This window comes from Paenibacillus sp. S-38 (genome assembly GCF_049942825.1).
Lineage (GTDB): Bacteria > Bacillota > Bacilli > Paenibacillales > NBRC-103111 > Paenibacillus_G.
This window is the reverse complement of sequence record NZ_CP187970.1, coordinates 475,858-532,532: the sequence shown is the minus strand read 5'-3', so window position 1 is coordinate 532,532 and position 56,675 is coordinate 475,858. Positions and strand designations below refer to the sequence as shown.

The window sequence follows — 56,675 nt, the reverse complement described above, 5'->3', positions numbered from 1 at the left end:
GCTCGAGCTCCCTCACCGCACGGTCGCCGTCTGTACCGGAGACATGTCGCAGAAGACCTTCAAGCAGTACGACATCGAGACTTGGATGCCGAGCCGCGGCGCTTACGGAGAGACCCACTCGTCGTCGAACCTGCTCGACTTCCAGGCCCGCCGGGCCGGCATCCGGTACAAGGATGGAGACGGACGGCTGCGGTACTGCTATACGCTCAACAATACGGCCGTCGCTTCGCCGAGAATCCTCATCCCTCTGCTGGAGAATCATCAGCAGGAGGATGGATCGGTCCGCATGCCCGAAGCGCTGCGGCCTTATATGGGCGGCCTCGGGCAGCTCATCCCTCCGCAGGACTAAGCGCTTCCCTTCTGTCGAGATCCCACGGTGAGCCGCAGCACTTCCCCGGCCCGCCTGCCGCCGGGCGCCGGGCATGCCAAGAAGCCAGTCTCCGGCAGGAGACCGGCTTCTTCATTTATTGTAGGGCGCTGCAGTCTGTCGCCTTCCTTCTATTAAAGCTTCTATTTATATAAGAAGGCTGCCGTCGGCCCGCCTAGCCGAGCCCCGCCCACCAGGCCATGAGCCAGCCGGTTACCGGAACAGCCAGTGCGGCGAAGACCAGTGCCGGCAGCAGATTCGCCACATGAATGCGGCGCAGCTCGAGCAGATTGATGCCCACCCCGATGATCAGCACCCCGCCTACGGCTGTCACCTGGCGGATGATGTCGCCGAGCAGCACCTCGTCCAGCCCGGAGGCGATCCAGGACGCGGCCAGCGCAATCATGCCTTGGTACAGGAACACAGGGAGTGCCGAGAAAGCCACCCCCACGCCCATCGTCGAAGCAAATATAATCGATAAAAAGCCGTCGAGCAGCGACTTTGTATACAGCACCACGTGATCTCCGCGCAGGCCGCTGTCCAGAGGCCCCAGCACAGCCATAGCGCCGATACAAAACACCAGCGTAGCATTGACGAAGCCCGCAGCCAGCCGTCCTTCCTGCGCCCCCGGTCCCGTTCCCTGCCTCAGCCGGCGGGTGAGCGCATTAACTCCGCGCTCCAGCAGCGCACCGAGCCGCTCCAGCCCCTGTTCCACACCGACAAGCTCGCCAAGGATGCCCCCGAGCGTCAGGCAGGCTGCGATGAGCAGAAACTGATCCGACTTCAGCGCCATCGATACCCCCAGTGCGATCAGCGCCAGACCGATCCCCTGCATCACCGTTCGGCGCATGCCGTCACTCATCCGCTGCAGCAGCAGCCCGGCAAGGCCCCCGGCGACAATCGCGGCGGCATTTACCCCTGTTCCCCATAAAGCTTCTGTCATGTCCAGCGCATTCCTTTCTATGATAACGGAAACATCATACCGCGGGCGCGGCATTTTTTCAACGAAGGCGGGCATACTAACGTTCGATTCGACCACAAGGAGGGTTTTGGCAGCAATGGCAAATGATAAAAACATGAATCCGATGTCGGGCGAAGAAGTCGAAACCGACGGCATTTATACCAACGAATGGGGCCGCGAAGAGAAGCTGAAGCGCGGTGACGAATTCCCGGCTGACCCGGTTCTCGGCAACACCGAATGGGAGCTGGCTTCCCTGCCGCTCGAGAGCCAGGAGGAAGAGTTCTATAAAGATACGACGGCCAACACGAAGAAACGCTCGCACTACGATCATGATTTTGGCGCCGATCCTCTGGGCAAAGCCGGCAAATCGTAGTTTCCTGTTCCTCACCAAAAGAGCGCCCGGATCCCCCGCTTCTGCGGTTCCCGGGCGCTCTTTGCCTTGCAGCGAACTCTTCCTATTCCACGTTCATGATCTTGATGAGGTTCGTCGATCCGGCACCACCGATCGGCACCCCTGCAGAGACGATCACCAGGTCTCCGGATGCAACGAGCCCGCTCTTCTTCCCGCCGTCCGCTGCAGACTGGAACATCGCGTCGGTGGAAGTGACCTGCTCACCCAGCACCGGGGTTACGCCCCAGACGAGACTCATACGGCGGCGGACCCGCTCGTCGGGAGCGATCGCCACGATCGGCGCCTTCGGCCGGTACTTGGACACCATCCGCGCGGTGAAACCGGTCTCCGTCGGCGTCAGAATCGCTTTGGCATGGAGCTCCAGCGAGGAGCCCACGACCGCTTGGGAGATGACTTCCGTGACGTTTGGCGTCTGCTCCGCCGCACGCTTCACGTAATGATCCCAGTACGGCAGCGTCGCTTCGGTCCGCTCGGCAATCGCAGCCATCGTCTGTACGGACTCCACCGGATATTTGCCCGCTGCGCTCTCGCCCGACAGCATGAGCACATCCGTACCGTCGAGTACCGCATTGGCCACGTCGCTCGCTTCCGCACGCGTCGGACGCGGGTTCACCTGCATGGAGTCGAGCATGTGCGTCGCCGTGATGACCGGCTTGCCGGCCTGGTTGCACTTGCGGATCATAAGCTTTTGCAGGATCGGCACATCCTCTACCGGAATCTCGACCCCAAGGTCGCCACGCGCGACCATCAGGCCGTCCGATACCTCCAGGATCTCATCCAGCGCGTCCACGCCTTCCTCGTTCTCGATCTTCGAGATGATCTGGATGTGACCGGCCCCGAGCCGCTCCAGCAGCTCGCGCACTTCCAGAATATCCGCTGCTCTGCGCACGAATGAAACGGCGATGATATCGAGGTCCTCTTCCGCCGCAAAATGAATATGCTGCACGTCCCGCTCCGTTACCCCCGGCAGCGATGTCTTCACGCCGGGCAGGTTGACGCCCTTGCGGGGCTTGATTACACCGCCGTTCACGATGCGGCAGTGAATCTCCGTGCCTTCCACCTCTTCGACACGCAGCTCGATCAGGCCGTCATCGATAAGGATACGGCTGCCCGGATGCAGATCCTGGGGCAGCTGTGCGTAAGACACCGAGATCCGCTCGGCCGTCCCTTCGATGATCTCCGTCGTCAGCGTCAGCTTCCCGTCCGTCTTCAGCTCGTACGAGCTTTCCTTCAGCTTGCCGATGCGCACTTCCGGCCCCTTGATGTCGAGCAGCACCGCCACCGCAGCTCCCAGTTCACTCGCCGCCTGCCGCACCCGGCGGATGCGGGTCCGCTGTTCGTCCAGATCGCCGTGCGCCATGTTCAGCCGGGCCACGTTCATACCCGCCTGGATCATCTCCTTGAGCACTTCCAGGTTGTCGCAGGCCGGTCCGAGTGTACAGATAATCTTGGTTTTGCGCATGTCATTGTCTCTCCCTTTAACTCGATTCTTGTCGAATTGTCTCCCATTATTGTAATCCTCATTCTCCCAATATTCCATGAAATATAGTATGATGAATGTACTATAGTCTGATTTATGAGATAGTACGTTATAGAGAAAAAGGAGAGGCCCGCCATGCTCCATATCGAAAATATCCGCAGGGATGCCGGCACAATGCCCTGGTTCGAAGAAGTGGAACGGGAGGCCGAGTCCTGGTCTTACATTCTGATGGGGTACGGCAAATGCATCTATTGGGTGCAGGGGGAGAAGCTCCTCCTCGAGAAAGGTGACGTGCTGCTGCTCCCTCCCGGTGTCACCTATTACGGCAAGAGCATTCCCTCCCTCACCCATGAAAAATATGTGACGACTTTCTCCCCCGGATCAGCGGACGTCACTGCCCTCCCTGTGCTGAAATCGGACCAGCCGCTGCGCTGGCGCTGTGCGGCCTGGGAGCTCCTGCTCGCCCGGGCCCAGACGATGACCGAGGAATGGTCGGAAGCGTCCCCCTACGCCGGCGTGCTCTGCAGCGCGCTGCTGCTCGAGTCGCTCACCCGGCTGAATCGGGAGTGTGACAAAGGTCCGCACACCTCCCTGCGCCGCCGGCAGGGCGAGCTTATGACCGCGTACCTGCGCAACCATTACCGTGAGAAGGTGACCAAGGAGGACCTCGGCGCCGTCATCGGCCGCAGTCCGGGGCATGCCGCCCTGCTGTTCCGGGAGGTCACCGGACAGACGATCTCCGAATACGCGCACGGGCTGCGGGTCAAGACCGCCGTCTATCTGCTGAGGCACTCGGACCTGACCGTGGCGGATATTGCCGAGCAGCTCGGCTACTGCGATCCTTCGTTTTTTCACCGGACCTTCAAGCGCCTGACCGGCGCGCCTCCTTCGCAGTATCTCAAGGAACGGGAAGCTCCACTGCGTTAGTTCCCCCTAGTACTCCATTACCCGTCAGCTGCCTGGATGGCTGCAGGGTTTACCGGATCTTTACACCGGTGCATCCACGGGACACAAGCGCTGGACAGAGCTCCTGGACACCGCTGCATGCCAAAAAAGCCCTCCGGCCGTTTCCGGAAAGCTTCCTGTTTCTATAAGGCCTGCCTACCGCCTGTCGCCTGTCGGCGATCTCCCGACCAGACCGCTTCAGCCCCTTCGCCGCCGGGGACCCCATGGCTTGAACACCGAGAGAGCGAACATGGCGATCAGCGAGAGCAGCTGCAGGGCGATGCCGGTGAACAGCATCGCGTTATTCGCCGTGAACGCCGGATTCGTCCAAGCGTCCATGCCCTGCGCCGCGGTTATCGAAGCCGCCCGGCCCGACCAGATATACATTCCGGCGATACCCAGAGCGGCGGCTGCGGCGGTCAACCCCTCTTTGGCGATAATCCAATAGTACTTCAGCAGCCCCCAGTGCGTGAGCACCGAGAGCAGCACACCTGTCACGACGGTTCCGATCGTCGAGGCCCGTACTGACGTTTTGGACAAAGCCAGCATGACCGCATAACAAGCGTGAAGGAGGACCGGGTCATCGGTCGCCGCAGCCGTAATGCTCATCACCAGAAAAAAAACCGCCCCGCCCAGCATGATCGAGGCGAACAGCAGATGAAGCGTCAGCAGCCACCTGCGCGGACGCATGCCTATCGGTTTCATACTTTAGCCTCCTCCCCGAAGTCTCGTTTTGCGCGACTTGTTTCTTTTTTAACAGCGACCTTTATGCGGAGCATAAGGGAGTGCTTTCTTGTTCCCCTGCCCGGCGATGTGTTTCGTTTTTGACAGCGACCTTTATGCGGAGCATAACGGAGCGCAAAAACGAAATCACGAGCTATCACGAGCCCCTCACACATTAAAGCGGTAGCCCACACCCCAGATCGTCTCGATGTACTGCGGCTTGGACGGATCGGTCTCGATCTTCTCGCGCAGCTTCGAGATATGCACCGTGACCGTAGCATTGTCGCCCATCGCATCCAGCCCCCAGATCCGCTCGAAGAGCTGCTCCTTGCCGAACACCCGGTTTGGGTGCTGCACCAGGAACAGGAGCAGATCGTACTCCTTGGAGGTAAAAGCCACTTCTACGCCATTCACCAGGATCTTGCGTGCCAGGGTATCGATGGACAGCCCGCCGACCTGCAGACTGTCCCGCCCTTTGGCCTCCCCGCTCCCTCCGCCTCCGGTCAGACGCTCGAATCGGGCCAGATGGGCCTTTACCCGGGCAACGAGCTCCCCGACACTGAACGGCTTCATGATATAGTCATCCGCGCCGAGGCCCAGCCCCCGGATCTTGTCGACCTCCTCGCGGCGGGCCGAAACCATCAGGATCGGAATATTCTTCACCGCCCGAACCTGCCGGCAGATCTCATAGCCGTCCACCCCCGGCAGCATCAGATCCAGAAGAATCAGATCGTAGGGCTCATGCAGCGCCTTCTGCAGCCCGATCTCCCCGCTTGCCGCGATCTCAACGGCGTACCCCGAGACCTCCAGATAATCTTTCTGAACCTCCGCAATAACGCTCTCATCTTCAATGATCAGAATCCGCTTCACCCGTCGTTCTCCTCTCCCTTTAAGGGCTGCCGTCTCTATTGCCCGGCGGCTCCTTGAGCAGCGGCAGGGTGATGAGAATTCGCATCCCTTTTCCCGGCCCGCTCTCTGCCCGGACACGTCCGCCGTGCTCTTCCACGATGCCCTTCACGATAGCCAGCCCGAGCCCGCTGCCCCCCGTATCGGCGCCGCGCGACGGATCGGCCCGGTAGAACCGGTCGAACACCCAGGGCAGCGCCTCCGCCTCAATGCCGGGACCGTTATCTTCGAGCGTCAGCTCCGCCTCTCCGCCGGCCGGGCGAAGGGCGATCCGCAGCTCGGCCCCGGGTCCCTTCGCATGCTTCACCGCATTATCCACGACGTTCATCAGCACCCGTCCGAGCTTCTCCCGGTCCGCGCTGATCCACAGCGGCAGACCCGGTTCGCCGGAATCGAAGCGGACCTGCATCTCCCGCATCCGCGGGTCCACTCTCAGCTCTTCGGCATAGTCCGTAAGATAAGCACGCAGTTCGAGGGGCTCGAAGTGAAAGGGAAGCCGCTTCAGATCAAGCTTCGAGAACAGGAAGAGCTCATCGATCAGCCGGTTGAGATGCAGCGTTTTGCTGTGGATCATGCCGACATACTTCGCCTGCTTCTCCGGCGTGTCGGCAATGCCGTCCCTCAGCCCCTCGGCACAGCTTTGGATGGCGGTCAGCGGCGTTTTGAGGTCATGCGAGATGTTCGTCAGGAGATCCTTGCGGTTGTCCTCGTACTGCAGCTGGGTCCGGATGGAAGCGAGCAGCCGCTGCCGCATCTCCTCGAAGGCCGCGCCGACCTCGCCGATCTCGTCCCTGCGCCGCAGGGCGAGCTCCTTCTCCAGCTGGCCGTCCTTGATCCGCTCCGCCGCCGCCTTCAGTTCGCGGAGCGGCCGGATGATGCTACGGGATACGAGATAGGTCAGCCCTCCGTTCGTCACGGCGAGCACAAGCAGAAGGATGCCGAGCACCAGCGGAAAGACCCGGCGGATCATGAAACTGAGCTGGCTCTGATCCTCCAGCACGACGAGGAGACCGCTGCTCCCGTCAGCAAACTGCAGCCCCTGCGCAAAGGCATAGTACGACACGCCGTTCAGCACCACCTCCTGCTCATCCCGATCGCCCCCCGGTCCTGTAGGAAGGCTCCGGAGAACGGCCGGATCATCGACCGTGCCGATCCCCCGGGAAGCGAAGGCCACCTCCCCCTCCAGCAGAACCACAAGCCCCGACTGCAGCTCGGCCAGCTTCTCGCCGGTCTGCCGCAGGAAGGCTTCGTCCTTGAACCGTTCAGGCTCCTCGCGGGCAAAGTAGGTGAGCACGGCATGCCATTCGCTTTTGCGCTCGAAGTGTTTCTCCACCGCCTTCTCTCCGGGTCCGCTGCCCGGGAAGACGAGGGACTTCAGTCCGAAGGCATCGTGCATGACCAGCCCCGCCACCAGCGTCATGGTCAGGGCGAACAGCACGACCGGAACGACCACCATGGCAATATTCGAGAGTATGAGCTTCATTCGGATGGACAATGCTTTTTCGCTCCCTGCCGCTTTAGAATGAGCGTCTGGCGAACATCGCCAAACCGCCTGTGTAAGCCATTATACTATAGGCCAGGAGCAGCAGGGACAGATTCCACAGCCGGACGGCCGGGACGCCGTCTCCCAGCCAGAGGGTATGCCAGCCCGTATAGGTGAACAGGGACCATACCGACAGACCGGGAACGAACAGCGGAAGAAACTTCAGTACGCCGTACGCCACCAGGCAGAGCGCCAGGCCCGTGGTCGCCCGTCCGGTGAGCTGTACGAGGGCCGCCGCGAAGGCTCCGACGGCCAGCATGGCGCCCCATGCGGCGAGCGCGGCCTGGAAGGCGGAGGCCTCTCCCAGCATGGCAGGGGAAGCGCCGGGCAGCAGCCGGCTGCACAGCAGACTGACGGCGGTCAGGAGCAGCAGCTGCAGGCCGGTATAGACGGCAGCCGCCCCTACCTTGGCCGCGTAGATCTTCGCCCGGGAGACCGGGCGGAGCAGCGTCAGCGTCATCGTGCCTGCCTCGCTTTCCCCCGGGAACAGGTCGGCCACGGTCATGAACAGATAGAGGGGCAGCACAAGGGCCGTATAGATGCCGAGCAGCGCGAGGTAAGGATCCCCGCCAAGCAGAGCGGAGAGGCCCGTGCCCCCCTGCAGCCGGGCCGACAAGAACGAGAGGCCGAGCGGCAGCAGGAGCGCCGCCGCCAGGAACCAGCGGGTCTTGGGCTGGGCCGCGAGCCGGGTGAGCTCATTATGCAGACTGGCGTAAAAAGCATGCATTGACTTACGCCCCCTCCCTGATCCGCTGCCCTGCCGCCGACAGGTACATGGCTTCCAGCGAGCCATACGCCTGCAGGAGATCGGCGACCTGCCCCTCAAGAACCAGACGCCCGCCCAGGAGGACGCCGGCGCGGCTGCAGACCCGCTCCATCTCCCCGATCATATGGGAGGAGATCAGGAAGGCGACGCCTTCCTCCTCGGCGAGCCGCCGGACCGCCCCGCGGATCTCCAGAATGCCTTCGATATCGAGCCCGTTGGTCGGCTCATCGAGCAGCACGAAGGACGGCCGGGGCAGCAGGGCGGAAGCCAGCGCGAGGCGCTGCTTCATGCCGAGCGAGAAGCCGCGTGTTCTCTCTCCAGCGTAGGGACGCAGCCCCGTCAGCTCCAGCACTTCGTCCGTCCGGGACGGCGCCAGGTTCGGGTAATGGCGGCGCACCTGCTCCAGCTGCCCCCTTGCGGTGAGGTAGCCGTACGTGCCGCCTGCCTCCAGCACGCAGCCGACCCGCTTCATGGCCGTCTCATAAGCGTCCTCCAAGCTGTGCCCGAACCAGCGAACCTGCCCGCCCGCGGCAGGAATCAAGCCGGTAATCAGCTTGAGCAGCGTCGTCTTCCCGGCCCCGTTCGGCCCGAAGAGACCGTAGATCTCTCCCGCACCGATGCTCAGGCTGATCTCTTGAACGCCCCGGCCGCTGCGGAAGAGCTTCGTCAGCCCGCAGACCTCAAGTAACGCATCGTTCATCATTTTCGCCTCCTCTTCCTATACCGTTTCCCACGGAGCGGCCCCGGAAGCCGCCGGAGGGGCTGCCCTATGCATAACCCTCCGTCCGGTCTGTCCGCAGCTTCCCTATCACACGGGCATTCCCGTTTACTTCGCTCCGCCTTCATGCCCCTCCAGCGTGCGGACCGGCTTACCGGTCAGGTCTACCGTATCCGGTGCCGTCGCATTATGGCCGGACAGCTTCACTTGAACGGTCAGAGCCAGCTCATGGTCCGCCCCGGACGCATCCTTCCCGTCCACTTTCAGCTCGGCCACCTGCCCCTGCAGCAAACCGTCCGGGCCGATATACGCCTTTAAGTGAAAGGATTCGATGCGAATGTCCTGGGTCAGCGAAGGCAGCTCCGGCTGCGAGTCCGCGAACCACCGGGGCAGGTCCTCCGCAGCTTCGTTCTCATGCCGGTGCTCCGGGTCTCCCGCATGCTTCACAGCCAGGGCACCCAGCGTCTGAACCACCGGCGGGATCTGTGCGGCGGACAGCTGCAGTTCCACCTGCCGGCTTCCGTCCGGTTTCGTATCCAGCGTCATCTGCTGCTTGAGGCCGCCGGCCAGCGCATCCACAATCCCTTCCAGCTCTTCGGCGGACGGACCGCCCGCTTCCGAGGCTTCCCTGTGGTGCTTGCGGTAGGCCTTCGATTCCTCGGAGACCACATAGTACGTCTCATCCGTGCTGTTCTTAAGCGCCAGTCCTTCCCCTTCTCCCGCATAGAAGGAGAGCCGCTCGCCCCCCGCGCCGTTCCCCAGCCCGATCTCCCCGCTGGCCCGGTGCCCAGCCTTATCGAGCTTCACGTGCGGTACTGCCTGCCATAGCGCCTGTCCGTTATCCTTCACGGTCACTTCCACATCCGCCGTCACACTCTGCACCGTATGCTGCTGCTTCAGCGCGGCCTTATACGCCTCATAGCCCGAGGTTCCCGCCATCGCCGACATGCCGCCGGTCACGAGCAGCACTCCGCCCAGTGCCAGGGGCACCGCCGTCTTCCATACCTTGCCGTTCTTTTTGAGACTCCTGTTCATTGTGATTTCCTCCACTCTTGGATTTGGAGCCGCCCGGCTGCCCTTCGGCTTCTCCCTGAATCCAGAATACCCCCCGCTTCTAAAGCCCCTCTAAACCATTTCTAAAAAAAGTATAAAACAAAAAAAGGGCCCTCTCCCCGTCCGGGAAGCGTCTCGCAGGAGACGTTCCTGGACGGGATTCGGAAACCCGTCAACGTACATATGAAATCAATTTAGATATAATGGCTCCGCCTTCACCTTACCGGTAAACGCCGCTGCCGGACTCGGCGTACTCCTTCGACTTCTCTTCCATGCCGGCACGCAGCGCTTCTTCTTCCTCCAAGCCGTGCTCCCGCGCATATTCACGAATATCCTGCGTGATGCGCATCGAGCAGAACTTCGGCCCGCACATCGAGCAGAAGTGCGCCGTCTTCGCCCCTTCGGCCGGCAGTGTCTCGTCGTGATACTCCATTGCGCGCTCGGGGTCGAGGGCAAGGTGGAACTGGTCGCGCCAGCGGAATTCGAAGCGCGCCTTCGACAGCGCATTGTCGCGCTCCTGCGCCCCCGGATGACCTTTGGCCAGGTCGGCGGCATGCGCGGCGACCTTGTAGGCTATCACGCCTTCGCGCACGTCGTTCTTGTTCGGCAGGCCGAGGTGCTCCTTCGGCGTGACGTAGCAGAGCATGGCCGTGCCGAACCAGCCGATCATCGCCGCGCCAATGGCGGACGTGATGTGATCATAGCCCGGCGCGATATCCGTCGTCAGCGGTCCGAGCGTATAGAACGGCGCTTCATCGCACACCTCGAGCTGGCGGTCGACGTTCTCCTTGATGAGGTGCATCGGCACATGGCCCGGCCCCTCGATCATCACCTGCACGTCGTGCTTCCAGGCGCGGTGCGTCAGCTCGCCGAGCGTGTCGAGCTCCGCGAACTGGGCCTCGTCGTTCGCATCCGCGATGGAGCCCGGCCGCAGCCCGTCCCCGAGGGAGAACGCCACGTCGTACGTTTTCATGATCTCACAGATCTCGTCAAAATGCGTGTACAGGAAATTCTCCTGATGATGCGCCAGACACCAGGCCGCCATAATCGAGCCGCCCCGGGAGACGATGCCCGTCACCCGCTTCGCCGTCATCGGAATATAGCGCAGCAGCACGCCCGCGTGGATCGTAAAATAGTCGACGCCCTGCTCCGCCTGCTCGATCAGTGTGTCGCGGTACACCTCCCACGTCAGGTCCTCCGCCTTGCCGTTCACTTTCTCCAGCGCCTGGTAGATCGGCACCGTGCCGACCGGCACTGGGGAGTTGCGGATGATCCACTCGCGGGTCATGTGAATGTTCTTGCCCGTTGAGAGGTCCATGATGTTATCGGCGCCCCAGCGGATCGCCCAGGTCATCTTCTCGACCTCCTCGTCGATCGAGGAGGCGACGGCCGAGTTGCCGATGTTCGCGTTGACCTTCACGAGGAAGCTGCGCCCGATGATCATCGGCTCGCTCTCCGGGTGGTTGATGTTTGACGGGATGATCGCCCGCCCGCGCGCCACCTCGCTGCGCACGAACTCCGGCTCGACATTCTCGCGGATGGCAATGTACTCCATCTCCGGCGTGATGATGCCTTTGCGCGCATAGTGCAGCTGGGTCACATTGCTACCCGGCTTTGCCCGCAGCGGACGACGCTTCAGCCCCGGGAACAGCAGCTCCTCCTTGACCGATTCGGCCTGCAGATAACCGTTGTCCTCCGGCTTCACTTCCCGGCCTTCGTACGACTCGACATCCCCCCGGCTCAGGATCCACGGCAGCCGGCTCGGCTGCAGCCCCCGGCGGATATCGGTCTTCGCCTCGGCGTCCGTATACGGCCCGCTGGTGTCATACACGCGCACCGGCGCGTTAGGCTCTTCCCCATACCGCCCGGTGGACGGGCTCAGCGCAATCTCGCGCATCGCCACGCGCAGATCGGGGCGCGTGCCCTCCACGTATACTTTGCGGCTGCCCGGAAATGGACCGGCGATCTTCGCCGCGGTCTGCTCTTCCTGTGCGGCTCCGTTTTCGGTCGCTGCCTCAATTTCGTTCACGGACTGATTCTCATTCATCATAGGTTCTTATCCTCCTGGGTTCTTGGACGCGCGGCATCTGTGCCGCTCCGCCCCGAAAAGGACCGCCAGTGGGGAAAGCACGACAAAAAGGACCGCTCGATGTTATCGCAAGCGGTCCACGGGTGTAATGCGCAGCACGGGAAGGCCGCTCCCGCTGCCTAAATAGACAACAGGCCGCTCCCGCTGCGCGCTGATGGTGTGGGTTCTCGTTCCTCCGCTGGCATTATCCAGTTCAGGTCTAACGGTCGAAGGCAGCGGCCTTCCTCTCAGCCTGGCGGTCTCCCAAGCTCCCGTGCATCACAGTATGAAGTTTGTTCCAAAACAGCATATCCGGAAAATCATGGAAATGCAAGAGGTTTATCGCTGCTGCAGGAAGGCCGCCAGCGCACCGGGCTCCAGCCCCCGGCTGATAAGGAAGCCCTGGACCGCGTCGCAGCCCTTCGCCGCCAGAAACTCCAGCTGCCGCTGCGTCTCCACCCCTTCGGCCACTACTCTAAGGTGGAGGCTGTGGGCTAGGGATACGATGCCGGCGGCGATGGCGCCGTTCGCCTGCTCCTCCTCAAGCCGGGTGATGAACGACTTGTCGATCTTCAGCGTATCGATCGGGAAGCGGGTGAGGTAGCTCAGGGAGGAGAAGCCCGTTCCGAAGTCATCTATGGAGATGCACACGCCGAGCTCCTTCAGGCTGTGCAGCATCCGGGCCGCCTCCTCCGGATTCCCCATCACCGTGCTCTCCGTCAGCTCCAGCTCGAGCAGATTCGGCGGCAGCCCGGTCTCGCCGAGAATCTCGGCGATCACCTTCCCGAGATCCGCCTTGGAGAATTGGCGGGGAGACAGGTTCACGCTGACGGCGAGAGGCCCAAGACCCGCATCCAGCCACTCCCTGCACTGGCGGCATGCCTCCCGGACGATCCACTCGCCCATCGGCACGATAAGACCGGTCTCCTCCGCGATGCCGATGAAAGCGCCCGGATACACGAGCCCCTGCTCGGGGCTGTTCCAGCGCACCAGCGCTTCGACCCCGTACACCCGGCCGCTGCGGAGATCGAGCTTCGGCTGATAATGCAGCACGAACTGCTTCTCCATGATCGCCTCCCGCAGCAGCACCTCCATCCGGAGGCGCTCCTTGGCCTCATCCTTCATCGACGGCGTGAACAGCCGGCAGGCATTGCGGCCCAGCTCCTTGGACCGGTACATGGCGATATCGGCGCTCCGGACCAGCGAATTCATCGTGCCCCCGTCCCGGGGATACAGCGAGATGCCTACGCTGGCCGTGATGCTGATCTTCTGCCCGCCCAGCTCGAAGGGCTCCTTGAGCAGTTCCGTTACAGCCCGTCCCGCTTCCAGAGCTTCGTCCTCCGTGCGCACCCCCGGTACAAGCAGCAGAAATTCATCCCCGCCTAGCCGCGCAATCGTGTCGGCGGCAGCCAGTCCCCGCCGGAGGCGTCCCGCCACCTGCTGCAGGAGCCGGTCTCCGGCTTCATGTCCAAGCGAGTCGTTGATCACCTTGAAATGATCAAGGTCGAACATGATGACCGCAAGCGGCCCCGGCTTCCCCATCGTTTCTGCGATGCATTCCCTGACCCGTTTGTGGACATACCAACGGTTCGGCAGCCCCGTCAGGGCATCATGGTAAGCCATATGCTCCATTTTCTCAGCCGCGCGTCTGCGCTCGGTCATATCCCGGCACAGCGCCAATACCATCTGTTTATCCCCGACTTGGACAAGCCCGAGCCGGATATCCACCGGAAGCCGGGTGCCGTCCTTGCGCCGGAACTCGTCCTCGAAGTGAATCATCCCCTCCTTCACGACCCGCTCATGCAATAACTGCAGCTCTGCCTCCGGAAACGAGGAGATCTGGCACGCCTGCATCGAAAGCAGCTTCTCTTCCGTGTACCCGAGCGACAAGCAGGCCTGCCGGTTCACATCCAGGAGCCGCCCGCTGCCGTCGGTAAGGAAGAAGCTGTCGGCCGCCTGATCCACCAGCTTGCGGAAGCGTTCCTCGCTCTCCCTGAGCGACTTCTCCGCCAGCACCCGGTTCGTGATATCAAGGGCAAAGCCCAGCAGCAGCTTCTCGCCCGTCTGCTCATCCGGGCAGATCAGCGTCTTGCCCGTATACAAGTAGATCTCTTCCCCCCCCACCAGTAACGTGCCTTCGCTCGTCATCAGCCTGCCGGTCCGCCAGACCTCCAGGTTCTCCCTGCGGAAGCGGTCCGCCACTTCGTAAGGGAAGAAGTCATACAGCGTGCGGCCGAGAAGCTCCTCCTCCGTCAGTCCATTGCGCTCGTATGTAGCTTTATTGGCATAAATCGTCCGTCCCTCCGCATCCTCCATGAAGATGTCCATCGGAAGAGCGTCGAGAATCTTGCTGTTCAAGTTCTCCTGCGTCTTCAGCTTGTAATGCAGGTCCCGCTCCCGCTGCTCCAGCTCGCGGACGCGCTGCAGCAGTCTGCTGCGTTCGATCTCCCACGGTTCCTGCCCTGTTTCGTGTCCCATGCTGTCCCTCCGAGCCAGCCCTCGCGAAGCGATTCGTAGTTTTTATTGTATCTGTTCTCTATAACGGCCTAACATTCCTTCTTTTGAAGCCCTTGCTTCGGCAGGAAATAGCAGGAGACATCGTAGGAAAAATGGAGGATGATCCATTCCTATCCGGACATGTCACTTTCACAGCATTTAATTTGTCATCGGATAATAATATTCGCTGGTTTTCGCCACCCATTTCCAATTAAATACATGGACAAAATGAAGGGTTTTCATATAACATACACATATTATCTTTGTATGATATTGACAGAAAGCGGGGACTTTGAACCTAATGGCTCAAACGAATTCGGATCCAAACAAGCGTTCTACTTCGGAACAGTTCAGCAGATCAGGCTTTATCCTTACAGCGATCGGCAGCGCGGTAGGGCTTGGAAACATGTGGAAGTTTCCTTATATTACGGGAAAATACGGCGGAGCGGCTTTTTTCCTGCTCTTCACGATCTGCCTTCTGGTAGTAGGTCTCCCGGTACTGCTGGCCGAACTCTCCATTGGCCGCGGCGGACGCGGTAATGCATACAGCTCTTTCGTCAAGCTTTCGGGCTCCAAACGATGGGGTGCACTCGGCTTCCTCTCGGTCATCGCCGCGTTCCTCATCATGACGTTCTACTCCGTTGTAGCCGGATGGACGCTGCACTACGCCGCCATGTCATTCAGCGGCTCGCTGTTCTCCAGCACGGATTACACCAAGCAGTTTCTCGATTTTGCCGGCGGCTTCTGGCCTGTCTTCTGGCAGACCGTCGTCGTCCTGCTTAACATCTGGATCGTTGCCCGCGGCATCTCGGGCGGGATTGAGAAGTTCAACAAAATTCTGATTCCCGGATTGCTGATCCTGCTCATCATTCTTATGGTCCGCTCGCTTACACTTCCGGGGGCTATGCAGGGCGTCGAATTCTTCTTGAAGCCGGACTTCTCCAAGCTGACGGCCGAATCCGCACTCGTTGCACTCGGACACGCATTCTTCTCGCTTTCCCTGGGGATGGGCATCATGATTACCTACGGAAGCTACATTGACAAGCGCCAGTCCCTTGGTACCGCGACCTTGGCCGTAGGCGCAGGCGACCTGCTCTATGCCCTTGTTGCAGGCCTGATTATCTTCCCTACTTCGTTCTCGTTCGGCATTGAGCCGTCGCAGGGCGCAGGACTTGTCTTCATGGCACTGCCTGCCGCCTTCGCTGCCATGCCGCTCGGCGGTTTCTTCGGCGGCCTGTTCTTCATCCTCCTGGCGATTGCCGCTTTGACCTCCTCCGTCTCCATTCTCGAGGTGCCGGTCGCCTATGCGATGGACAAATGGAGCTGGACTCGTACCAAAGCCACGTGGATCGTAGCTATCGCCACCTTCGTTCTCGGCGTTCCGTCCGCTCTTTCGGTCGGCGGTGTACTGGGCGATGTCACGCTCATCGGCGGCAAGAATATCATGGATTCGGCTGACTTCCTGGCCTCCAACATTCTTCTCCCGCTCGGCGGTCTCATCGTAACGCTGTTCGTCGGATACCGGTGGTCTGGAGCTGTCGAGGAAGCGGGCATGACTCCCGTATGGCTGCGTCTTTGGATCATTGTTCTGCGTTATGTCGCTCCTGTCCTCGTCGTGGCGATCCTGCTCTACACGGCAGGGGCGCTCAAGTGGATCGGAATCGGCGAATAAGAATTTCAATGCTTGGAAGCCTGGGGATCTCCCCGGGCTTCTCTTTTTTTTTCGTTTCACAGCCGGAATGTTGTACAATGAGAGAACAACCGGGTCTGCACCCTGTTCCTATATAACTCACTACACAACACCGCATATAGGAGGAATCGAGCATGTCCAACTTTCAAGAGCTGTTGAACCGCTATGCCGAGCTGATCGTTAAGTTCGGGGTGAAGATCCAGAAGAGCCAGAAGCTCGTCGTAAACAGCACGATCGATGCCGCCGAGCTCGTACGTCTGATCACCAAGCATGCCTATGAGGAAGGCGCTTACCTCGTGAAGGTCAACTGGACAGACGATACGGTCACCCGTCTGCGGTATGACCTGGCACCGGAGGAGTCGTTCCTCGAGGAGCCCAAATGGTATGCCGGAGAGATGCTCGAGCTGGCCGAGAACGGTGCCGCGGTCGTCTCCATCACCTCCTCCGACCCGGACCTGCTCAAGGGCGTACCGCAGAGCCGGATCATGAATCACCAGAAGACGTACGGCAAAGCGATGCACCAATTCCGGCAGTACATGCAGTCCGACAAATTCAGCTGGTGTGTTGCCGCGGCCCCGTCCAAAGCCTGGGCAGCCAAAGTATTCCCGGGTCTCTCCGAAGAGGAGCAGGTCGCGAAGCTGTGGGAAGCCATCTTCAAGACCGTCCGCGTCGACCAGGAGGACCCTGTGGCGGCTTGGGAGGAGCATATCCGCAATCTCAATGCCAAATCCGATTACCTCAATGAAAAGAAATTCAAAAAGCTGCAGTACACCGCTCCGGGAACGGATCTCACAATCGAGCTTCCGGAAGGCCACCTATGGGTAGCCGCTGACAGCACCAATGAGAAAGGCATCCAGTTCCTGGCGAACATGCCGACGGAGGAAGTCTTCACCGCTCCGCGTTACGACGGGGTGAACGGGACGGTATCGAGCACGAAGCCGCTGAGCTACGGGGGCAACCTCATCGACAACTTCAAGCTCACGTTCGAGAACGGCCGGATCGTCGACGTCTCCGCCGAGCAGGGCGAGGACACGCTGCGCACCCTGATCGATATGGACGAAGGAGCTCGCTATCTCGGGGAAGTGGCGCTGGTGCCGCATGAGTCCCCGATCTCCCAATCGGGCCTGCTCTTCTACAATACGCTGTTCGACGAGAATGCATCGAACCACCTGGCGATCGGCAGCGCCTATGCCTTCAACCTGGAAGGCGGCAAAGGCCTCTCTCAGGACGAGCTCAAGTCCCGCGGCCTCAACACAAGCATCACCCACGTGGACTTCATGATCGGCTCCGCGGAGATGAACATCGACGGCATCACCGGGGACGGCACGGCTGTTCCGCTCTTCCGCAAGGGCAGCTGGGCGTTCTGATAGGAAGTTCCTCTTATTTATTTTTCAGCGAAGGAGCCTGGACGGCCTGCACGCCGATCCGGGCTTTTTATATCCTCTTAAGAAACTCGGGCTCCGCAAAACGGAGAAGCTTTTCTCAAGGAACGGCTAGGCGGTTTGGGAATTTTTTGGTATCTTGGAAGGAAAGAAGCCACTCAAGGAGGGAATCAAGCTGAAGCTGGATCGTCTGCTCGCCATCACGATGCTGCTCCTGAACCGGAGGAGGGTCAGCGCCAAGGAGCTGTCGGAGCGCTTCGAGGTCTCGCTCCGCACGATCTACCGCGATCTGGAGGCGATTAACGGTGCGGGCATCCCCGTCGCCTCGTACGCCGGTGCGGCCGGCGGGTACGAGATCATGGAGACCTACCGGATTGAACGCCAGTATCTCTCGCTCGAAGAACTCCAATCCATTATCGTCGCCCTCCGCGGCATACAGACCACCCTGGCGGAGCCTGACATCGATATCGGCTCCCTCCTGGACAAGGTAGGCTCCCTGGTCTCACGCACCGCTCCCGGGGGATCCGCCGACCTGCGCCGCGAGATGATTCTTGATCTCAACCCCTGGCAGGGCGGGCAGGCCGAGAAAGCCAAGCTTCACCTGCTGAAACAGGCGATCCGCGCGGCGCAGCTGATCTCCTTCGGGTATACAAGCTCTCAAGGCGAGGATTCCGCAAGGATCTGCGAGCCTATGGGTGTGGTGCTCAAGGGCTACATCTGGTACCTCTACGGCTTCTGCCGGCTGCGCATGGATTTTCGGGTATTCCGGCTCTCCCGCATTTCCGACCTCACTCTGCTCAGCGAACGGTTCGAGCGAAGGGCGGGAGAATTGGAGGAGCTGCGCTTTGGCTGGAATGCCGAAGAAGGCGCTAAGCGTCCCCTCCTTACACTGGTGCTGCAGTTCACGCCCAGGGCCAAAGCCAAGGTGCAGGACGGGTTTGGGGAAGCCGAGATCGAGCCGCTGCCTGACGGCGCACTTCTCGTCCGGTGCCAGCGCCCCGATGAGCCCTGGCTCTACAGCATGCTGATGAGCTATGGAACGGATGTACGGGTGCTCGAACCCTCCTCCGTCGCCGATACGCTGCGGCAGAAAGCGCAGGAGATCGTACGGATGTACGGCCGCTGATCCTCCGCACAAGCCCTGTCAGAGGGGGTTCGTAAAAAGGGCATGGAACAAGACGCTGCCGGCCGCTTACCATTCTTTTGTTTCTCCTTTCAGGAGCAGGATGGCAGGCACGCCGGCTTAGTTTTTTTGGGGGCTTGACATAAATCGTCAAATGGTTTATCTTTAATTCAAGATACTTGAATTGATGATTTTCAGAGGAAGGAGGTCAGCCGCCATGCCCCATTCGGTAAGTGATTCCCATGCCGCATCCCTGAAGCTCCTCGTGGTGCTGTCCAAAGCCTACAAGACCATCATGGACCGTGCCGTCAAGGATATGAAGCAGTATGGTCTGTCCCCCTCCGAGTTTACGATTCTGGAGGTTCTGTACACCAAGGGCCGAATTCCACTGCAGCAGATCGGGGAGAAGATCCTGATCACCTCCGGCACCATTACTTACAATATCGACAAGCTGGAGAAGAAGGGACTGCTGAACCGGGTTCCCTGCAAGGAGGACCGCAGGGTCGTCTATGCGGAGATCACGTCCGCCGGCAACGAGCTGTTCGACCGTATTTTTCCCGGCCATGCTGATACGATTCATGCTTTGATGCAGGGACTTGCCGCGGAGGAGAAGGAGAAGGCCGTGGAACTGCTCAAGAAGCTCGGGAAAGGAGCCGAAGACCGGTAGCCGGTTTACGGTTTCTGCCTCTTCATCATATATCTTTAATTCAAGAATATTTAATTAAAATAAAATTGTGGAGGATGGTAAACATGTTAACTCTCTCAGCTCTTGGTTTGTTCCTGGTTCGTTTGGTGATCGGCGTGCTCTTCATCGGGCATGGTGCCCAAAAATTATTCGGATGGTTCGGCGGCTATGGTCCCCAAGGGACCGGCGGATGGATGGAATCGGTCGGCATCAAGCCCGGCGTGATGATGGCCGTGCTCGCCGGCCTGATGGAGCTCGTAGGCGGCCTCCTGTTCACTCTCGGACTGCTCACTCCGCTCGCCGCTGTTCTTCTGGCCGCCACGATGCTTGGAGCCATCGTCAAAGTTCATGGAGCCAATGGCCTGTGGTCTACGGCCAACGGGTACGAATATCCGCTTGTGCTGATCGCGGCAGTGATCGGTGTGGCTCTGACCGGTGCCGGTGCTCTGTCGCTCGACGCCCTCTTCCAATAATGGAACAGGCCGTATAGGGGAAAGTAACAAAGGAACGTCCATTGGACGGGTAATGAAAAGCAGCGTCACTCCAGGCGATTGCCTTGAATGTATAAACCTAATCCCAAGGAGGAATTTACTTATGAAAACCGCAGGAATTCACCACATCACCGCCTTTGCGCGGGATCCCCAGCAGAACGTCGATTTCTATGCCGGCATCCTCGGCCTGCGTCTCGTCAAAAAAACGATCAACTTCGATGCACCCGAAGTGTACCACCTGTACTTCGGCAACGAAGCCGGCAGCCCCGGCACGATCATTACATTCTTCCCTTGGCCTGGCTCCCGGCGGGGACGCATCGGCGGCGGTCAGGTGGGCATCACTGCCTACGCCGTGCCCACAGGCTCTCTCGCCTTCTGGGAAGAGCGTCTGGCCGGCTTCGGGATCCGGGCGGAGAAGGTAACCCGCTTCTCCGAAACGTCTCTGCAGTTCAGCGACAATGAAGGGCTTCGTCTGGAGATTGTCGAAAGAGAAGAAGGCGCGAACAGCCAGTGGGCGTTCGGCGGCATTCCCCTGGAGCATGCCATCAAGGGCTTCGCCGGCGCGGTGCTGTTCAGCACGAATCCGGTCCGCACCATGGACGCGCTGGAGAAACTGCTCGGCTTCGTCAAAGTGGCGGAGGATGCGGGCTACACCCGCTACCGCTCCGAAGGCGGAATCGGCAATGTGATCGATGTGCCGAAGGCGGCTATGGAGCGCGGAAGCGACGGTGCGGGAACCGTGCATCATATCGCCTGGCGCGCCGTGGATTTCGAACAGCATGAAGCCTGGCGTACCGAGGTGCAGGCTTACGGCTACCAGCCGACACCGGTCGTCGACCGCCAATACTTCAACGCGCTCTACTTCCGCGAGGGGGGCGGCATTCTCTTCGAGATCGCCACAGATCCTCCGGGCTTCGCCAGAGATGAAGCGCCTGAAGCCCTGGGTGAGAAAGTCATGCTGCCCGAGTGGTATGAGCCCCACCGCGCCCAAATCGAAGCGAACCTGCTTCCAATCGAAGTGAGAGTACTGGAGGGAGATCAATCATGAGGCATATTTATCAGCAAGGCAGCCGGCCGGAGGCACCGACCCTGGTGCTTTTTCACGGCACCGGCGGTACGGAGCACGACCTGCTGGGTCTCGCCGGGCGCATCGCGCCCGGGGCGGCCGTACTCAGCTTAAGAGGCAATGTCCTGGAGAACGGCATGCCGCGCTTCTTCCGCCGTCTGGCGGAAGGCGTCTTCGATGAAGAGGATCTCATCTTCCGCACGAAAGAAGTGTACGATTTCCTGGACGAAGCGGCGGCCAAATACGGCTTCGACCGCAGCAATCTCGTCGCGGCCGGCTACTCCAACGGAGCCAACATCATCGGCTCCCTGCTCTTCCACTATGCCCGCGCGTTCCGCGGCGCGATCCTCCATCATCCGATGGTGCCGCGCCGGGGCATCGAGCTACCGGACGCTTCCGGGCTGCCGGTCTTCATTGGAGCAGGCAAGAACGATCCGATCTGTCCGCCGCAGGAGACCGAGGACCTGCAGGCTCTCCTGTCCGGTGCCGGTGCCGAAGTCACCCTTCACTGGGAATCGTACGGCCACCAGCTGACGCCGTCGGAAGCCGCCGCGGCAGCCGGCTGGTTCGCACAGCACTTCGGCGGGGGTGACGGTCGTTGATTTCCATTGATCCGCAGCAGCAGTCGGACCGGGAGAACTACAAGCTGCTCATCGGCAGCATCGTTCCCCGGCCTATCGCACTGGTGACCACGCTGTCGAATGAAGGGGTGCTCAATGCAGCCCCCTTCTCTTACTTTAACATCGTGGCCAGCCAGCCTCCTCTGGTGTCCGTCTCGGTGCAGCGCAAGATGGGCGAGCGGAAAGATACCGCCAGGAATGCCGTCGATACCGGCTCCTTCGTCATACATATTACGGATGAATCTATCGTGGAGAAGGCCAACAAGACGGCTGCGGCCCTTCCGCCCGGAGAGAGTGAAGTGGAGCGTGCGGGACTGACCCCCGTGGCGAGCGTGGCGATCCCCGTACCCGGCCTGCAGGAGGCGCGGATCCGGATGGAATGCGTCCTCGAGCAGGCCATCGAGCTGGGCGGCACCGAAGGCAGCCCGGCCTGCGATCTGCTGATCGGGCGGGTGGTCCACTTCCACATCGACGAGGAGCTCTACGATGATCGGGGGCACATCGATCCCGAGAAGCTCAGCCCGGTGGCACGGATGGCAGGAAACTTTTACAGCCGGCTCGGCTCCTTGTTCGAGCTGGAACGGCCTGAGTAACCTTTTCGCCGGGCCGGAGGGCACAAAGATGAGGGCTGCCGATCACGGCAGCCCTTATGTATGATTAACGCATGCGTAACCGGGACCCCAGGCTGATCGCTCCTACCCGTCCGACGCTTCGCTCTCCCCGTTCTCCGTCCCCTTCGTGAGCCGCATCTCCTCCTGCCACTTCGCGAACCTCTCCTCATCTACACCCAGCTGCCGGATGATTTCCTCAATTCTTACGGTTTCCATACGCTAATTCCCCCCTCCCTCTGACGTATAAATAGAAAAACCATCTTCCCCGAGGGAAGATGGTCGGTTGCACTACTGGCTCGTTTGAATCCAAGTGCCCAGATACGGATTCAAAGTCACTGCCCCCATGTCTTATTATGTAAGAAATAATAACACACGGAGTCTCCAGATGATGTCGAAAATAGTCGATTAAAAAATGTGAAATACTATACAGTTCGCTTAAAGGCTTTGTCGTTCGCTCAGGTCGCAGACCCTTGCGCCTACTTGCGCCCATAGTCGGCTTTGATCTCGCCCCAGGCCTTTGTGTTCCACTTCAGAATCTTGTTCGGCCACGTATTCTGGCGGATCCACTCCTCGGCCCGGTCGACGAGCGTCCAGATCTCCTTCGTGGAAGCATCCCGCACCAGTGTGGAAGCCACCTTCTTGTTGCGGACCCATGCAATGGCCGTCATGGAATCGCTGTAGATGGTCATGGAGCTGCCCTTCTTCTTCAGATAGGCCAGCCCGTGAACGATTGCCAGGAATTCCCCCATGTTATTGGTCCCCTTGGAGATCGGGGCATGCTCGAAGAGCACCTCGCCCGTACGGGTATACACGCCCTTATACTCCACGATGCCCGGATTCCCGCTGCAGCCTACGTCGACGGACAGGCTGTCGAGATCCGCCTCCGCTCCCGATGCGTTCGCCGCAGCGGCTGCCGCCCGGGCCCCGCCGCTCCGGGAGCCCGAGGCTCCCGCGCCCGCCTTCTGCGCAGCGGAGAAGGCTTTCTTCCATCCGGCGGCGAGCATCGCCTTCGCCTCCGCCTCGCTCTCATAGGCCTTGAACTTCGCCTGCGGGAACCCGTTCGTCTGCGCCTGACATTCGGCCCAGGTCTTGTACACGCCCGGCTGCCGCCCTTCCCACACTACATACCACTTCGACTTCGCCACGCCGTTCCTCCTCTATATGCCAGGCCCCGCGCCGGTCCGGGGATTCCCCGGATCAGCCCGACAGCCCTTTGAAAAACTCGATAAAATAAGCGCCGTACTTGAAGAACTTCGCTTCCCCGACGCCCTTTATCTTCAGCATCGCCGCCGGGTTCGTCGGCTTCACGCCGCACATCTCGCGGAGCGTGCTGTCCGGGAATACGATATACGGCGGGATGCCCTCCCGCTTCGCAATCTCCGAGCGCAGCTTCCGCAGCTCGTCGAACAGCTCGTTCTCCACATCCTTGACCGCCGGCGCGGCCGGCTTCACCCGTACCCGCTGCACGACGCGCTCTTCGCCCGCGAGCACCACGCCGGCCTTCGGCGCCAGCTTCAGCACAGGGTACTGCCCTTCGGTCAGCTGCAGGTAACCCTCGGCCACGAGCAGCTGGATCCGGTCGATGATGTCCTTCTCCGTGCGGTTCTTCATGAGCCCGTAGGTGCTGAGCTGGTCGAAGCGCATGTCGAGCACCTTTTTGGCCCGGGAGCCCTTCAGCACCGATGCCACCAGCGTCATGCCGAAGCGTTCGCGCATCCGGCGCACGCAGGAGAAGATCTGCTGCGCCTCCAGCGTAATGTCCGTCATCTCGAGGTCCGGGCTCGCGCAGTTCGAGCACTGCCCGCAGTCCTGCTCCATCTCGCCTCCGAAATAGCGGACGATATAGCGCTGCAGGCACTGCGGCGTGTGGCAGTAGTCCGCCATCTGCTGCAGCCTGCGGTACTCCTGCGCCTGGCGCTGCGGGTCGGAGACGGACTGCTCGATGAGAAACTTCTGGATATGGATATCCTGCGGCGAGAACAGCAGCGTACAGTCGCTCGGCTCCCCGTCCCGTCCGGCGCGTCCCGCCTCCTGGTAATAGGCTTCCATGTTCTTCGGCATGTTGTAATGGATGACATACCGCACGTTCGACTTGTCGATCCCCATCCCGAAGGCATTGCTCGCCACCATGACCCGGACTTCGTCGTACAGGAACTTCTCCTGCATGTCCGCCCGTTCCGTATCCGTCAGCCCCGCGTGGTATTTGCCGGCCGCCACACCCTGCCGCAGCAGGTATTCGCACAGCTGGTCAACCTCTTTGCGCGTCGCCGCGTAGATGATGCCCGCCTCGTCCGCATGCTCGCGGATATAGCCCATAAGCACGTCGCGCTTGTTCTCGCCCTTCACAACGGAGAACGACAGATTCGTCCGCGCGAAGCCTGTGACGAACACCTGCGGCTCTGCAAGCTTCAGGTGCTTCACGATATCCTCGCGCACCTGGTCGGTCGCCGTCGCCGTGAACGCCGCGAGAATCGGCCGCCGCGGCAGGTGATTCACGAGCTCGTTGACGCGCATGTAGCTCGGACGGAAGTCATGCCCCCACTGCGAGACGCAGTGCGCCTCGTCGACGGCGATCATCGGCACCGTCAGCCCTGAGAGCAGCTCCAGGAAGCGCTCGGACTCCAGGCGCTCGGGCGCCACATAGAGCAGCTTGTACTCTCCCTGCTCCGCCATGCGGATGCGCTTCGACACCTCGGCGTACGACAGCGTCGAGTTCAGGTACGTCGCCGGCACGCCGATGGAATCGAGCCCGTCCACCTGGTCCTTCATCAGCGAGATCAGCGGGGAGACGACGATTGTCGTCCCCTCCATGAGCATCGCAGGCACCTGGTAGCAGATCGACTTGCCTCCGCCGGTCGGCATGATCCCGAGCGTATCGGTGCCGGAGATGACGCTCGCAATGACCCGCTTCTGGCCCTCCCGGAAATCCGGGTAGCCGTAATATTTGCGGAGCAGCTCCTGCGCGTCTTCCATCGTCGCCGTAGGCCTCAGCGGCGCGCTCGCCCGCATCGGCCGGGAAGGCCTCCGCGGCGCCCCGCCTGAAGGCGGCTCGTCCAAGAAGCCGCCCCCGTAAGCTTCACGCGGATCGCCCTCGTTCCCCGGCGCTCCGCCCCCTTCCGCTCCCCGGGGATCGTCCCAGAAGCCGCCGTCCCGCGGATCGGGCTCCCATGACGGCCACTCGGGCTCGCCCGGGCCCGGATCACCGGGCTTCTCCCGCTTCTTCTCACTGAGTTCTTTGTCTATGTCGTTGATCCATTCATCCCAATCGTTTTTGTTAGACATACTTCTGCTGAATCTCCTCCCGCCAAACTTCAGGCTCCTCTCCACTATACCGTAAATGGGCCCTGGGGGTAAACGGCTGTACCGTCTTTTCCATGGGTTCCTTCGCACAAGAAATCCGTATCCCGAAAAAATCCCCTGCTTTCGTGGTTGTCATTGCGGCAGGGATCCCTTACCCTTAGAAGAAAGCATGAAAACGCCCGCAAGCGGAACACTCTCCGTCTGCGGCCGTTATAACCAAGGCAGGCACAGGCCGGCCCGCCACAGGCAGGCCGGACATCCTGCAGAGGAGGAATACCCATGTACGAAATGATTGCCGCCGGGGGAGGCTCCTTCTGGTCCTATGGCGCCTTGCTCCTGCTGGCCGCCGTTCCCTGGGTCGACGTCTTCGTTGTCATTCCGCTCGGCATCGCCTGGGGCCTGAACCCGGCCGGCACAGCTCTCTCGGCGTTCATCGGCAACTGGATTCCGCTGCTGCTGCTCGCGCTGTTCTTCCGCGAATTCAGCGCTTGGCGCGTGCGCCGCAAAGCACGGCAGGCCGAGCGCCGGGCCGCGAAAGCGGAAGCCGTCCTGCCGCAGGCCGAGGCGGCCGGTGCCGGTGAAGCCCTGCCGGCCGAGCCGCCTCCCGGCAGCGGGGCCGGGAACGCGAACGACGGGGCCGCTCACGGCACCTCGAAGAAATATGCGCGGGCGAAGCGCATCTGGGAGAAGTACGGCGTGCCCGGCTTGGCCCTGGTCGCCCCCGTCCTGCTCGGTACGGACCTCGCCGCCCTCGTCGCCCTGACCTTCGGCTCCTCCCGGCGCTGGGTTATGCTGTGGATGACCGTCTCCCTCCTGCTGTGGACCGTGCTTCTCACCGTCGGTTCCGTATACGGCCTCGGCTACATGGGCTTGTTCCGGCCGGCAGCAGGACCCATCTGAAGCGGCAGCGCCGGCACCCTGTGGTTCATCCCCCTGCTCCTCTCTATCCTGCCGCTCGCCGGCCGCTCCGCCGGATGATGCACGCATGCGCTCTACTTTCTGACATTCGAAAAAAGGCCCCTGCCCGCCTGCCCTCCGACGCACAGACGTCAGGGACGGGGACAGGGGCCTGCTGCGTCCGCAGGTGAGGCGGCCTTACGACCGGCCCCGGCTGAACAGCGCCCGCACCGCGAACTTCGGCAGCACAAGCTGCCGGCGCCAGCGGGAAGGCTCGGAGAGCAGACGGTACAGCCACTCCAGATTCATCTTCTGCCAGATGACCGGAGCGCGTTTCACCTTGCCTGCGATGACGTCCAGGCTGCCGCCGACGCCCATAGCCGCCCGGACGGGCAGCTTCGCGCGGTTGCGGTAGAGCCACCGCTCCGCTCTCGGCGCACCCAATGCGACAACGAGAATATCCGGCTTCGCCGCCGCAATCTCCCCGATGATGCGCTCTTCCTCTTCCGGCTTGTAGTAGCCGTGCTGCCGGCCCGCAATGCGCAGTCCCGGGTAGCGTGCGGAGATCACCTCCGCCGCTTTGGCGTTCGTTTCGGGGTCCGCGCCGAACAGGTAGAACGAGTAGCCTTTGCGGCCCCCCTCATCCAGCAGCCCCATCAGGATATCGAAGCCTGTGACCCGCTCCGGCAGAGGGTCCCCGAGCCACCGGGAAGCCAGCACGATGCCGATCCCGTCAGCCGTTACCAGCCCCGCGTCGCCCAGAATGTTCCGCAGCTCCTCATCATGCGCCGAAGCCATGACGATCTCCGGGTTGCACGTGATGATATGCATGTAACCCGCGTCTTTATGATCCAAATGGCCGATGACCGTCTTCAGTGTTCCTGCGAGCGTATCCTTGGAGAACGTAACCCCCATGACCTTCGCCGTCTGCTTCATCTGTCTTCACCTGTTTTCCTAGAATTCATCTGCCCCTATTATAGCAGGAAGCGGACAAGATGTCAGAGGCCCCGCTCCCGTATCGTTTCCATCATTTTCCCCCAGGATCTCCGGCCCTGTGATACAATGGAATCAAATTTGTTTCTTTGCAGGAGCTCAGAGAGTAAGCGGGGAGAGACCATGGGGAATGTCATTGCCGTATGTATGAATAAGGGAGGGGTGGGCAAAACGACGCTCGTCACCCACCTCGCGGCGGTTCTGGCGTCGGGAGCCGATCCCGCCAGAGTGCTTATTATCGATATCGACCCGCAGGGCAATGCGGCGGTGGTCTTCGGGCGGGACCCGGACCGCCTGGAGCTCGGGTCTACCGCCGACGTGCTGCTGCACGGCACGCCGCTTGCCGACATCACTGTGCCGGTCAGCGATCATCTCGATCTTGCGCCCGCTTCGGACGGGCTTAACGGGTTCGAGGTCCACGTGCTCGGGCAGCCCGGCCGGTACGCAAGGCCGCTGCATCTGTTGAAGGAAGCTCTCGGCCGGGTAAAGAAGGAGTATGATTGGATCCTGATCGACTGCCCGCCCTCGCTGGGACTGCTGACAGCCAATGCGGTGAAAGCGGCCGACGGCGTGCTCGTGCCCTTCGTGCCGGAGGCCTTCTCCGTCAAAGGGCTGCAGCGCGTCGTCCAAGCCATCGAGGGGCTGCGGGATGAGGGCTCCTCCTCCCCGCGGATTGTAGGCGTCGCCGCGACGATGGTGGATTCACGGTCCACGCTGCATGGGGAGCTGCTCGCCTCTGCGCGAGCTTACTGCGAGGCCCAGGGCTTCCCCCTGCTCGAGACCGTAATCCCCCGGTCCATCCGCTATGCGAACGCGGCTGCCTATGAGGGCCGGCCGGCTGTATGGTCGGACCGGTCCCATCCGGCGGTCGCACCTTATTTTGAGTTAACCAAGGAGGTTCTTGCCCATGCCGTCCCGAAAAAAAGAACTGCTCGTTAGCTTCGACCCGCCCGCCGCATCCGATGCTTCCGGCGGGGACACTGCTCCGGCGGCCGAAAGCCCGGCACCGCCGGCGAAGCGGACCGCCGCTGCCCGCCAGCGCCGCAGCGCTTCGGTGCTGGCGTCGGAAGCGGTCGCCCGGGCGGTAGCCGCTTCGGAGGAGCCGGCGGAAGCCGCTCTGCTGGCCGCCGCTGCCGGCATCCATGCCGCGCCCGATGCTGAGCCGTCCGCAGCCGGCGTCTCCGCCCCGGAGGCGCCCGAAACAGCCGGTCCGGACGATGCGCCGGACGGTACGGATGCGCCTGAGGCGCAGCGTGCGGCCTTGGCCGTCGCCGCTTCGGAGGCGCCCGCTGAGACGGCCGCGCTGATCGCCTCGGCCGGCGGAGCAGAGGCCGCTGCGGAGACGGTGCTGCAGGTGCTCGAGACCCGGCTCAAGAAGAAGGAGCGCAAGGAGACGCACGAGAAGGACCGCGTCTACCTCCGCAAAGATCTTCGGGAGCGTCTCGAAGCGCTGGCCGAAACCCGCGGCAAAGGCTTCAAGACGCTGCTGCTGAACTACGGACTCGAGAAGGCCCTCGATGAGCTGGAGGAGGCCGAAGCCCGGCGCCGGAGCGGGTCGGAGGAGGAGTAGCCTGTCCGCCGTCGGCATACGTCCGCTGGGTGCCATGCTCTTCCATTGCGCCGGCAGCGGAAGGAAGCCGTGAATCCCATAACGCCAGCCCAAAAAGCCTCAGGACCTAAGGCGGAACCCGCCTTTGCCGCCCTGAGGCTTTTTTTCTCCGTACATAAGAGTCAGATCGAGGGTCAGATCGCCTTCAATTCCACGCGTTCACGGCCCTTCAAGCCTTCCACCATCGTGTACCAGGCCTGCGGCTTCTGGGGCAGCACGGCATAATACCGCTCGAGGAAGGTGCTCACGAGCTCCGCAGAGACATCCGTCTGCTTCGGGTCTGCGATCGGCATGAAGCAGAGGTCCAGTCCGTGGACCGCCTCGCCGTCATTATGCCAGGACGGGTGAACATAGTCGAAGTCGAGCTTGCGGTATCCCAGGTGGGCAAGCACTTCGCGGCGGACGAAGGGATTCATCGCCTTCACCCCGCCGAACTCCAGCTGCTCCGACAGATAGGGATTGTAGATCTCCGCGAACATGCCCTGAAGTGTTCCGCCGCCCGCCGCCACAACCTCACGCAGATCCTCCATCCGCTGACCGGCCAGGAACGGGCCGACCCCGAGGGCATCCCGTCCGATGATCGTGAAATCGGTCATCGCCACGCCGAGATCCTCATAATAACGGTACTCCGTGGCGCCTACGACTTCCCCATCCAGCACAGCGACGAATACCCGAATGCCCGGGTCCTGGAGCGGCTCGGCCCACAGATCGTACTCCAGCACCTCCTCGGGCGGGAATACCCGGCCCATCAGCTCGTGCATGGCACGAAAATAGTTGTCGTTGATATCGGTAATCCGATGATACTGCATACAGAAATCCCCCTTAGTCCGGTTATCGCCCTGCACAGTTTTTCCATATGGGTCCGGGCCTATTATACCACAGCCCCCGGCAGGTGTTGGAATGCCCTGAAGAGGCACTGCCGACTGACTCCCAACCCTTCCCAAAAAAGACACTTGACAGGAAGTAAAACTGTAACTATTATAGTTACAAAAGGGCATCAACCTCCGCTTTCTTCATACATAGTCATGCCTTTACTCTGCCTATGGGAAGGGATGATCCAATGACAACCCAAGCTGATTTGAAACATGAGATTCTGAAAGCTTACCAGTTCCGCCACGCCTGCAAGGAATTCGATGCCGCACGCCAGATCCCGGACGAAGATTTCGAATTCGTTCTCGAAACCGGCCGCCTGTCGCCTAGCTCCTTCGGCTTCGAACCCTGGAAATTCGTTGTCGTCCAGAGCCCTGAGCTCCGTGCCAAGCTGCTGCCGGTGTCCTGGGGGGCACAGGGACAGCTTCCGACAGCAAGCCACTTCGTACTGCTGCTAAGCCGTACCAAAAAGGATCTGCTCGCAGGCTCCGCATACCTGCAGAACCTGATGGAGAACGTACATCACATGCCGGATAACGTTGTCGAGATGCTGAGCAGCTTCTATAAGAACTTCCAGGAGAACACCTCCAAGCTCCTCGATGATGACCGCTATCTGCAGGATTGGGCGGGGAAGCAGGCTTATATCGCCCTCGGCAACATGCTGACGGCAGCCGCCCAGATCGGCATTGACTCCTGCCCGATCGAAGGCTTCGATCCCGAAGGTGCCAGCAAGATCCTCGAGGAAGAGGGCATTCTGGAGAACGGCCGCTATGCCCTGACCGTCATGGCCGCCTTCGGCTATCGCAAGAACGAGCCCCGTCCGAAGACTCGTCAAAGCCTGGACAGCGTCGTCCAGTGGATCCGCTGAGGAGCAGCCGCAGCCGATGGGAATATAGAACTGCCGGTACCTGGAATGAGGCTCCGGGAAGACCGTCCGTAAGAGGAAGAGGCATCACCCGAATTCCGGGTGAATGCCTCTTTGTTATGAGCGGGAGTCCGTCGCGCGATGGAGTCTGCCTCACTATCGCTGACCCACCTTCATCTTGGCGGCTGCTCCGGCCGGTTCACGGGGCACCCGGATCTATTTTTCGAACGCTTTCTTCCGCCGATCTTTCGAGCCGAAGCCGCGTTCTGCAATTATAAAATCTCGCCTACCCGTCCATATCTTGGGCCCCTGCTGCATATCCATGAGCTAAGATAAAACATTCCCCGTGTGTGTCACAGAAGTATCCCCCTCCCCGTCATATGAGGCAGAACGGATATTCACACACGAAGGGATGAGAGCAATGAACCGCATGGACAGGAATACGTATGAAACAGCTGTAATCGGAGGCGGTTTGGCAGGTCTGCTGGCCGCAGTGAAGCTGGCCAAAGCAGGGCAAAAGGTGGTGCTCCTCGAGCAGTCGCCACGGCTCGGTGGACGCGCGATGACGGTGGAGCGCAGCGGCGCACTGTTCAACCTTGGCGGCCACGCACTGTACCGAGAGGGGGAGGCTTATGCCATGCTGAAGGAGCTTGGACTGCAGCTGCCCGGCGGCTCTCCTCCGGCCAGCGGCTTCGGCATCTGGCAGGGGCGGGTCGTACCGCTTCCCGGTGATCCCCTGAAGCTTCTCTCTTCGCGGCTGCTGTCCTGGTCCGGCAAGATGGAATTTGGGCGTCTGATGCTGGGGCTCTCCAAAACCGATACCGCTTCCCTGCCCCGCATCTCCCTGCGGGAGTGGGCGGAACGGGAGGTACGCGATCCCATGGTGCGCCATATCTTCTACGCACTGTGCCGCACGTCGACTTACTCCCGGGATATCGATCATCAGCCGGCCGGTCCCGTGCTGCTGCAGCTGCAGCGTTCCTTGAAAGGCGGCGTACTGTATCTCGACGGAGGCTGGCAGACGATCGTCGACCAGCTGCGGGAGCTGGCCGTCAAGGCCGGCGCTGCCATAGCCGAAGGGCAGGCGGCGGAAGAGATCCTGCACGATGACGGACAGGTGAGCGGCATCCGGCTGAAGGGCGGGGAGACGCTTCGGGTATCCGCTGTCCTTGCGGCTGTATCCCCGGCCTCCCTGTTCCATCTCGTTCGCGGAGCGGAGGAGACGGTCCTTCGGCGCTGGAAGGATGAGGCCCGGCCGGTGAAGGCCGCCTGCCTCGATCTGGCCCTGAAGCGGCTGCCTTCACCCGGACTCCATTTTGCCCTCGGCCTCGATCAGCCCGTCTTCTTCACCCATCATTCCAGGGTGGCAAAATTAAGCAGGAATGGTACACTGGTTGTACACTTGATTCAATACGGCGGCGGGGACAGCGATCCCCAGGCGGACGAAAAGCTGCTCGAGCAGACGATGAGCCTCCTTCATCCCGGCTGGCAGGGCGAAACCGCGGCCCGACAGTTCCTGCCGAGCATAACTGTCGTTCACAATGCCGTGCACCTCGGGCACAGCGGCCCTTATCCGGGCCCCGAGGTGCACGGGCTCGCCGGGCTGTATGCCGCCGGCGACTGGGCCAGCCACGGGGAGATGCTCGCCGATGCGGCGGCGGCCAGCGCAGGTCGGGCTGTCCGTAAGCTGCTTCAGGACAACAGGCCGGGCGTGCGGCTTGAGGCCCTCGCCTAGGCACAGCGAAGCTCATCAATCACTGCCGCGGAATACCGGTCATGTCAGCAGAAATCCGGCTCGATCCGGGAAAGGGGTTTGTCATGGAAAACGGCATTGTGGCCGAACAGGCGTATACGACATATAAACCGCTCTTGTTCTCCCTGGCCTACCGTATGCTCGGGAGCGTGATGGATGCGGAGGACATCGTACAGGATGCTTTCCTGTCACTCGATGCGGCCGGACCCGAACCGATCCGCAACCTGAAAGCCTACCTGTGCCGGGTCGTGACCAACCGCTGCATCGACCGGCTCCGCTCGGCCCAGAAGCAGCGCGAGGTGTATGTGGGCCCCTGGCTGCCTGAGCCCCTGCTCAACGACAGAGATTCCTCGGGCAATCCGCCCGAGCAGTATATGCTGCAGGAATCCGTGTCGACGGCTTACCTGCTGCTGCTCCAGCAGCTCTCCTCTACGGAGCGGGCTGTGTTCCTGCTCCGCGAGGTGCTGCTCTATGACTATGAGGAGATTGCTTCCATCGTCGGCAAAAGCCAGGCTAACTGCCGGCAGATCTTCCACCGCGCGAAGCGCAGCATCGGCAGCTCCGCCCCGGACGATGGCCGCGGCACGGTTTGCCTTGCCGCCCTCCGACCTGCGGGAGGACAGGAGGCCAGGCAGCTGATCGAGGGCTTCCTGACGGCCCTCGCCGCCGGCGACGTGCCGAGGCTGCTGTCGTCGCTCTCGGCCGATGCCTCCTTGTTCTCGGACGGAGGGGGCCGGGTTACGGCGGCCGTCCGGCCGATTCTCGGGGCGGACCGGATCATCCGCTTCCTCGCCGGGCTGCTTGAGAAGTCGCCTCCCGGCTTCTCGTACCGGCCGGCCCTTGTGGGCGGCGGCCCCGGCCTCGTGACCTACATCCAAGGGGAGCCATCCTCGGTCATGTCCTTCGAGGTGGCCGGCGGGCGGATCCGGGCGATCTATATCGTCGTCAACCCGGAGAAGCTGCAGCATGTGCGGTAGCCGGAGAGATCTGCGGCTTCGCCTCCGTCATGCTTATTCCTGCATGGCAGCGGGGTATTGCAAAGAGAGCAGGCCGGACGGCCTGCTCTCTTTGCAATACAGTTACAGTCGAACTCCTTGGTGCTCGGCCCTCTGGCCCCACTCCCGGATGAACCGCTCCGGCTCATCGTGGGAAAGGCAGATCGCTGTCACATCGGCTCTCTTTTCTCGATAGGGATACTCGTCTTGATCTTCTGCTTCAGCCCAGGGCCTCACTCCCCGAACAGATTGCCCTCAAACGAGGTATGCACCAGATTCGGCAGCTGGCTCAGGAGCTCATGCGGCACCGCCTCCAGCTTGTTGCGGCTGAGATCGAGCACCCGGAGGTTCTTCAGCTTCGCCAGCTCGGGGGGGACCCGCCTTAGACCGGTGGCATTGATGCGCAGAATCTCGAGCTTCGACAGCTCCCCCATCTCCGGCGGCAGCAAGCTGAGCGTCACCTCGTCGATGCCGATCAGCTTCCCCGCCTGGTGGGGACGGTCGTAGCTGCAGCAGTAGACTGAGAGCTGAACGAGGTTCTCCAGCCGGCCGATCTCCCCCGGAATTTCTTCGAGATCGGCGGTGTAGACGGTCAGGCTCTCCAGATTCCGCAGCTCGAATAAGGCCGGAGGCAGCTGCCGGATGTCCTGCTCGAAGAGCTGCAGCTCCCGCAGTGTCGTGATTCTCGTCAGCTTCCCGGGGACTTCCTGCAGTCCCCAGCCCATCAGCTCCAGCTTCTCCGCCCCGTGACGCAGGGCATCCTCCAGGAAAGCATCCAGTTCCCGGTTGAATTCCCCTACCACGAACACCCCCGGGATCTCCTCGGCCAGTGCCCTGCCCTCGTCTTCGGAGAGCCGGATATAGAGCATCTCTTCGTGCGCGACGTTGATCAGCCAATCCTGCTCCTCCGCGTCCCAGAAGCTGAGATCCTCCGGCAGATCGGGGTGCTGCCAGGCATGCATCGAGGAGGCGGCCTTCTTGAGCACTTCCGCCGCCTCAGGACAGCAGCGGTAGACATACACCGTCCCCTCCATGCTGTAGCCGATGTTATTTCGCTGCCGGATTTCGCCCATGGGGCAGGTCCGGACCAGGTACGGCTGCAGTCTGCGCAGCAGTGCCCCAGCCCGGCCGCCTCCTGGAACCGGCGCTTCTGCCGCCCCGAGCTCCCGGTCGGCCAACGCGAACAGCGCCGCCCGCTCCACGGCATAGTCGATCAGCTTCCTATAGGCATCTCCCTTGGGGTCATTGTATATTTTCAGCATCTTCTTCATCGTCACCGGTCCCCCCTTGCTGTTCCAAACCCGTGAGCGGCTGTTTCATTCTTACATCATAATACCGCATACCCCGGGGCACTCCATGGATCTCCAACACACCCTGATAGATCAAGTGCCTAAGCCGGTATTCGACGTAGGCATCGCCGATGTCCTGCTCCAGATGGCCGATCACCTCACCGACCACCCGAGCGGACCTGATCCACTCCTGGTTCCCGCGATCCCTGTGGATATGCTCTACCGCGGCGGTTAGTACACTGTCATAGTAGTCCTCTCGCACCTCCGTGATCCGCCCGTCCTGCCAGATCCGCAGCGCCGTCTTCCGCCCGGAAAGCTCCAGCCATTCGGACTCCAGCCTCTGTCTCTCCTGGGGCGACAGCCTCCGGCTGCAAGTCTGCGCTTCCCAGATGCGCCCGATCTCCTCAGGATTGATCTCTCCGGTCCGCCTCCCGTTCCGCGGGTCAGAATGGTACAGGGCAGCATAGGCTGCGCTCGTATCCATTACGGAGACCGGGTTTTCCTTGCCCCGGAGCAGATGCAGCGCGAAGCGAAGCCCCGCCTGTTCATGCGCATCGAAGCCCACCCAGATCGTGACCGGCAGCCCCTCGGGTATGGCCTCCAGCCGGTCCTTCATTTCTCGGAAGCGCTCCTCGCCCCGGAACAGATATTCATCCCCGTCATCCAAGTTGATATGAAGCATACACCACTGCCGCCGCTCCTCACGCCCCTCTTGCTCCTCCAGCTTCCATAGGGGACCGACCGAGAACGGCAGTGCGTCACGGAGCACCAGCACCCGGTGCTCCGTCTCCTCTCCCGCAGGCGCGCGGAACGTCAGCTTCAGCGAACCTCCCGCCGAATCTCCAAGTGCAATATGCACCTGCCGGATAGTCCCATAGCCGACTGCCGGGCGCCGCTTCGCCATCTCCAGCAGAGACCGCTTCAAGCTCTCATGCGTCTCCGGAGAATAACCATCGTGAGCGAACAGAAGTGACAGCATCGATTTCGCATCCTGCTCCGATAAGTCACGAATGACCTGCCGCAGTGCTTCCGGATTCATATCCTCTCACCTCACTAATAAATGATTGCATTGGAAAGAGACCGCTGCACTCTGTCTGCACGGTCTCTACGTTGTTATCGACGGGAACCGCCGACGCTTCTGCCGGAACCCCAATCACTGATGATACATGCCTGATTGCGATTCCCTTTTTATAGTTATCGCTTCTTTATCATAAGGCGTTCCTTACGCCGGTGCAACCTCAGGCCGGTTTCGTCCCCTGCAGGGCCGGTGCGGCAGGCCGCTGCTCCAGGCGCTTCAGCCACAGCCAGATGACAAGCAGCTCCAGCGGGGCCGCGATAGCCGTCACCAGTCCGGCGAGCAGCCCGTTCAGCCCCGGCATGGTGTAGACCAGCAGAATGAGCAGTGCCAGGGAGAGTCCGACGGAGACCATTTTGCTGGCCATGATCGCCTTCGTTCGGCCGAGCATCATGCACTTGCCTGCCACAAAGTCGATCCACGGGAAGATCAGCGCCTGCACGGACAGGAAGAGCAGCAGGTGCCGCACTTCGGCCAGCAGTGGGCCGTGCAGTCCGAGCAGCCCTTCGAGCAGCGGTCTGCCCAGCGGTGACGATATGCCGAGGAGCAGAGACGGGGAGAGGATGGAGAGACCGGTGACGACGAGAAGCACGTTCCGGCGCTCATTCTCGTAGAACTGGAGCACAATCTGGTGAACCGACGCACAGAACCAGGCCACCATATTCGCAAGCTGAATCGCCACGGCATAAGCGGCTACTGCCAGCGTCGGGTCCGAGCTCATATTCAGCGCGGCCTGGATCGAAGGGTTGAGCAGCACGAGGACCATCGACGAATACAGCAGCGGAAGATAGAACGGCAGCAGCAGCCCCACCTTCCCCACGCTCTGCTCTTCCCTTGAGGGGGGCAGAGCCTTCCGCAGGGCCAGGCCCTCCCACACGGCGACAATGCATTCGATGATGAGGCCCACTACGAAGATCCAAGCTCCGATCCGGCCGTCGTTCGTCATCCCCTCGCGGATAAAGTACCAGGACATGGCGAACATGACCGCCACGCGGACCGCCATGCCTAACGTCATCCACCCGGTGCGCAGCTGATTGATGATGACGCCTTGGAATAAGCTGCGCAGAGCCGTGAACACATACATGAACGCCAGCACCTGATAGACGCCGACGGTCGGCCCGACCAGGGACTCTTTGACGCCGAACACGTACCGGAACAGGAGCTCTCCGGCCGGCGTCCAGCCGATCGCGGCGCTGATGGCGACCAGCGTTCCCGAGACGATGGCGGTCAGACGGGCGACGGACCGGAAGGAGACCCGGTCGCGCGAATATTTGCTGGAGGTCTGGCGGATGATGTTCATCGGCAGATCGATCAGGAAGGACAGGCTGAGCGCTACGGCGTACGAGGAGATCGTCACGTCGGGATTCGCGGAACGGGCCAGCACGCCGTTGATGATCACATGGGTCAAGGCGGCGAGCAGGGCTGAGGTTCCCATCGGTACGTAGAACAAGATGATCCGGAGCATGGCTTTTTCCCCTCTTCTAAGACGGCATAAGTCAAAACATCTCTGGCAGCGGCATATAGGGCAAAGACGAGAACTTCCGATTCGTTTTACTCATTATACCAGAGAATGTTCACGTGTTCCGAAACAATTTATTCCAAATGAGTAGGCCATCTGCGCCCAACTTCTCCGCCTCTTCCTGATCCCACCCTCCGGCCTTTCGCAGCATGCAAAAGAGCGCCTGAATACCAGGCGCCATGTGTTCATGTTCCGCTGCCTCTTATGCCGCTTATGGCCGCTTATGCTGATCCGACCCAGATTCCCGCTTAGCGGATATACCCGATGTCCGTGCCGCTTGGTGTTCCGGCTCCCTTGAGATCGCTGCTGTCAGCCAGCTTGAGGAAGCTGCCGAGGTTCGGCGAGCCGTCCGCATTGCGGGAGACCGCCGGCGTCAGGGAGACGAAGTCGGCGTCGCTGGCCGCAAGGCCCTTGGCGTTCACCGTCTTTTTGTCCTTCCACCACACGTTCGTGCTCGACACATCCGTGCCGCTTGTCTTGTCGCTCGATCCGCCTTTGTACGACAGGTTGTTCGTGAAGACGTGCGTGCCGACATCGAAGGCAAAGTTGCTCTGCCCGTTACTCCAGGACGTGTTGTTCTTGAACTGGATGGATCCCGGGTTGCTGTTGTACGTGAAGCCGTGCTTCTTGTTCTGGTACGCGACCGAATTCTGCACAATATGGTTCACGGCGATCTTCTCGCCGCCAAGCTTGAAGCCGTTGCCGTCACTGCTGGTTGTGGAGGTGCCGTCCGATGTTTGGCCGTTGTGATGGGCCACACTGTTACGGATGGTTACCGGGGAGATCGCCCCTGTATCCGTCTTCGTATAGAGATCCCAGCCGTCATCCACATTGTAGGCAGCGATGCAGCCGTCGAACACATTGCCCGGTCCGACCGTCAGCTTGGCGGCGAATCCGTCCGCATCCTCACCGTTATCCGGGTCGAAGTTGTCATGGGAGTACGAATTGATAACTTCATTATAGCTCGGCCACTCGCTCTTCGCGGCGGTCGAAGCATACCGGCCGAGCTGGATGCCTGTGTCGCGGTTATGATGCGCCTCGACGTTCTCGAGACGGTTGTAATTGCCGGCAATATAGATGCCGTTGTCGCCGGCGCCCTTGACTTCCAGCCCCTTCACGAGCCAATAGTGGCCGTTGATCTGCAGGCCGCGGTTCGCGGAGTCGAACGTCTGGCCGGAGAAATCAAGCACGGGCTTCTCCGTGCCGTAAGCCACGATAGCTTTGCGGGCGCCGGAAGCGCCGCTGTTCGTGCGGTCGATCGTCACCGTGGAGCTGAAGCTGTAGGTGCCGCCGCGCAGATAGATGGTGCCCCCCGAAGCCACCTTGGTGAGTGCCGCGGCCAGTGTGGTCGGCGCGCTCAGCGTGCCGGGGTTGCTTGCCGAGCCGTTCGGTGCGGCATAGATCGGCTCGGGAGCGGCGGCGGCCGGTGCGGCAGCCAGCATGGAGACCGCCAGGGCGGAAGACAGCAGAAGCGCTGCAGGTTTGTTCATGCGTCCTTTTTTCACGTTAATGATTCCTCCTTAGGATTTTCATTCTAAATGATAGAGTGCCTGGAGTTCTGTCCTCTCCCAGGTGATTCCGTTCATCTGTTCACTCGTGCTTGAAGATGAAGTGAAGGATCCTCTCCTTTCGGCCCATTCCCCGGCTGAAGGTGCTGCCCATCCGGGTGTAGCCCCATTATCAGGGAGCGGCACCATAACGGCAATAATCCGGACATTGGGTTTTAGGAACTTTTGGCAGAAGTGCATAATGCTTTCTTTCTTCATATCCCCTTCCAATTGCCGACCGCCCCAACAAGTTAAAATCAGCGCATTGCTGTAATTCGACCCCGGTGCTACGCTTGGTTGCATCTGGGAAAGGAGGAGTGCGCACTACTGACAGCGGCTATTCTGCAGTAACAGCAATGCCAATCCAAATGAACATGGGAGGAACTTCATATGAAAAGCAAACGCTTACTGAAAGTGCTCACAACCGCAGCGCTCATGGTGTCCGCCATGCCCCTGATGAGTGCGAATGCCGCCGATCCGGCCCTCGCGCCTTACAACCTGACCGGCTTCTCGGCCGGCAACACGGGAGGCGGAAGCATCTCGGAAACCGACACGGCCCGGTACAAGAAGGTTTACACTGCGGCTGATCTTGCCGCCGCGCTGAAGAAAGGGTCCGGTGTCAAGGTCATCGAGATCATGAACGACTTGAACCTGGGCTGGAACGAGATTCCCGCTGCTGCACAGGTTTCCCCATTTGCCGCTCATAATGCGCCGCTGACCCATCCTGTACTCAAAACGACCGGCGTGAGCAAAATCAACGTCGACAGCTTCAACGGATTGACCATCTTCTCCGCGAACGGTGCCAAGATCAAGCATGCCGCCTTCACCTTCAAACGCAGCTCCAATGTCATCATCCGCAACCTGGAGTTCGATGAGCTGTGGGAATGGGACGAATCCACCAAAGGCGACTATGACAAGAATGACTGGGACTATGTCACGCTGGAGGAAGACAGCAAGGTATGGATCGACCACTGCACGTTCAACAAGGCGTATGACGGACTTGTGGATGTCAAGAAGGGCAGCAGCGGCGTGACGATCTCCTGGTCCACCTTCAAGGGGGATGACGGCAGCTCGGGCAGCTGGGTCCGCAAGCAGATCGATGCGCTCGAAGCGAATCCCTCCGCTTACCCGATGTACGCCTACCTGCGCAGCAGCGCGATCGGCCTGACAAAGGAAGATATCATCGCCGTCGCTTCGTCCCAGAAGAAGGGCCATCTCGTGGGTTCCACCGAATTCGACTCCACGAATCCGAATCTGCAGGTGACTCTGCACCATAACTATTACAAGGACATCCAGGACCGGATGCCCCGTCTGCGCGGCGGCAACGCCCATGCCTACAATATTGTGATGGACAGCGCCGCCGCCTATGCCGCCAAAAAGAAAATCACCACCGCGATGGAGACTGTGCTGAAGTCCAAGGGCTACAAGTTCGGCGTGACGAGCAACGGCGCTATCTCCACGGAAGGCGGAGCTGTCCTCGTCGAGAAATCGCAGATCATCGACGTGGCCAGCCCGGTGCGCAATAACCAGACGGATCCTGCGGACAGCAGCTACACGGGCAAAATCCGGGTGCTCGACACGCTCTACTCGCTGAACGGAACTTCGTTCCGCGGGAGCAGCGATACTTCCGGCTCCCCGCTTGCCCCTGTGCCTGCACCGGTAGTTGCTTTCTCTTGGAACGGCTTCTCCTCGCTGCCATACAGCTACACGGCGGAGGATCCTTCTACCCTGAAAGCCAGGCTGACGGCATCGAACGGCTCCGGGGCAGGCAAGCTCGTCTGGTCGAAGGACAACTGGCTGAAGACAAGCTATTAGGCAGGACGCAGGGGCAAGCCCTGCCGTTCGCAGCCATTCACCAGCCGGCACGGAGGCAGGTTTCCTTCTCTTTGCCGTCCCCTTATCCGTGGCATGAACAAAGAGCTTTCTCGGGATCTCATAGGGAGCCCGGGAAAGCTCTTTGTTGTCATTAAAGCCTGAAGTCTTCCTCCCCGCTGCCAAGAAATCATGACCTCAAGTAAACCCGAACAGCTTGGGTAATACTAACTGTAAGCATGTTTTACCGGCATCCGACGATGCTGCACTTTCGTTGAAACGTATCGGCCCTTATCTCGTATAAGCGATACGACGAAACGTGTAGAAAAAATTGCATGATCGCTGTCACACTACAATGCAAAGGGAGGAGTCATTCATTATGGAACTGTTCTCGCCGGAATTCTGGTCTGCCCTTGGAGCCATCATCATCATCGATTTGATCCTGGCCGGAGACAATGCCATTGTCATCGGCATGGCCTCCAAAGACCTGCCGAAAGAGCATCAAAAGAAAGCAATCTACTGGGGGACGGCAGGCGCGATTATTATCCGGATCATCTTCACACTTGTGGCGGTATGGCTGCTGCAGATCCCGGGACTGCTGCTGATCGGGGGCGCGCTGCTCGTATGGATCGCCTACAAGCTGCTCGCCGACGACAAGGGTCACGATAATATCAAAGCGACCACCTCGCTCAAAGAAGCCATTCGTACGATTGTCATCGCCGATGCGGTGATGGGCATCGATAACGTGCTCGCTGTGGCAGGAGCGGCACACGGCAGCTTCCTCCTTGTCGTCCTCGGCCTGATCATATCGGTTCCGATCGTTGTTTGGGGAAGCACGATCATCCTGAAACTCATCGAACGCTTCCCGATCATCGTCTATCTCGGCACCGCCGTGCTTGCCATGACGGCAGGCAAGATGATTACGGACGAGCCCCTGCTCAAAGGATTTATCGGAGATAACGGCGTGCTCAAATGGGGCATCATTATCGTCATCATTGCAGTTGTCCTTCTGGCCGGTTACGCCGCTAAGAAAAAGCAGGCGGGACATCATCCACAGACTGGGTAAGATCACCCTGAGAATTGCAAAGACACAGCAAAAAGCCGGGAGCTCAAGCTTCCCGGCTTTTTGTATCTCGGAATCGATTCGGTTAGACCTTGGCAGGCGTTCCGTTATTTCGGCCCGCCGCATCCCCGCCCTGGCGGCGCAGCTTGCGGAGGTATGGCATCAGGTAGTGGTCTACGCCGAACCGGCCTGCATTCGTGCCGGCCATGAAGATGAGCACGCCGAGCAGGATCAGCCACGGGTTTGTGCTTACGGTACCTGCGAAGAGGAACATGAAGTTCATCATCAGGCCGAAGAACGCGGCGGCTGTCGTCAGTGCACCGAGGATCAGACCCAGACCGATCAGCGTTTCACCCACTGGGATCATAAAGTTGATGAGCTTCACGTTCGGCAGGGCGAAGTGCTGCAGGAATGCCGTGAAGGTCGGATATACGAGTTCATTGGTCGCTTTATCGAGCACCGGCTTGGCAATGGCGCCTTTGAGGAACCCGGCGGCATCGAAGCCGCCTGTCAGCTTATGCAAGCCGGCGGTAAACCATTGGTAACCGAGATACAGACGAAGAAGCAGAAGCAGGCCGGCGGCGTATACATTGTCTCTAAGAAATCGGGTTAACATAATGGAAGCATCTCCTTCATATTTAGTAGGTTGCGTTTCGAATCAGATCAAGTGAATTAATTCACAAAGTAGGGTGCAGAAAATGTATCTTTTTCGATCCAGGCGGACATTTAGGTTAGCACTGCTTTCCTTACTTCGTTGACCGTAACGGAACGTTTGGTAACCGACTTGCGGGCGGCTGATTCGGCGGTTGGGGTGGGCTCACGATCTTCGCTTCCCTTCATCTTCTCTCGATGCTCTCGCGTGTGCTGCTCCCTTTCATGTCTTTACTATACCACGCTCCCCGGAACGAGGATGTGAACCAGATCACACTCATAAGAAAAACCCCTGATCGGGGTCCGTTCAAAAAAAGAACATCGGTGCTCCCGATGTCCTTGTCCCGCTATATACGGTTGGCCGCTTCACCCTTACGGATGGTATTTGCGTTCGCTTGAAGAGCGGTGCTTGGTCTCTTCCCCGTTCTTCTCTTCCTGCTGCTCCAAAGTCAGATCCTCCACCGGAATGGCGTCCACGGTCTGCTCACTTTCGTAGAGATCGAAGAGACTCGGCTTGTCCGTCGGATACTGCTCCGGATGGTCGCGGTTCACACGCTGGCGCATGCGTTCCGTGTTCTTGGGCGTTTCCATGGTTCGTTCTCCCCTTTCATGCGGTGGTTACTATTACTTACCTGTTTGGGGAAAGGGTCAAACAACCTCCGGGGAGCCTCGGGCGATGACCGTTCGATAATCCTCGCATGGTCCCCGGCTTCGATCCCCCGCGAATCAGCCTCTATACCGCAGTCGGTAACCCCATCTTGAATCCTGCATATTCCGCTTCACTGCGCTTCGGCAGACTTGGGAGCACTCCCGCTCCGGTGTTCTCTTCACGCCGGCCCGCTCCCCACATGGGAGCCCGCATTTCATCCATAGTGTAAATTCAACTTTCCACCGGCATAGGAGCATATGCCCCAGTCAATCCGATACGCCTCATTCAACCTTTACTTGAAACCGCCTTCAAACTAAAACTCTGATTATTTCCGATATCAGGAAATTCTGGTACGTTGTTATTACTCCCGGAACAAGGAGGTGCCTTCCACCCAGCCTAATCACCGGAAAGTTGATGTAAACCATTTTACAAAATCCAATCTAATCTATGGAGGCGTTAGTTATGAAAATGAAAAAAGTCGGAAGCATGATGCTGTCGCTCGGTCTGGTTTCTTCGGTCTTCGCCGCACTTCCTGCACAAGCCGCTACCGTTACAGTAAACTCTACAATTGTAGTCGCTGCGGGCCAAACCTTTGACGGCGGCGGCAACACGTATGTAGCTAACTCCAGCACACTGGGCGACGGCAGCCAGGCCGAAGGCCAGAAGCCGGTCTTCCGCGTGGAAGCGGGCGGCACGCTCAAGAACGTGAACCTCGGCGCACCGGCAGCTGACGGCGTTCACTGCTACGGCAGCTGCAACATCACGAATGTAAACTGGAAGGATGTAGGCGAGGATGCCCTGACGCTCAAGTCCTCCGGTACGGTGAACATCACGGGCGGGTCCGCTTACAAGGCGTACGACAAAGTATTCCAGGCCAATGCGGCCGGAACCTTCAATATCAAGAACTTCCGTGCGGATGACATCGGCAAGCTTCTCCGCCAAAATGGCGGCACTACGTTCAAGGTGGTCATGAACGTGGATTCCAGCGACATCTCCAACGTGAAGGATTCCATTTTGCGCACGGACAGCCCGGTTTCCACCGGTAAAATCACCAACACCCGCTACCATAACGTACCGACGCTCTTCAAGGGCTTTGCCTCCGGCAATACGTCCCAATCCGGCAACACGCAGTACTAATCGCGCCCTCCCTTAGCGAGGGGTTCCCAAGCAGCCTGCCGAGCTTCAAGCTCTGCAGGCTGCTTTTTCATGCGCCGGGCAGGCCTGTTGTTTCAACACATCCGTCATAAGCCGTATGGTGCCCGAAAGTCTCCCGTGGGTGACCCCCTCCCTGGGTGGGTAAGCAGAATAGGGTGCGCGGCTGCCTGGAATTGCCTTGAGCCTAAGCCGCTGCGTCCGAATCCGCTCGAAGGGGGTGATTCCCGTGACTGCTGCCGGAAAAGCCCTGGGCCTGCTCGCGGTCTTCCTCATCTACCGCACCCTGCTCTCCTGGAGCGTCCGCTTTCTGGCCAATAGATGCCGCCTGTGCCCATCGACGCTGCACCTCCTTCTCGCCGCGGCCGGCTCTGTCCCCCTCGTTTCTCTTGTGCAGAGTGCGGCTCAGGGGAAGACGGCCGTGGAAGTAACGACCATGCCGGCCCTGCTCGTTCTCTACACGGTCGCCAAAGGACTATGGCTCCGCAGACAGGAAGAGTCCGCCTCCTGACATCAGGGGACGGACTCTTTCTTGTGCTGCTGCGCCAGCCGATCTCCACGGCCCTCCGGCGAGCTCAGGCCAGCGCCCGCAGCGAAGCGGCGGCCCGCTCGTACTCGGCGAGAATCCCGCTGATGAGGCAGGACAGTTTCCCTGCGGGCTGACCTTCCCTCGCCTCTTCCTCCAGCGTATGCAGCAGGCCGGACAGAGGGCGCAGGCCGAGCGTAACGCTTCCCGATTTGAGGCCGTGGGCCAAGCGAGCAATCTCCTCATGGCTGCCGCGGCCGGCGGCTTCCCTCAGCTGCTGCAGACGCTCAGGCGTGTCGGCCAGGTAATCCGCCACAAGCTGCCGCAGCAGGGCGCGGGTCGGATCCAGCGCAAGGAGCTCCGCGAGCACCTCACGCTCGAGGCGCTCCGGCGGCGGCTCCGGCCGGAAGGCCGGAAGCCACTTCCCGAGCGCCTCCCTCAGCGCCCTCAGCGTGAAGGGCTTCATGAGGGCATCGTCCAGATCGGGACCCAGCACGCGTCCCTCCCCGGGTCTGCCGAGCGTGGACCCCGACAGCGACAGGATCGGAGTGCGCGGTCGTCCCGCGGCGGCCTCCTGCCGGCGGATCGCCCGCACCGCCTCACTGCCGCTCATCCCCGGCATGTGATGATCGATCAGAATGAGGTCGAACGGCCCCCGGGCACAGGCCTCTACCGCCTCCGTCCCGCTGCCGGCAGCCTTGATGTGTTGAAGGCCCAGCTTCTGCAGCTGCATCAGGATCACCTGGCGGGAGATCGCGTCGTCTTCCACCAGCAGGACGGCGGTCCCCTGCTTGGCTGCCGCATGCTGCGGGGACTCGGCTGGGCCGGCATCGGATTCCCCATCCCTCTCGGTGTCCTCCCCGACAGGCAGGGGCAGCTCCACCCGGAACGTCGAGCCTTCCCCGAGGACGCTCGCAACGGCAATCGTGCCGCCCATCAGCTCCACGATCCGCTTCGTGATCGACAGGCCGAGGCCGGTGCCCTTCGGCATATCCGCCGAAACGGCGTCATGCGCCTGGTAATACGGCTGGAACAGCTCCGCCAGCTTCTCCTGCGGGATGCCCCTGCCCGTATCCCGAATCTCCAGGGCGATCCGCTGAGTACGGCGGTCGCCCTCCAACAGCCCCACCCGAACGGAGACCGTGCCCCCCGGCGTGAACTTGATGGCGTTGCCCGCCAGATTGATCAGCACCTGGCGGATCCGGTCGGCATCGCCGACAAAGACGGGGGCGATGCCTTCCTCCACCTGCTGAAGCAGCGCCGTTCCGTTGGAGACGGCGGAGGGCGTCAGAAGCTCCACAACATGGAGCAGCACCTCGTGAAGCCGGAACGGCCGCAGCACCAGGGTCAGCTTGCCCGCCTCCATCCGCGAGAGATCGAGCAGGTCTTGGGCGATCGTGAGCAGGAGGGCCGCCGAGGAACGGATCAGCCCGAGCTCCTGCTTGGCTTCAGCCGCTTTGCCGGAGAGTCCCAGCAGCTCCGACATCCCCATGATGCCGCTTAAGGGCGTACGGATCTCATGGGAGATCATCGCCAGCAGATCGCTCTTGGCTGCGTTCGCCCTCTCCGCCTCTTCCTTGGCCGCCTGAAGCTGGCTATTGGTCTTCGCAAGCAGCCGCTGCAGCGTGATGAGCTCGTTATTCATCACGGAGAATTCGGTCAGCGCCGCATCTTCGCGCTGCTTGGAACGGATAAGCTCGTCCGACAGCCGGGCAATGGTCTCCCTCAGCCGCTGTGTCTCTTCCGGCGGCCGGGCCTCTTCCGGTTCCTCTACGATCGTCATAGGTAAACTGCCTCCTTAGGATGCGGGGACCTGCGGGAGCAGCTCTGCAGCCAGGCGAACCGCCTCGCCCGCATCCCTGCCGCAGCCGTCCGCGCCGACCCGCCTCCAGAGCTTCGGATCGATATTGAAGGGCAGGCCGCCGACCATGATCTTGACCCCCCGGCATCCTTCCGAGGCCCGGATCTGTTCGATGAGCGTCTTCACCAGATGGACATGGTACGTCATGGTCGCCGAGATAGCTACCACATGGGCCCGCTGCGAGATCAGGGTCTGAATGATGCTGCGGGTCGGCACATTGGCACCAAGGTAGTACGTATCCCAGCCTTCCGCCTCGAAGAGATCGGATACCAACCGCAGACCCACCTCGTGGATCTCGTCGCCGACACAGGTGGCCACAAGCCGGTGGTCCTTGCGCTCCGAACCGAAGAGGTACGGATACAGCTGCGACATGATGAGCTGCGTGGCCGCCGTGCAGTAATGCTCCTGGGCGACGTTGATCCCGCCTGTCTGCCAGAGCCGGCCGATCTCGTACTGTACCGGCTGGAAGATGTGCAGATAGATGTCGGCCAGCGGCGTCCGCCCCTCCACCAGCTCCATGATGAGCCGGCTCGCTTCCTGCCGGCGGCCCTCCAGCAGCATGCGCAGATACTCCGCCGCTGCATCTCCGTACGGCGCATCGGCCGCGATGAACGATGCCACCTCGGCCGGGAGGGTGAGCTGATGCAGACCGAGATCGAGGGTCCGGGTGATGTACTCTTGTTGCTCCCCTCCGATCGTACGGCAGACTTCCTCCCGTATACAAGCGAGATTGATCTCCATCTCCTTCACACCGACCTTGTATCCCTCGAGAAGCGCCTTCAGCCAGGTGATATAATGTACGAAAAGGGAAGGACTATCCATCATGAGGCTCTCCGCCAAATATTTGAGGCTGAATACCGTATCCTGTTTCGTCCGTTCTCGGCCCGCCGGTCCGAACCGGTGGATGAGATCGGGCTGCAGGCCGTACTGTCTCTCCGTCACTTGGTCTGCGAGCTGCTCCGCGATCTCGAGCAGCAGCACTCCCGCCTCCGTATGGGCAGGCATAGCCTCTCCCCCTTAGGAATACAAGATAGACGGCTTCGCCGTCCTTTAAGGACAATGCACGTTTATAAGAAAATAGAAGATGACCGAATCAAGCCCTAGGTGAGCAGAAAGGCTGCTATAGCGCAGCCTTCCTTTCCCATGCTTTATTTTACTGGACAACCGGAAAATAATGATCGAGCACTTCCACCAGCGTTGCTTTGTAGTAAGGTTTGACGATGTAATCCGCCATACCTGCGGCCATGCACTGCTGCTTGATCTCGGGCAGCGTGTTCGTGGTGACGGCGATCATCACGGGCCGTTCGTCCGCGCAGTCCGCCATAATCTTACGGGCTGCCGACAGCCCATCGAGCACCGGCAGGCGGAGGTCCATGAAGATGAGATCGTAGCCCTTCCCTGCGGCGGCGGATACGGCGGCCTCCCCGTTATCCTCGATATCGATATGACCAAAGCCCAGCTGGGTCAAAATGGTATGAAGCACCCGCCGGCTGATGTTGTCGTCCTCTACGATCAGTACCTCGCACGCTGCCGGTGCTTTGATATGGCGCGCGGTGAAGCCTGCATGCATCGTCATTCTCCCCCCTTCGCAACTTGACCTTACCTGGTTCTCTAGGAGACTGCACATGGTGTATCTTTCCAGTATACCTCATAACAGCCCGGACTGGAACGAAATCATGGCATATGAGGGCTGCACCGCCCGGAGGCGGCCGGGCCGGCACGGTACACCCGGGCTCCTCCGCAGAAACAAAGCGCCCGGAAATCCGGACGCTCCAAGTCATGCGTATGCAGGGGAAGTCCCCTTCCTTCATCTTATGCGGGCGGGCACCGGCGGTATTCCGTCGGCGTACAGCCGGCGCTCCGCTTGAAGGTGTTGCTGAAATAAGCGACATCGGTGTACCCCACCCGCTGCGCGACTTCGCTCACCCGCAGGGAGGTTGCTGTCAGCAGCCGCTTCGCCTCCTCCATCCGCATCTCGACAATATGCTCGACGAAGCCCCGGCCGAGCTGCTGCTTGAACAGCTGGCTGAGGTAGCTCGGGTTGAGGTGCACCCGCGCGGCGGCGTCGGTCAGTGTCAGCTCTCCGCCGAGATGCTCCCGGATATATCCGAGCACCTGCTCTACCGGTGAGCGGTCCGCCGGGTCGCAGGAAACCGCTGGAGCCGCAGCATGTCCGGCCGCCGCCCGGCCCCGGAGCCAGCCCTCCAGGCAGGCGTGCATCTCCTCCACCTCGACCGGCTTCAGCAGGTAGTCGGTGACCCCGAGGCGCAGCGCCCCCTGGACGTAAGCGAAGTCGTCATAGCCGCTGACGACGATCACGCTCTGCTCCCTGGCCGTCTGCCGCAGCTGCTGGACGAAGCTCATGCCGTTCATGACCGGCATCCGCACATCGGTCAGCACCATGTCGACCGGTGCCTCCTTCAGGGCATCGAGCGCCTCCAGCCCGTGGGAGGCTTCCCGCGCCACCTCGAAGGGCAGGCCGGTGCGTTCGATCACTTTGCGCAGCGAAGTGCGCACCCACTTCTCGTCATCCACCAACAGCACGCTGTACATGGCACGTTTCCCTCCCTTTTGCTTTAGAGTGCGGGCGGCAAAGCCGGCTCTCCGCGCAGCCCGGCCCCCGCTTCACCGGCTCCCGGCTCCTGTATGCCGCCCGCCAGCGGAAACCGAAGCGTCACGGTCGTCCCTCCGCCTTCCCGGGAATCGACCCGGGCCCCGAAGGCTTCCCCGTACAAATACACGATGCGCCTATGCACATTGGCCACCCCGATATGGTCGCCCCCGGCCAGCACATCCTTCTGCTCGAGATCCAGACGGATCCGGGAGAGCACCTCCTGCGGCATTCCCACTCCCGTATCTTCGACGGTGACGAGGAACGCCTCGTCCCCGTCCCGCTTCGTGCTGATGCGGATCCGCATGGGAGCAGCCCCCGGCTCCATGCCGTGGATGATGCTGTTCTCGACAATCGGCTGCAGCGCGAACTTCACCACCGGCAGGCCGAGCGCCCAGTCCGGGACATCGAATTCGGAGTGAAGCCGGTCCTCGAAGCGGTACTGCTGCACCCGAAGGTACATCCGGCAGAAGAGCAGTTCCTCCCGGAGCGTGACCACCGGTCGGTCGTTCTTCAGGTTGTAGCGCAGCAGCTTGGCCAGCGCCCCCGACATGGACGCGATGTCGTCCATATCCTGATCAAGCGCCATGCCCCGAATCGTCTCCAGCGAGTTGTAGAGAAAGTGCGGGTTCATCTGCGACTGCAGTACCTTAAGCTCGCTCTCCTTCTGCCGCAGCGACGCCTCGGTCTCCTTCAGCCGGCTGAAGTAAATCTCCTCGAGCAGGCTCTCGAGCCGCTCCACCATCTTGTTGAAGCCGTGGGTGAGCAGGCCGATCTCGTCCTTGGAACGGACGTCGAGCTTCACGCTGAAGTCGCCGACCTCCACCCGGCGCATGTAAGCCTGAAGGCGCCGGATCGGTCCGACCAGAGAAGCGGCGAAGCCGATGCCGAGCAGGTAGGCGGCCGTCAGGGCAATGACCAGGGTCCAGAGAATCGTGCGCCCAATGTAGTCAGTGCCGTCCGTCAGTTCCTTGTACGGCAGCACCGTCACCAGCCGCCACCCTAGATAAGACGAGAGGCTGTAGGTCAGGAAGAGGCGCGGCTTGTCTTCGGTGATCAGGGCCCCGCTCTCCTGCGTCATCCCTCCGGCATGGTAGGTTTCGGCCAGGGTGCCTACGAGCGTCAGATCCGGATGATACACATAGTGGTTCTGGGCATCGACCATATAGAGAAAGCCGGTCCGCCCGATGGAGACCATTTCGGAGATTTCCTGAATTCGCTTGAAATTCACATCCATGATAAGCACCCCCGCCGGCTGAAGCGTCTGCGGCGACATCAGCCGCCGGACGATGGAGAAGACCTGCTCCTGCCGGCCGTCCGGCCAGCGGATGACCCTCGAGATCAGCTTCGGCGTGCCGTCGAGCGGCACATCGGCATACCAGTACTCTTTGCGCAGCTCATCGGCCGGATAAGGGCTGCGGACGCCCGCTGTATCGAACGTCTGCCGGCCGTCCAGCACCAGCGTGATGTTCGAGATGTCCGAACGCGAATACGAGGCATTCTTCAGCATCTGCACGACGGCCGTCCGGATGCCGCTCTGCTGAATCTCCTCCGCCGTCCGCATGCGCAGCATCCGGGTCACATCAGGATGGTTGACGATGCCAAGCGTCGTTATCTCAAAATCCCGCACGTAATATTCGATGTGGCTCTTGACCTGTTCGATGATCTGCAAGCTGGACTCGCGCCCTTCGCTCTCCAGCACGTCCGCAGACCGCTGGTAGGAGATCAGCCCGACCAGAAGGAGCGGCACCGCCACGAGCAGGGCCGAGAAGACGAACAGCCGCAGGGTCAGCGGCTTGTCGCGGAGCAGCGCATACCGCTGCAGTCCGTCGATCCATCGTGCGATGCGCGCTCTCATAGGTCCTCCCCTTCCTTCCATCTCTCCAGATGTTTGACTTCTTTCATTGTAACATGGAAGCGATACCAAGGGGTGTTTTGTATCGAACAGCAGGTTCCATGCTGTGCCATCGTACACCGGGACGGCGCCTTGCGGAGCCTGCGCCACGGCCGTAACCCGTACAGCCCAAGGCTTCGTTCCACTCTCAAAGGAGCCGTAAGCGCAAGAAGCGCGCCCCCGGTATACGGGGAGCGCGCTCGCCCGGGAACCCGGACTCAGAGCTTACTTGCGCGCCGCGTCGATTGCGTCCAGCGCTTCCTTATATTCCGCACGGTACTTGTCGATTACCGGCTTCACCGCATCCTGCCAAGGCTTCAGATCCTTCACTTCCGTGATCGTCGCGCCGGCGGCACGAACCTTGGCTTCGGCTTCCTTCTCGTACTTATCCCATGCCTCGCGCTGTGTCTTGACGGAGTCGAGCGCCGCCTGCTTCAGGAGCTTGCGGTCCTCTTCGCCCAGCTTGTTCCACGCATTCTGGGAGATGAGCAGCACCTCCGGCACACGCTGGTGGCCGTCGAGGATCATATTCTTCGCCACTTCAAAATGGTTCGACGACTGGTAGCTCGGGAAGTTGTTCTCCGCCGCATCGATAACGCCCGTCTGCAGGGAGGAGAACACCTCGCCGTACGGCATAGGAGTCGCGCTGGCTCCAAGGGCCGCCACGAGGTCGATGTTGATCTTATTCTGAATGACGCGGATCTTCTGGCCCTTGAGGTCGGCCAGGCTCGTGAGCGGCTTGCGGGAGTAGAAGCTGCGCGCCCCGGAGCTGTAGTAGGCCAGACCCTTCATCTTCGCCCCTTCCAGGCTGTCGAGCATCTTGTTCCCGGCATCGCTCTCAAGGAACTTCCACAGGTGCTGGTCGCTGTCGAATACGTACGGCAGCGAGAAGACGCCGAAGCCCTTCGAGAATTCACCGAGCGGTCCGGAGGACACACGGGTGAACTCGATGGCGCCGAGCTGCACCTGCTCGAGCACCGCCTTCTCCTCCCCAAGCTGGGCGCCGGGGAATACGTCGATCTTGATGCGGCCGTTCGTACGCTCGCTGACGAGCTCTGCGAACTTTTTGTCGCCGATGACTGTCGGGTAGTCCGCCGGATGGGTATCCGCGAGGCGGAATGTGTATTTCTTGCCCTCCGCCTTCTTCTCGCCTTCGGCGCCTCCCGCCGTTTCCTTCGCACCGCAGCCCGCAAGCACGCCGCCGGCGATCGCCAGCACAGACAGGACCGTAACCGTTTTCTTGAGTGTTTTCATGTGAGAACTACCCCTTTTCTGCTTATCCATATTGTACTTCCAGCATGCACTTCAATCTACTGCCATCTATTGTCTATCCGGTGCCCTGCACCAGATGCGGCAGCCACATCACAAGTCCCGGCACGTAGGTGAGCACCAACAGCACGACGCACAGCACATAGAAGAACGGCATCATGGCCTTCGTGCCTTCGCTGATTGAGATCTTGCCTATGGCGCACCCGACGAATAGGACGGTGCCCACCGGCGGCGTCAGCAGCCCGATCCCGAGGTTGAGCATCATGATGATGCCGAAGTGTACGGGATCCATGCCCAGATGGGTGACGACGGGCAGCAGGATCGGCGTCATGATCAGAATGAGCGGAGCCATATCCATCGGCGCCCCGAGCAGCAGGAGCAGCAGGTTGATGATCAGCAGGATGACGAACGGGGAATCCGAGATCGAGATCATCGCGTCGGTCACCATCGCCGGTATCTTCAGGAACGCCAGCAGCCAGGAGAACGCGTCGGAGGCGGCGATCAGGAACAGCACCATGGATACGGTGCGGAATGTTTTCTTCAAGATGAGCCACATGCGGCTGTACGGAATGTCCTTATAGATCACGAACGTGAGGATAAAAGCGTACAGGCAGGCCAGCGCGCCCGACTCCGTAGCCGTGAACCAGCCGGAGAAGATACCCCCGAGGATGATGACCGCCGTCAGGATCGACATGAAGCCGTCGAGCAGAATCTTGGGCACATCCTTGCGGTCGATCGGGTCGCCCTTGGCGTACCCCCGCTTCACCGCGAACACGTAGCTCGTCAGCATGAGCGAGAGACACAGGATGATGCCGGGCACGATGCCGGCAAGGAACAGCGAAGTGATCGAGATTCCTCCCCCTGCGGCCAGCGAGTACAGCACGAGGTTGTGGCTCGGCGGTACGACGACGCCCTGGATCGCAGAGGAGACGGTGACGCCGACGGAGTAGTCGGTGTCGTAGCCCTTTTTCTTCATCATGGGGATCATCACCGATCCGATGGACGATACGTCGGCAACGGCGGAGCCCGAGATATTGCCGAAGAACATGCAGGCCACCGAGTTCACCATCGCGAGTCCGCCGCGGATGCGCCCTACGAACAGTTGGGCGAGGTTGACGATCCGCAGGGCGAGATTGCCCTCGCTCATGATGTGCCCCGCGAGGATGAAGAACGGGATCGTGAGCAGCGAGTAGGAGGACATCCCCTGGATCATCCGCTGCCCTACGACCGCCAGCGGAATATCGAGATACATGACCGTCAAGAGCGTGGAGACCGCCAGCGTCAGCGAGACCGGGAAGCGGAGCAGCAGCATGACGACGAATGAGATCGAGAGGACGAGTACGGCGATTGTGGTTTCTTCCATGCTAGTGGCCCCCTCCTTCGTCCATGCCCTTATGTCTTACCGTATCGATCCCGATCAGCTGCAGGAAGGAATAGATACAGACGAGGACACCGGTAATCGGCATGATGACGTAAATAACAGAATTCGGCAGCCCGGTGGCCGCCAGCCGGCTCTCGTGCATGAGCTGTGTAAACTCGGTTCCCGAAACGACGAGGTAGAGACCGAAGGCCAGGGTGGAGGCATAGATCACTTTGTCCAGCACCTTGTTGGCCAGGGGCGGCAGCTTCGTCGTGAACGAGTCGATCGCCAGGTGCAGCCTCTCGCGGAAGCCGATGGCGATGCCGATGAAGGCGAACCAGACGAGCAGCAGCAGCGTGACCTCCTCCGACCACGGCAGTACGTAATTGAACAGCTTGCGCGTCAGGACCTGTACGGTGACGATCACGATCATGGAGAGCAGCGCGATCTGTGCCAGGTTCTCCAGAAGCGAGTCGAACCATAGGGCTATGCGCTTCAGTTGTTGCATGGGAGTCACCTCATTTTTGTGCGGCTTACATGTAAGCGTTTTATAGTGTTATTGTAAGCGATTCCTGAAACCGCTTGAACGAGGCTGGTTTTAGGATCTTTTGTAATTTTTTTAGGTGTTGGGGCTCCAGGTATAATCTCCTCTCTCTCTGACTATGCTTTGTAGTAGTTATCAGATTGATAGATTCAAGGGGGCTTATGCCAATGAAACGTACCGCGTCCTTCTTCCTCCTTCTTACCGTTACCGCGCTCTGTGTCTGGGGAGCCCTGGCGTCCGGCGCCGGTGCAAACCGCGATCTGGAACGGCTGCTGCCCCTCTCTCTTGATGTGATCGACGGCCCTGTGCGCGTCGTCGTCAAACATATCAGCCCCTACAAGCCCCATGCCGGCGAGGAAGCGTTCCTCGAGACCGGGCGCCGGCTCAGCGAGCGGCTCGGCCTACCGCAGGCGGAGCTGCGCAGCGGCGGGGATCATGTGCTCTACAAGGCCTCCGGCCCGGACTCCAGCGGTATCCGCCGTACCCTGCTCTGGGTGATGTTCCCCGACGGATCGACCGAGCTGATCGTCTCCGCCGAGACCCCTGAGACCGGGATGGCCAGCGCAGACGTCCCGTCCCGGATGGAGGAGGCCCAGACGAAACTGACCCGCGTGCTCGAAGGCATGGGCGTCACGCCGAACTGGAACGTGATCGTCCAGGGCAAGCTGAAGGCGGACTACGCCTCCGCGGACAAGCTGAACGGCTGGCTGCAGGCAGAGCTTCGGGCCGAGGCGGTCGAGAGCTACGACGACGGCCGCAGCGCGAGCGTCTCCTACGCCTCGCCGCTCATCGAGGCGTCGGTTCAGAGCGGTGGCCGGATGCTGAACCTGCAGGCCGCCGTGCACCGCAGCTCGGAGACCGGCGAATCCCGGCTGACGCTGGGGACGCCGGTGATCACGACGGAGTATTGATGCTACTGGCGAGATAGGAATTCTTATAATCAAAAAAATCCCGCTTCTCGGACGCATCCGGGAAGCGGGATTTGGGTATGCCGTCAAGTTAGATCACGATCCTAAAGCAGATAGATGAAACGATCCGGTCAGGATGGTTGTTGAAATCTCCGTAAGGCAGGGGGCAGCCCGGCGCTGCTGAAGGAGCACAGCTCCTCCGGCCGGCAGCCGGGCAGATCCAGGCCGCCTCAGCGGCGGCACTCCCGCCGACAGGCGCGTCTGCGTCTAGCCTGCCGAGCCGCCCACGGCTACCTCCGGCAGCCCCCGGCGCAGCAGACGGCGGCCCGGCGCCGTGCGGTAGAACAGCCGCTCGAGCAGCGCGAACGCGCTCCCGGCGGTCCAGTACATGGCCACGGCGGCGGGCGCCGTCCACGTGACGGCCAGCGGTACGAGCAGCAGGAGGCCGCCCAGCACGAAGCGGCTGCCGATGCCGGGGAGCGCGCTGCCAAGGCTTGGCACATCCGCCAAGGGGATCAGGCCCGCCGCGGCGGAGAGAAGCCCGGCCGCCAGCGGCAGCAGGTGCAGCGGATCGGCCGTGCCCAGACTGGCCATCCAGGGGAGCAGCACCGTCGTCATCGTGCTGCCGTGGGTCAGGAACAGGCCGTACATGGCCATGAGCAGCGGCGCCTGCAGCAGCGCCGCGGCGAACGGGGCCAGCGGCCGGATGCCGTACTTGCGGTTGACGTCCGCGGTGTGCCGGACGTACTGGGCCAGGTCCGACCCGTGCGCCTCCCGCAGCTTGGCGAGCTCCGGCTGGGCGGCGGCCGTGCGGACCTGCTGCCGGGCTGCATTCAGATTGAAGCGGACGAGCAGCAACCGGACGCCGAAGGTCAGCAGGAGCAGGGCCGCTCCCCAGTCCCGGGTCTCTTCATAGAGCAGGGTGAGCATATGAGCCAAGAAGTCGGTCAGGGGCTGGACGAAAGTATACATCGGTTTTCTTTTCCTCCTTTGGATCGTGCGCGCTGCGGCTTTCATTGCAAGCCTGCGCATGGATGCTTTACCATGACCCGGTCAGGTCAGCGTTCCGTTCCAAAGAAGGTCAGTCCTCCTCATCCCGTTCATCCTCCCCCGCTCTCGGCGGACGCAGAAGACGAACGGCCGGCCGTCGGGTTCCAAGAGGCCGCAGATCGTCTTGGGGCTCCTGCGGCAGAGACACCGCGTCTCCACGCTGCCCTGCTCCCGCCGGAAGGAATGTGCCTTGGGCCAGAAGCCAAGGTCCCCATACCCATGACGTGATCCCAAGCAGAAGCAGCAGGGCGGGCCAATCCGGTGACCATTCCGCCATTCGTCTTCTCACCTCCTCAAGCCTTAAGCGTGATATAGGGGGATACGGTACAACCGCCGGGGCGTTTCAATCGGCCGCTCATTTTCGTAGTGCAGGTTTTGCTGCCTGATAGATCAATATATTCCACTTTTGAGAGCAATATTGTCAGGTACCCGTCCTGCAGGCTGCACCATATAATGGGATTGTAATCGTTTCCCGGCCGGATGCCCACTGTCACTTACCTTGGTGCT

53 protein-coding genes and 1 riboswitch (1 of these 54 running past the window's edge) are annotated in these 56,675 nt (G+C 60.9%); of the genes, 22 read left to right on the top strand and 31 right to left on the bottom strand.

The annotated features are described in order from the left end of the window. Positions 1-349: the 3' end of a serine--tRNA ligase gene (gene serS, locus ACP26L_RS02540; protein WP_426450943.1), read on the top strand. The gene continues 938 nt to the left of window position 1, outside the view; 349 of the gene's 1,287 nt are visible here — the last part of the coding sequence; the start codon falls outside the window, past its left edge; the stop codon is at positions 347-349. A 193-nt stretch (positions 350-542) separates the two neighbouring features. Here the strand turns inward: serS and ACP26L_RS02535 are convergent, their stop codons facing one another. Then, positions 543-1,310 carry a DUF554 domain-containing protein gene (locus ACP26L_RS02535; RefSeq protein ID WP_426450942.1) on the bottom strand — a complete coding sequence of 256 codons (768 nt, stop codon included), beginning with the start codon at positions 1,308-1,310 and terminating at the stop codon, positions 543-545. A gap of 115 nt (positions 1,311-1,425) precedes the next feature. Here ACP26L_RS02535 and ACP26L_RS02530 point away from each other — a divergent pair, with 115 nt between their 5' ends. Continuing rightward, positions 1,426-1,701: a hypothetical protein gene (locus ACP26L_RS02530; RefSeq protein WP_426450941.1), complete on the top strand. Its 276-nt coding sequence runs from the start codon at positions 1,426-1,428 to the stop codon at positions 1,699-1,701. An 82-nt stretch (positions 1,702-1,783) separates the two neighbouring features. Here ACP26L_RS02530 and pyk read toward each other — a convergent pair whose 3' ends face one another. Then, positions 1,784-3,202, bottom strand: coding sequence for a pyruvate kinase (pyk, locus tag ACP26L_RS02525; protein WP_426450940.1), 1,419 nt, complete (start codon positions 3,200-3,202; stop codon positions 1,784-1,786). Between the two features lie 153 nt (positions 3,203-3,355). Here pyk and ACP26L_RS02520 point away from each other — a divergent pair, with 153 nt between their 5' ends. Continuing rightward, complete coding sequence (locus tag ACP26L_RS02520; protein ID WP_426450939.1) at positions 3,356-4,147, top strand: AraC family transcriptional regulator; 792 nt, start codon at positions 3,356-3,358, stop codon at positions 4,145-4,147. Positions 4,148-4,363: 216 nt separating this feature from the next. On the opposite strand, the gene ACP26L_RS02515 is transcribed toward ACP26L_RS02520, so the two are convergent. From ACP26L_RS02515 to ACP26L_RS02480, 8 genes are all read right to left on the bottom strand, one after another. Next, the gene (locus tag ACP26L_RS02515) at positions 4,364-4,870 is read right to left on the bottom strand and encodes a hypothetical protein (RefSeq protein WP_426450938.1); all 507 of its coding nucleotides are present in this window, start codon (positions 4,868-4,870) and stop codon (positions 4,364-4,366) included. A 186-nt stretch (positions 4,871-5,056) separates the two neighbouring features. Further along, complete coding sequence (locus ACP26L_RS02510; RefSeq protein ID WP_426450936.1) at positions 5,057-5,758, bottom strand: response regulator transcription factor; 702 nt, start codon at positions 5,756-5,758, stop codon at positions 5,057-5,059. 19 nt (positions 5,759-5,777) lie between these two features. Beyond that, a complete protein-coding gene (locus tag ACP26L_RS02505) occupies positions 5,778-7,277 on the bottom strand; it encodes a sensor histidine kinase (RefSeq protein ID WP_426450935.1) in 1,500 nt (499 codons plus the stop codon). Between the two features lie 34 nt (positions 7,278-7,311). Next, on the bottom strand, positions 7,312-8,064 hold the full coding sequence (locus ACP26L_RS02500; RefSeq protein WP_426450933.1) for an ABC transporter permease subunit: 753 nt from the start codon (positions 8,062-8,064) through the stop codon (positions 7,312-7,314). Between the two features lie 4 nt (positions 8,065-8,068). Further along, the gene (locus tag ACP26L_RS02495; protein WP_426450932.1) at positions 8,069-8,803 is read right to left on the bottom strand and encodes an ABC transporter ATP-binding protein; all 735 of its coding nucleotides are present in this window, start codon (positions 8,801-8,803) and stop codon (positions 8,069-8,071) included. A 126-nt stretch (positions 8,804-8,929) separates the two neighbouring features. Then, positions 8,930-9,856 (bottom strand): hypothetical protein, encoded by a 927-nt coding sequence (locus ACP26L_RS02490; protein WP_426450931.1) that lies wholly within the window; start codon positions 9,854-9,856, stop codon positions 8,930-8,932. Positions 9,857-10,094: 238 nt separating this feature from the next. Continuing rightward, on the bottom strand, positions 10,095-11,771 hold the full coding sequence (gene thiC / locus ACP26L_RS02485) for a phosphomethylpyrimidine synthase ThiC (RefSeq protein ID WP_426454793.1): 1,677 nt from the start codon (positions 11,769-11,771) through the stop codon (positions 10,095-10,097). Between the two features lie 510 nt (positions 11,772-12,281). Continuing rightward, entirely contained in the window at positions 12,282-14,420 is a 2,139-nt protein-coding gene (locus ACP26L_RS02480) for a sensor domain-containing protein (RefSeq protein ID WP_426450929.1), read from the bottom strand. A 319-nt stretch (positions 14,421-14,739) separates the two neighbouring features. On the opposite strand from ACP26L_RS02480, the gene ACP26L_RS02475 reads away from it, so the two are divergent. From ACP26L_RS02475 to ACP26L_RS02440, 8 genes are all read left to right on the top strand, one after another. After that, positions 14,740-16,110 carry a sodium-dependent transporter gene (locus tag ACP26L_RS02475; protein WP_426450927.1) on the top strand — a complete coding sequence of 457 codons (1,371 nt, stop codon included), beginning with the start codon at positions 14,740-14,742 and terminating at the stop codon, positions 16,108-16,110. Between the two features lie 152 nt (positions 16,111-16,262). Further along, positions 16,263-17,495, top strand: coding sequence for an aminopeptidase (locus ACP26L_RS02470; protein WP_426450926.1), 1,233 nt, complete (start codon positions 16,263-16,265; stop codon positions 17,493-17,495). 154 nt (positions 17,496-17,649) lie between these two features. Beyond that, positions 17,650-18,636, top strand: coding sequence for a helix-turn-helix transcriptional regulator (locus ACP26L_RS02465; RefSeq protein ID WP_426450925.1), 987 nt, complete (start codon positions 17,650-17,652; stop codon positions 18,634-18,636). A 214-nt stretch (positions 18,637-18,850) separates the two neighbouring features. After that, on the top strand, positions 18,851-19,300 hold the full coding sequence (locus tag ACP26L_RS02460) for a MarR family winged helix-turn-helix transcriptional regulator (protein WP_426450924.1): 450 nt from the start codon (positions 18,851-18,853) through the stop codon (positions 19,298-19,300). An 83-nt stretch (positions 19,301-19,383) separates the two neighbouring features. Next, on the top strand, positions 19,384-19,791 hold the full coding sequence (locus tag ACP26L_RS02455; protein WP_426450923.1) for a DoxX family protein: 408 nt from the start codon (positions 19,384-19,386) through the stop codon (positions 19,789-19,791). Between the two features lie 121 nt (positions 19,792-19,912). After that, positions 19,913-20,857, top strand: coding sequence for a ring-cleaving dioxygenase (locus ACP26L_RS02450; RefSeq protein WP_426450922.1), 945 nt, complete (start codon positions 19,913-19,915; stop codon positions 20,855-20,857). Then, on the top strand, positions 20,854-21,477 hold the full coding sequence (locus tag ACP26L_RS02445; RefSeq protein WP_426450921.1) for an alpha/beta hydrolase: 624 nt from the start codon (positions 20,854-20,856) through the stop codon (positions 21,475-21,477). Before ACP26L_RS02450 ends, ACP26L_RS02445 begins: the two co-directional genes overlap by 4 nt. Further along, a complete protein-coding gene (locus ACP26L_RS02440) occupies positions 21,474-22,088 on the top strand; it encodes a flavin reductase family protein (RefSeq protein ID WP_426450920.1) in 615 nt (204 codons plus the stop codon). Before ACP26L_RS02445 ends, ACP26L_RS02440 begins: the two co-directional genes overlap by 4 nt. Positions 22,089-22,190: 102 nt before the next feature. Here ACP26L_RS02440 and ACP26L_RS02435 read toward each other — a convergent pair whose 3' ends face one another. The 3 genes from ACP26L_RS02435 to recQ form a co-directional block, all read right to left on the bottom strand. Beyond that, entirely contained in the window at positions 22,191-22,322 is a 132-nt protein-coding gene (locus tag ACP26L_RS02435; RefSeq protein WP_426450919.1) for a hypothetical protein, read from the bottom strand. 52 nt (positions 22,323-22,374) lie between these two features. Further along, positions 22,375-22,458, bottom strand: a riboswitch (cyclic di-GMP riboswitch). Positions 22,459-22,582: 124 nt separating this feature from the next. Beyond that, on the bottom strand, positions 22,583-23,251 hold the full coding sequence (rnhA, locus tag ACP26L_RS02430) for a ribonuclease H (RefSeq protein ID WP_426450918.1): 669 nt from the start codon (positions 23,249-23,251) through the stop codon (positions 22,583-22,585). 52 nt (positions 23,252-23,303) lie between these two features. After that, positions 23,304-25,115, bottom strand: a complete 1,812-nt coding sequence (recQ, locus tag ACP26L_RS02425; protein WP_426454791.1) for a DNA helicase RecQ — start codon at positions 25,113-25,115, stop codon at positions 23,304-23,306. Positions 25,116-25,685: 570 nt separating this feature from the next. Here recQ and ACP26L_RS02420 point away from each other — a divergent pair. Further along, a complete protein-coding gene (locus tag ACP26L_RS02420; protein ID WP_426450917.1) occupies positions 25,686-26,306 on the top strand; it encodes a small multi-drug export protein in 621 nt (206 codons plus the stop codon). A gap of 195 nt (positions 26,307-26,501) precedes the next feature. On the opposite strand, the gene ACP26L_RS02415 is transcribed toward ACP26L_RS02420, so the two are convergent. Further along, entirely contained in the window at positions 26,502-27,239 is a 738-nt protein-coding gene (locus tag ACP26L_RS02415; RefSeq protein WP_426450915.1) for a WecB/TagA/CpsF family glycosyltransferase, read from the bottom strand. Between the two features lie 126 nt (positions 27,240-27,365). Here ACP26L_RS02415 and ACP26L_RS02410 point away from each other — a divergent pair, with 126 nt between their 5' ends. Both ACP26L_RS02410 and ACP26L_RS02405 read left to right on the top strand, forming a co-directional pair. Then, entirely contained in the window at positions 27,366-28,235 is an 870-nt protein-coding gene (locus ACP26L_RS02410) for a ParA family protein (RefSeq protein WP_426450914.1), read from the top strand. Continuing rightward, entirely contained in the window at positions 28,204-28,866 is a 663-nt protein-coding gene (locus ACP26L_RS02405; protein WP_426450912.1) for a hypothetical protein, read from the top strand. Before ACP26L_RS02410 ends, ACP26L_RS02405 begins: the two co-directional genes overlap by 32 nt. Before the next feature lie 173 nt (positions 28,867-29,039). Here the strand turns inward: ACP26L_RS02405 and ACP26L_RS02400 are convergent, their stop codons facing one another. Beyond that, positions 29,040-29,714 carry a GNAT family N-acetyltransferase gene (locus tag ACP26L_RS02400; RefSeq protein WP_426450911.1) on the bottom strand — a complete coding sequence of 225 codons (675 nt, stop codon included), beginning with the start codon at positions 29,712-29,714 and terminating at the stop codon, positions 29,040-29,042. 251 nt (positions 29,715-29,965) lie between these two features. Between ACP26L_RS02400 and ACP26L_RS02395 the strand changes: the two genes are divergently transcribed. The 3 genes from ACP26L_RS02395 (at position 29,966) to ACP26L_RS02385 (ending at position 33,370) form a co-directional block, all read left to right on the top strand. Then, positions 29,966-30,643 carry an NAD(P)H-dependent oxidoreductase gene (locus ACP26L_RS02395; RefSeq protein WP_426450910.1) on the top strand — a complete coding sequence of 226 codons (678 nt, stop codon included), beginning with the start codon at positions 29,966-29,968 and terminating at the stop codon, positions 30,641-30,643. A gap of 409 nt (positions 30,644-31,052) precedes the next feature. Further along, positions 31,053-32,375, top strand: coding sequence for a phytoene desaturase family protein (locus ACP26L_RS02390; protein WP_426450909.1), 1,323 nt, complete (start codon positions 31,053-31,055; stop codon positions 32,373-32,375). Positions 32,376-32,458: 83 nt separating this feature from the next. After that, a complete protein-coding gene (locus tag ACP26L_RS02385) occupies positions 32,459-33,370 on the top strand; it encodes an RNA polymerase sigma-70 factor (RefSeq protein ID WP_426450908.1) in 912 nt (303 codons plus the stop codon). 251 nt (positions 33,371-33,621) lie between these two features. Here the strand turns inward: ACP26L_RS02385 and ACP26L_RS02380 are convergent, their stop codons facing one another. The 4 genes from ACP26L_RS02380 to ACP26L_RS02365 all read right to left on the bottom strand — a co-directional run bounded on the left by ACP26L_RS02380 (position 33,622) and on the right by ACP26L_RS02365 (position 38,713). Beyond that, the gene (locus tag ACP26L_RS02380; protein WP_426450907.1) at positions 33,622-34,659 is read right to left on the bottom strand and encodes a leucine-rich repeat domain-containing protein; all 1,038 of its coding nucleotides are present in this window, start codon (positions 34,657-34,659) and stop codon (positions 33,622-33,624) included. Further along, entirely contained in the window at positions 34,631-35,716 is a 1,086-nt protein-coding gene (locus ACP26L_RS02375; RefSeq protein WP_426450905.1) for a DUF1835 domain-containing protein, read from the bottom strand. Before ACP26L_RS02375 ends, ACP26L_RS02380 begins: the two co-directional genes overlap by 29 nt. Positions 35,717-35,915: 199 nt before the next feature. Next, on the bottom strand, positions 35,916-37,217 hold the full coding sequence (locus tag ACP26L_RS02370) for a hypothetical protein (protein WP_426450904.1): 1,302 nt from the start codon (positions 37,215-37,217) through the stop codon (positions 35,916-35,918). A 302-nt stretch (positions 37,218-37,519) separates the two neighbouring features. Next, complete coding sequence (locus ACP26L_RS02365; RefSeq protein WP_426454789.1) at positions 37,520-38,713, bottom strand: right-handed parallel beta-helix repeat-containing protein; 1,194 nt, start codon at positions 38,711-38,713, stop codon at positions 37,520-37,522. Positions 38,714-39,208: 495 nt separating this feature from the next. On the opposite strand from ACP26L_RS02365, the gene ACP26L_RS02360 reads away from it, so the two are divergent. Next, a complete protein-coding gene (locus ACP26L_RS02360) occupies positions 39,209-40,633 on the top strand; it encodes a hypothetical protein (protein ID WP_426450903.1) in 1,425 nt (474 codons plus the stop codon). 376 nt (positions 40,634-41,009) lie between these two features. Beyond that, positions 41,010-41,696 (top strand): TerC family protein, encoded by a 687-nt coding sequence (locus ACP26L_RS02355; protein WP_426450901.1) that lies wholly within the window; start codon positions 41,010-41,012, stop codon positions 41,694-41,696. An 82-nt stretch (positions 41,697-41,778) separates the two neighbouring features. On the opposite strand, the gene ACP26L_RS02350 is transcribed toward ACP26L_RS02355, so the two are convergent. Both ACP26L_RS02350 and ACP26L_RS02345 read right to left on the bottom strand, forming a co-directional pair. Continuing rightward, positions 41,779-42,309 (bottom strand): DoxX family membrane protein, encoded by a 531-nt coding sequence (locus tag ACP26L_RS02350; RefSeq protein ID WP_426450899.1) that lies wholly within the window; start codon positions 42,307-42,309, stop codon positions 41,779-41,781. Between the two features lie 407 nt (positions 42,310-42,716). Further along, positions 42,717-42,935, bottom strand: coding sequence for a hypothetical protein (locus ACP26L_RS02345; RefSeq protein WP_013914223.1), 219 nt, complete (start codon positions 42,933-42,935; stop codon positions 42,717-42,719). Between the two features lie 520 nt (positions 42,936-43,455). On the opposite strand from ACP26L_RS02345, the gene ACP26L_RS02340 reads away from it, so the two are divergent. Both ACP26L_RS02340 and ACP26L_RS02335 read left to right on the top strand, forming a co-directional pair. Further along, complete coding sequence (locus tag ACP26L_RS02340; RefSeq protein WP_426450897.1) at positions 43,456-44,130, top strand: pectate lyase; 675 nt, start codon at positions 43,456-43,458, stop codon at positions 44,128-44,130. Positions 44,131-44,374: 244 nt separating this feature from the next. After that, the gene (locus ACP26L_RS02335) at positions 44,375-44,656 is read left to right on the top strand and encodes a hypothetical protein (RefSeq protein ID WP_426450896.1); all 282 of its coding nucleotides are present in this window, start codon (positions 44,375-44,377) and stop codon (positions 44,654-44,656) included. A 64-nt stretch (positions 44,657-44,720) separates the two neighbouring features. On the opposite strand, the gene ACP26L_RS02330 is transcribed toward ACP26L_RS02335, so the two are convergent. From ACP26L_RS02330 to ACP26L_RS02295, 8 genes are all read right to left on the bottom strand, one after another. Beyond that, on the bottom strand, positions 44,721-46,454 hold the full coding sequence (locus ACP26L_RS02330; protein WP_426450894.1) for an ATP-binding protein: 1,734 nt from the start codon (positions 46,452-46,454) through the stop codon (positions 44,721-44,723). Between the two features lie 15 nt (positions 46,455-46,469). Beyond that, on the bottom strand, positions 46,470-47,537 hold the full coding sequence (locus ACP26L_RS02325; protein ID WP_426450893.1) for a cobalamin-dependent protein: 1,068 nt from the start codon (positions 47,535-47,537) through the stop codon (positions 46,470-46,472). 148 nt (positions 47,538-47,685) lie between these two features. Continuing rightward, positions 47,686-48,108: a response regulator gene (locus ACP26L_RS02320; RefSeq protein WP_426450891.1), complete on the bottom strand. Its 423-nt coding sequence runs from the start codon at positions 48,106-48,108 to the stop codon at positions 47,686-47,688. A gap of 236 nt (positions 48,109-48,344) precedes the next feature. After that, positions 48,345-49,085 (bottom strand): response regulator transcription factor, encoded by a 741-nt coding sequence (locus ACP26L_RS02315; protein WP_426450890.1) that lies wholly within the window; start codon positions 49,083-49,085, stop codon positions 48,345-48,347. 23 nt (positions 49,086-49,108) lie between these two features. Then, positions 49,109-51,001 (bottom strand): sensor histidine kinase, encoded by a 1,893-nt coding sequence (locus ACP26L_RS02310; protein WP_426450889.1) that lies wholly within the window; start codon positions 50,999-51,001, stop codon positions 49,109-49,111. A gap of 261 nt (positions 51,002-51,262) precedes the next feature. Then, positions 51,263-52,291: a TRAP transporter substrate-binding protein gene (locus tag ACP26L_RS02305; protein WP_426450888.1), complete on the bottom strand. Its 1,029-nt coding sequence runs from the start codon at positions 52,289-52,291 to the stop codon at positions 51,263-51,265. A gap of 73 nt (positions 52,292-52,364) precedes the next feature. Continuing rightward, on the bottom strand, positions 52,365-53,669 hold the full coding sequence (locus ACP26L_RS02300) for a TRAP transporter large permease (protein WP_426450887.1): 1,305 nt from the start codon (positions 53,667-53,669) through the stop codon (positions 52,365-52,367). A gap of 1 nt (position 53,670) precedes the next feature. Further along, positions 53,671-54,174 carry a TRAP transporter small permease gene (locus ACP26L_RS02295; RefSeq protein WP_426450886.1) on the bottom strand — a complete coding sequence of 168 codons (504 nt, stop codon included), beginning with the start codon at positions 54,172-54,174 and terminating at the stop codon, positions 53,671-53,673. Between the two features lie 203 nt (positions 54,175-54,377). Between ACP26L_RS02295 and ACP26L_RS02290 the strand changes: the two genes are divergently transcribed. Further along, positions 54,378-55,121 (top strand): YwmB family TATA-box binding protein, encoded by a 744-nt coding sequence (locus tag ACP26L_RS02290; RefSeq protein WP_426450884.1) that lies wholly within the window; start codon positions 54,378-54,380, stop codon positions 55,119-55,121. A 264-nt stretch (positions 55,122-55,385) separates the two neighbouring features. Here ACP26L_RS02290 and ACP26L_RS02285 read toward each other — a convergent pair whose 3' ends face one another. Next, positions 55,386-56,090 (bottom strand): YidC/Oxa1 family membrane protein insertase, encoded by a 705-nt coding sequence (locus ACP26L_RS02285; RefSeq protein WP_426450883.1) that lies wholly within the window; start codon positions 56,088-56,090, stop codon positions 55,386-55,388. 109 nt (positions 56,091-56,199) lie between these two features. After that, on the bottom strand, positions 56,200-56,445 hold the full coding sequence (locus ACP26L_RS02280; RefSeq protein ID WP_426450882.1) for a hypothetical protein: 246 nt from the start codon (positions 56,443-56,445) through the stop codon (positions 56,200-56,202). Between the last annotated feature and the right edge of the window lie 230 nt (positions 56,446-56,675).

Bases quoted from the DNA above. Each gene is read 5' to 3' on its own strand.
- ACP26L_RS02535 (WP_426450942.1), bottom strand. From the start codon at position 1,310: ATGACAGAAGCTTTATGGGGAACAGGGGTAAATGCCGCCGCGATTGTC.
- ACP26L_RS02480 (WP_426450929.1), bottom strand. From the start codon at position 14,420: ATGGGACACGAAACAGGGCAGGAACCGTGGGAGATCGAACGCAGCAGA.
- ACP26L_RS02370 (WP_426450904.1), bottom strand. From the start codon at position 37,217: ATGCTCCGGATCATCTTGTTCTACGTACCGATGGGAACCTCAGCCCTG.
- ACP26L_RS02350 (WP_426450899.1), bottom strand. From the start codon at position 42,309: ATGTTAACCCGATTTCTTAGAGACAATGTATACGCCGCCGGCCTGCTT.
- ACP26L_RS02460 (WP_426450924.1), top strand. From the start codon at position 18,851: ATGCCCCATTCGGTAAGTGATTCCCATGCCGCATCCCTGAAGCTCCTC.
- ACP26L_RS02400 (WP_426450911.1), bottom strand. From the start codon at position 29,714: ATGCAGTATCATCGGATTACCGATATCAACGACAACTATTTTCGTGCC.
- thiC (WP_426454793.1), bottom strand. From the start codon at position 11,771: ATGCGCGAGATTGCGCTGAGCCCGTCCACCGGGCGGTATGGGGAAGAG.
- ACP26L_RS02345 (WP_013914223.1), bottom strand. From the start codon at position 42,935: ATGGAAACGCCCAAGAACACGGAACGCATGCGCCAGCGTGTGAACCGC.
- ACP26L_RS02505 (WP_426450935.1), bottom strand. From the start codon at position 7,277: ATGAAGCTCATACTCTCGAATATTGCCATGGTGGTCGTTCCGGTCGTG.
- ACP26L_RS02490 (WP_426450931.1), bottom strand. From the start codon at position 9,856: ATGAACAGGAGTCTCAAAAAGAACGGCAAGGTATGGAAGACGGCGGTG.
- ACP26L_RS02385 (WP_426450908.1), top strand. From the start codon at position 32,459: ATGGAAAACGGCATTGTGGCCGAACAGGCGTATACGACATATAAACCG.
- ACP26L_RS02355 (WP_426450901.1), top strand. From the start codon at position 41,010: ATGGAACTGTTCTCGCCGGAATTCTGGTCTGCCCTTGGAGCCATCATC.
- ACP26L_RS02420 (WP_426450917.1), top strand. From the start codon at position 25,686: ATGTACGAAATGATTGCCGCCGGGGGAGGCTCCTTCTGGTCCTATGGC.
- ACP26L_RS02415 (WP_426450915.1), bottom strand. From the start codon at position 27,239: ATGAAGCAGACGGCGAAGGTCATGGGGGTTACGTTCTCCAAGGATACG.
- ACP26L_RS02300 (WP_426450887.1), bottom strand. From the start codon at position 53,669: ATGGAAGAAACCACAATCGCCGTACTCGTCCTCTCGATCTCATTCGTC.
- ACP26L_RS02390 (WP_426450909.1), top strand. From the start codon at position 31,053: ATGAGAGCAATGAACCGCATGGACAGGAATACGTATGAAACAGCTGTA.
- ACP26L_RS02435 (WP_426450919.1), bottom strand. From the start codon at position 22,322: ATGGAAACCGTAAGAATTGAGGAAATCATCCGGCAGCTGGGTGTAGAT.
- ACP26L_RS02305 (WP_426450888.1), bottom strand. From the start codon at position 52,291: ATGAAAACACTCAAGAAAACGGTTACGGTCCTGTCTGTGCTGGCGATC.
- ACP26L_RS02405 (WP_426450912.1), top strand. From the start codon at position 28,204: ATGCCGTCCCGAAAAAAAGAACTGCTCGTTAGCTTCGACCCGCCCGCC.
- ACP26L_RS02375 (WP_426450905.1), bottom strand. From the start codon at position 35,716: ATGAATCCGGAAGCACTGCGGCAGGTCATTCGTGACTTATCGGAGCAG.
- ACP26L_RS02445 (WP_426450921.1), top strand. From the start codon at position 20,854: ATGAGGCATATTTATCAGCAAGGCAGCCGGCCGGAGGCACCGACCCTG.
- ACP26L_RS02325 (WP_426450893.1), bottom strand. From the start codon at position 47,537: ATGCCTGCCCATACGGAGGCGGGAGTGCTGCTGCTCGAGATCGCGGAG.
- ACP26L_RS02360 (WP_426450903.1), top strand. From the start codon at position 39,209: ATGAAAAGCAAACGCTTACTGAAAGTGCTCACAACCGCAGCGCTCATG.
- ACP26L_RS02330 (WP_426450894.1), bottom strand. From the start codon at position 46,454: ATGACGATCGTAGAGGAACCGGAAGAGGCCCGGCCGCCGGAAGAGACA.
- ACP26L_RS02470 (WP_426450926.1), top strand. From the start codon at position 16,263: ATGTCCAACTTTCAAGAGCTGTTGAACCGCTATGCCGAGCTGATCGTT.
- pyk (WP_426450940.1), bottom strand. From the start codon at position 3,202: ATGCGCAAAACCAAGATTATCTGTACACTCGGACCGGCCTGCGACAAC.
- ACP26L_RS02410 (WP_426450914.1), top strand. From the start codon at position 27,366: ATGGAATCAAATTTGTTTCTTTGCAGGAGCTCAGAGAGTAAGCGGGGA.
- ACP26L_RS02295 (WP_426450886.1), bottom strand. From the start codon at position 54,174: ATGCAACAACTGAAGCGCATAGCCCTATGGTTCGACTCGCTTCTGGAG.
- recQ (WP_426454791.1), bottom strand. From the start codon at position 25,115: ATGCGGGCGAGCGCGCCGCTGAGGCCTACGGCGACGATGGAAGACGCG.
- ACP26L_RS02320 (WP_426450891.1), bottom strand. From the start codon at position 48,108: ATGACGATGCATGCAGGCTTCACCGCGCGCCATATCAAAGCACCGGCA.
- ACP26L_RS02500 (WP_426450933.1), bottom strand. From the start codon at position 8,064: ATGCATGCTTTTTACGCCAGTCTGCATAATGAGCTCACCCGGCTCGCG.
- ACP26L_RS02455 (WP_426450923.1), top strand. From the start codon at position 19,384: ATGTTAACTCTCTCAGCTCTTGGTTTGTTCCTGGTTCGTTTGGTGATC.
- ACP26L_RS02365 (WP_426454789.1), bottom strand. From the start codon at position 38,713: ATGCTGGCTGCCGCACCGGCCGCCGCCGCTCCCGAGCCGATCTATGCC.
- ACP26L_RS02495 (WP_426450932.1), bottom strand. From the start codon at position 8,803: ATGAACGATGCGTTACTTGAGGTCTGCGGGCTGACGAAGCTCTTCCGC.
- ACP26L_RS02290 (WP_426450884.1), top strand. From the start codon at position 54,378: ATGAAACGTACCGCGTCCTTCTTCCTCCTTCTTACCGTTACCGCGCTC.
- ACP26L_RS02315 (WP_426450890.1), bottom strand. From the start codon at position 49,085: ATGTACAGCGTGCTGTTGGTGGATGACGAGAAGTGGGTGCGCACTTCG.
- ACP26L_RS02515 (WP_426450938.1), bottom strand. From the start codon at position 4,870: ATGAAACCGATAGGCATGCGTCCGCGCAGGTGGCTGCTGACGCTTCAT.
- ACP26L_RS02285 (WP_426450883.1), bottom strand. From the start codon at position 56,090: ATGTATACTTTCGTCCAGCCCCTGACCGACTTCTTGGCTCATATGCTC.
- ACP26L_RS02450 (WP_426450922.1), top strand. From the start codon at position 19,913: ATGAAAACCGCAGGAATTCACCACATCACCGCCTTTGCGCGGGATCCC.
- ACP26L_RS02395 (WP_426450910.1), top strand. From the start codon at position 29,966: ATGACAACCCAAGCTGATTTGAAACATGAGATTCTGAAAGCTTACCAG.
- ACP26L_RS02520 (WP_426450939.1), top strand. From the start codon at position 3,356: ATGCTCCATATCGAAAATATCCGCAGGGATGCCGGCACAATGCCCTGG.
- ACP26L_RS02280 (WP_426450882.1), bottom strand. From the start codon at position 56,445: ATGGCGGAATGGTCACCGGATTGGCCCGCCCTGCTGCTTCTGCTTGGG.
- ACP26L_RS02340 (WP_426450897.1), top strand. From the start codon at position 43,456: ATGAAAATGAAAAAAGTCGGAAGCATGATGCTGTCGCTCGGTCTGGTT.
- ACP26L_RS02475 (WP_426450927.1), top strand. From the start codon at position 14,740: ATGGCTCAAACGAATTCGGATCCAAACAAGCGTTCTACTTCGGAACAG.
- ACP26L_RS02530 (WP_426450941.1), top strand. From the start codon at position 1,426: ATGGCAAATGATAAAAACATGAATCCGATGTCGGGCGAAGAAGTCGAA.
- ACP26L_RS02380 (WP_426450907.1), bottom strand. From the start codon at position 34,659: ATGAAGAAGATGCTGAAAATATACAATGACCCCAAGGGAGATGCCTAT.
- ACP26L_RS02310 (WP_426450889.1), bottom strand. From the start codon at position 51,001: ATGAGAGCGCGCATCGCACGATGGATCGACGGACTGCAGCGGTATGCG.